The following is a 56,794-nucleotide window of genomic DNA, read 5'->3' as shown; positions in this document are numbered from 1 at the left end:
TCGTGCGTACGCCCTGCATGCCGAGGGAGTCGGTGACCACGACCCCGTCGTAGCCCAGTTCCTCGCGCAGGATGCCGGTGAGGATGGGGCGGGAGAGGGTGGCCGGGTCGCCGGAGCCGTCGAGCGCCGGGACCACCAGGTGGGCGGTCATGATCGCGTCGATGCCCGCCTCGATGGCGGCGCGGAAGGGCGGCGCGTCCAGCTCCTCCCACTGCTCGCGGCTGTGCGTGATGACCGGCAGGCCGGTGTGGCTGTCGGTGGCCGTGTCGCCGTGTCCCGGGAAGTGCTTGGCGCACGCCGCGACCCCGGACCGCTGGTACCCCGTCACCTCGGCGGCCACCATGTCCGACACCGCCCGGGGATCGGCGCCGAAGGACCGTACGCCGATCACCGGGTTGGCCGGGTTGACGTTCACGTCGGCGACGGGGGAGTAGTCCTGGCGGATGCCCATGGCGTGCAGCTCGGCACCCGCGATCCGCCCGAGGGTGCGGGCGTCGGACCGCGAACCGCCGGCACCGACGGCCATCGCGCCCGGGAAGAGGGTTGCCGGCTCGCCCACGCGAGCCACGATCCCGTACTCCTGGTCGGTGGAGATGAGCACGGGCAGGCCGCGCGGCAGCTCCAGGGACGCCTTCTGGATGCCGTTGGACAGCTCGGCGATCTGGTGCGGGTCGCGGGTGTTGTGCGCCCAGGCGAAGTAGATGATGCCGCCGACCCGGTACTCGGCGACCAGCTCGGCCGCGGTGCGGACGCCGATCTCCTTCAGGTTGGCGTCGATGTCGGCCTGGTCGGGGTCGGTGGCGGAGTGGCCGTAGACGCGCATGACGAAGAGCTGGCCGACCTTCTCCTCCAGCGTCATGCGGGAGATGAGGGCGCGCAGCTTGTCGTCGTCGGGCCTGCGGGCGTCGGCGTACGCGGTGCCGCCGCCGGCCGCGAGCGTCGCGCCGACGACCGCGGTGGCGGTGAGGACGGTACGTCTGGAGGGGTGTGCGGTGCTTCCCGTGCCGGCCGTGCTGCTGTGGTGCACGTGCGCTCCTTCCGGAGTGATCCACTGGGAATCGCTGGAGAGCTGCTGAAGGAAACTTCCAAGGAGTCACCAATATCCGGGAAGTTTCTGCCAGTCAAGGGAGCGCACAGGCATCGCCCCGGAAGCCGCGGGCGGCGGGCCGGAGGGGCCGTCGTCGGCGCAAGGGAGGGGGGCGCGCCGACGACGGCGTGCTGCCGGCCGCGGTACGGCTGGAGAGGGTGGTCGGCGATCGCAGCCAGCAGCGAGGCCGACACCGAACCGCGGAGACTCGTCCGACAGCGTGCCGCTTGGACGGACGGGGCGGGACCGGGGTTCCGCCCGGACCCGGGATTCCGCGAAGTCGGTGCCCGTGGGGACGGTGGGGCGCGAGGAGCGAGGCCGGATCACCGGTCCGGCCCCCCGCGGGCTCCGCCCCGGCTGCCCGGTCCGTGGGGCGGTCAGTCGGCCTGGGCCCGGGCCGACACGAGGGCGGTGCGGGCCGACGGGACGGGGGCGGCGGGGGCAGACGGGACGGGGCCGGCGGGGGCAGACGGGACGGGGTCGGCGGGGGCAGGCGGGACGGGGTCGGCGTGGGCCGCGGCGGCCGGCCAGTGGGCCTTCAGGGTGCGTACCGTCTCCGCGATCGCCGGACGGCGGGCCGCGCCCGTGCGCCACAGCGCGTACAGCCGCCGTACCGGCATCGGGTCCAGCGCCACCTCCACCACCCCGGCGGGCAGCGGCCCACGCCCCAGCCGGGGGATCAGGGCGACGCCCAGCCCGGCCGCGACCAGCGCGACGAGCGTCGGATTCTCCTCGGCCTGGTGGACGACGTCCGGCTCGTGCCCGGCCCCCCGCAGGGTCCGCAGCAGCCAGTCGTGGCAGACCCGCCCCGGCGGCTGGCAGATCCACCGCTCCCCGCCCAGCTCCGCCCGCCGGACGGCGGCCCGCCCCGCGAAACGGTGCCCCTCGGGCACCAGCAGATCGCACAGGTCGTCCCCGATGACCGCCTGCTCCACCCCGGCCGGCGCGGGCAGCGGGGCGATGTCCCAGTCGTGCGCCACGACCAGGTCGACGGCGCCCTTCGCCACCAGATCCACGGACAGGTGCGGGTCGACCTCGGTGAGCCGGGCGTCGAGCGCCGGGTGCCGCGCGGCGAGGTCGGCCAGCACGCCCGGCAGCAGACCACGCGCCGCCGACGAGAACGCCGCCACGGTCAGCCGCCCCGCCGGCACCCCGCGCCGCTCCTCCAGCCGCGTCTCGGTCCGCTCCACGATGGCCAGCAACTCACGTGCGGCCGAGGCGAGTTGCCACGCCTCGTCGGTGAGCCGCACCCCGCGCCCCTCCCGCTCCAGCAGCACCGTCCTGGTCTCCCGCTCCAGCTTGGCGATCTGCTGGGACACCGCGGACGGCGTGAAGCCCAGCGCGGCGGCGGCCGCGCCGACACTGCCGTGCACGGAGACGGCGTGCAGGGCACGCAGCCGCTGAAGATCGAGCATGTCGACTCCCGGAACACCCGTTGCTGCAAAGAGTTAGGAACGCTACATCCAACCGTGCAGCAATCATCGCTGGTGCTTCACGGTCACGGAAGGCGATCCTCGACGCATGCGACCTTCCCACCTCCTCCTCGGCGTGCTCGTCGCCGCCATCTGGGGCGTGAACTTCACCGTCATCGAGATCGGTCTCGACCACTTCCCGCCCCTGCTCTTCTCCGCCCTGCGCTTCCTGGCGGCGGCGCTCCCCGCCGTCTTCCTCGTCGGCCGCCCCAAGGTGGCCTGGAAGTGGATCGTGGCGGTGGGCCTGGTGCTGGGGGTGGCGAAGTTCGGCCTGGTCTTCGTCGGCATGGACGCGGGCATGCCGGCCGGCCTCTCGTCCCTCGTCCTCCAGGTGCAGGCGGTGTTCACGGCGGTGATCGCGGCCGCGGTCCTGGGGGAGCGTCCCTCCCGCGTCCGCGTGCTGGGCATGCTGGTGGCACTGGCCGGCATCGGTGTCGCGGCACTCGACGAGGGCACCTCCGGCCCGCTGGGCGCCTTCGCGATGGTGGTGGGGGCGGCGGCCGCCTGGGGTCTGTCCAACGTCCTGACCCGCAAGGCGTCCCCGCCCGACGCCCTGAACTTCATGGTGTGGGTGTCCACCGTCCCGGTGCTCCCGCTCCTGGCCCTCTCCCTCCTGACGGAGGGCGCCTCCCGGGACCTCGCGGCCCTGCGCGGCCTGGACTGGCAGGGCGCGGGCACGCTGCTCTTCGTCGCCTGGGTCTCGACCGTGTTCGGCTTCGGCGCCTGGGGCTGGCTGCTGCAGCGTCACCCCGCGTCCACGGTGGCGCCGTTCTCCCTGCTGGTCCCCGTCTTCGGCATGACGACGGCGGCCCTCTTCCTCGGCGAGTCGGTCACCCCGCTGCGGTGGTGCGCCGCCGTGCTGCTGGTGGGCGGGGTGGCGCTGGCGTCCCTCTCACCGCACCGCGCCGCCACGAAGCGAGACGCCGCGTCTTGCGTCCCGCCCGCGGACGGCGTAGAGTCGACGACGCAACGAGACGAGACGTCTCGTATGCTTTCCCGGTAGTCCACCGAAGGGCCCCACTTGTTCCCAGCCGTCGCAGCACCCGCCGCCCGCACCGCCGCCTCCCAGCTGACCGTCACCGAAGTCACCAAGCGCTACACCCACCACGTCGTCCTGGACCGGGTGTCGTTCACCGTCCGGCCCGGCGAGAAGGTCGCCGTCGTCGGCGACAACGGCTCCGGCAAATCCACCCTGCTGCGGCTCCTGGCCGGCACCGAGCGCCCCGACAACGGAGAGGTCACCGTCGTCGCCCCGGGCGGCGTCGGACACCTGGCGCAGACCCTGGACCTGCCCGACTCGGCCACCGTCGGCGACGCTGTCGACCTGGCGCTGGGAGACCTGCGCCTCCTCGAACGCCGCATCCGCGAGGCGGGCGCCGCCCTGGACGGCGCCGACCCGGCCGCCCATGACCGGTACGCCGCGCTCGTCGCGGAGTTCGAGGCACGCGGCGGGTACGACGCCGACCGCCGCGTCGACGTGGCCCTGGGCCACCTCGGCGAGCCGGCGGGCCTGGACCGCGCCCGGCGGCTCGGCACCCTCTCCGGCGGCCGCCGCTCCCGTCTCGCCCTGGCCGCCACCCTCGCCTCGGCGCCCGAGCTGCTGCTGCTCGACGAGCCCACCAACGACCTGGACGACGAGGCCGTGGCCTGGCTCGAGGGGCGACTCCAGGCACACCGGGGCACCGTCGTCGCGGTCACCCACGACCGCGCCTTCCTCGACCGGGTCACCGACGTGGTCCTGGAGGTCGACGACCACGCCCGTTCCGTGCGCCGCTACGGGGACGGCTACGAGGGCTACCTGGCGGCGAAGGCCGCCGAACGCGCCCGTATTGAACGGGAGTACGAGGAGTGGCGGACCGAGGTGGCCCGTCAGTCCCGCCTCGCCGACTCGCACATCGGACGCCTCGACGCGATCCCGCGCAAGGGCCCCTGGGCGTTCAGCGGCGCGGGTGCCTTCCGGGCCCGCTCCCGGGCGCACGGCGCGATGGGCCGCATCCGCAACGCACGCGAGCGCCTGCACCGCCTCACCGAGAACCCGGCGCCCGCCCCGCCCGAGCCGCTGCGGTTCACCGCCGCCCTGGAGGGGACGGCGGCAGACGGCGGCGTGGAACTGGCCGGCCTGCGCGTCCCCGGACGCCTCGCCCTGGACGCCCTGCACGTCCCGGCAGGCGGACGGCTGCTGGTCACCGGCCCCAACGGCGCGGGCAAGACCACGCTGCTGCGGGTCCTCGCCGGCGAACTGGCCCCGGAGCCCGGCGCGACGCTGCGGCGGCCCGCCCGGGTCGGCTTCCTGCGCCAGGTGGCGGCGCCCACGACCGCGCCGGAGGAACGCCGGTCCGTACGCGCGTCCTTCGGCGAGCACCGCGCCGGGACGCTGCTCGCCCTCGGCCTGTTCCGCCCCGCGGACCTGGACCGGCCCGTCGGCGACCTCTCCACCGGGCAGCGGCGCCGCCTCGAACTGGCCCGCCTGGTCGCCGAACCGCACGACCTGCTGCTGCTCGACGAACCGACGAACCACCTCTCGCCCGCCCTGATGGAAGACCTCCAGACCGCCCTGGCCGACTACGCCGGCACCCTCGTCGTCGTCTCCCACGACCGGCGCCTGCGGGCGTCCTTCGACGGGCCCGTCACGGAACTGGCGCCCGTCGGGTGAGCCCGGCCGTCAGGCCGACTCGTTGAGCAGCCGCGCCAGGTGCTCACGTCCCGCGTCCAGCAGACCGGGCAGCGGCTCGGCCGCCTCGTACCACCGCTTCTCGTACTCCCAGCACAGCCAGCCGTCCCAGCCCTCGCGCGAGAGCACCTCGACGCACTCGCCCAGCGGCAGTACGCCGGCGCCGAGCGGCAGCGGGGTGGTGTCGTCGGCGGAGGCGATGTCCTTGACCTGGACGTACCCGATGTGCGGGGCGAGGGCCAGGTAGCTGTCGGCGGGCTGCTCGCCCCCCAGCCAGGTGTGCATCACGTCCCACAGCGCACCCACCTGCCGGTGTCCGACCAGACCGAGGACGCGCATCGCGTCGGCGCCCGTGCGGTGCGAGTCGTGGGTCTCCAGGAGGATGCGCACGCCGAGGTCGGCGGCGTACTCGGCGGCCGTGCCCAGCCGCCGGGCGGCCGTCGCGTCCGCCTCCTCGGGGCTCTGCTCGGTGCCGCCGCCGGGGAAGACCCGGACGTACGGGGCGCCGAGGTCGCGGGCCAGCTGGAGCAGGCCGCGGATCTCGGCGAGAGAGGCGTCGTCGTCCCCCGGCGCGGCGACGCGCGCGTACCCCGCCAGGCCCAGCGGCTCGACCCCCGACGCCTCGAACTCGGCGACCACCGCGGCCCGTTCGTCGGGCGTCAGGCCCGGGTGCACGGGTTCCTCCGGGTGGGCGCGCAACTCGACACCGTGGTAGCCGTGCGCGGTCGCGAGGCCCAGCACCTCGCGCAGGGGCAGGCCGGGGACACCGAGGGTGGAGAACGCCAGCTTCATGGTGACGGAGCGTACCCGCCCGCGCCGCCCCCACTCCTCCTCACGCCTCGGGTGTCGCAGCCCACCCCCTGCCGGACACGGGCCGCCGCGCCCAGCCCGTCCGCTCCGGGACGCAGACCGCCACTCCCAGGCCCTCCGCTCCGGGACACGGGCCCGCTCCCAAACCCTCCGCTCCGGGACACGGGCCGCCACTCACAGCCCGTCCGCTCCAGGACGCAGGCCGGCACTCACAGCCCGTCCGGCGTCTGAGGACGAGGCCGTTCAGGCCGAAGCGGGGGCCTGGGGGTGGCAGCCCCCAGCGACGCCCACACCCACGCGGGCCACCGCGAACCCCACCGCACGACTCACACCCGCGGCCCTCCGGAGGACCCCCGCACCATCAACTCCCCCCGCACCGTCGCGATCCCCCCGACCGGCGCCTCCTCCCGCCCCATCGCGATCCGCCCCGCCCGCGCCCCCGCCTCCGCGAGCGGCAACCGCACCGTGGTCAGCGCCGGCACCGCGTCGATGCTGAACGGCAGGTCGTCGAAGCCCGCCACCGACACGTCCTCCGGAATCCGCAGCCCGGAGTCCCGCAGCGCCGCGCACGCCCCCAGCGCGACGGTGTCGTTCGCGGCGACGACGGCGGTCAGCGTCGGGTCCCTGCGCAGCAGTTCCAGCGTCGCCTCGTAGCCGGACTGCCGGTCGTAACGCCCGTGCACCGCCCAGCGGGGATCCTCCTCGACGCCGTGCGCGGCGAGCGCCGCGCGGTGGCCCTCCAGCCGGTGCCGGGTGGTGGTCCGCTCCTCCGGTCCCGCGATGTAGCCGATCCGCCGGTGGCCGAGACCGATCAGGTGCTCGGTCAGTTCCCGGCCGCCCCCGCGGTTGTCGAAGGTCAGCGCGATCGCCCCGGTCCGAGGCGCCGGCGGCCGCCCGCACAGCACCACCCGCGTCCCGGCCTCGGTCAGCTTGCTCAGCTTCGCCGCCACCGCCGCCTGGTGCGCCGCGTCCTCCATCGCCCCGCCGGTCAGCACCACGGCCGCGGCCCGCTGCCGTTGCAGCAGGGTGAGGTAGGTCAGCTCGCGCTCCGGGGTGCCGCCCGTGTTGCAGACCACGGCCAGTCTCTCGCCGCCCGCCCTGCCGCCCGGCCCCCCGATCTCGGACTGGATCGCGCCGGCCATGACGCCGAAGAAGGGGTCCGCGATGTCGTTGACGAGGATGCCCACCAGGTCGGAGGTGGCCGCCGCCAGCGCGCTCGCGGGTCCGTTGAGGACGTAGTCCAGCTCGTCGACCGCCTTGAGCACCCGCTCGCGCGTGGAGGCGGCGACGGGGTAGTTCCCGTTCAGCACGCGCGACACCGTCGCGGGGGAGACCTGGGCGCGGGCCGCCACGTCCGCCAGGGTCACCGTCATGTCCTCGTCCTCCGCCTCGCGTCTGCGCCGTACTGCCGTACGGCGGTACACCGTCGTCCCGTCCCGGGTGACCTTACGACCGCGAACCGCCACCGCTCGCCCCCGCGAACCACTCGCCGTCCGCCCGATCGAACAACTCACCCGAAAACACGGTCTTGTCCAGACCACCGTCCACAGGCTAGCTTCGTACTGCATAGAAAGCGCTTGCTGTACCGCGGTACTCGTCGCGGTCGCCCCGGCACTCGCCGCGGCATCCTTCGCGGTACCCCTGGCTCATCGCTCGTACGAAGGGAATGACGTGACACGCAAGACGGTGCGAATCGCCATGAACGGTGTGACCGGACGCATGGGCTACCGCCAGCACCTCGTCCGTTCCATCCTGGCCCTCCGCGAACAGGGCGGCCTCGACCTGGGCGACGGCACCGTGCTGTGGCCGGAACCGGTCCTGGTCGGCCGCCGTGAACACGCCCTGCGGACGCTGGCCGAACGGCACGGCCTGGAGCACGTCTCGACGGACGTGGACGCGGTCCTGGCCGACCCGTCCGTGGACATCTACTTCGACGCCCAGGTCACCTCGGCCCGCGAGGAGGCGATCAAGAAGGCGATCGCCGCGGGCAAGCACGTCTACACCGAGAAGCCGACGGCCACCGGTCTGGACGGCGCCCTGGAGCTGGCCCGCCTGGCGAACGCCGCCGGCATCAAGCACGGCGTCGTCCAGGACAAGCTCTTCCTCCCCGGCCTGCTCAAGCTCAAGCGCCTCATCGACGGCGGCTTCTTCGGCCGCATCCTGTCCGTGCGCGGCGAGTTCGGCTACTGGGTCTTCGAGGGCGACTGGCAGGACGCCCAGCGCCCCTCCTGGAACTACCGCGCCGAGGACGGCGGCGGCATCGTCGTCGACATGTTCCCGCACTGGGAGTACGTCCTGCACGAGCTGTTCGGCCGGGTGAAGTCCGTCCACGCCCTGGCCACCACCCACATCCCGCAGCGCTGGGACGAGAACGGCAAGCCCTACGACGCCACCGCCGACGACGCCGCCTACGGCGTCTTCGAGCTGGACGGCGGCGCGATCGCCCAGATCAACTCCTCCTGGGCGGTGCGCGTCAACCGCGACGAACTGGTCGAGTTCCAGGTCGACGGCACCGAGGGCTCCGCGGTCGCGGGCCTTCGGGGCTGCCGCGTCCAGCACCGCTCGGCCACCCCCAAGCCGGTGTGGAACCCGGACATCCCCGCCACCGAGGCCTTCCGCGACCAGTGGCAGGAAGTCCCCGACAACCAGGACTTCGACAACGGCTTCAAGGCGCAGTGGGAGCTCTTCCTCAAGCACGTCTACGCCGACGCCCCCTACCACTGGGACCTGCTGGCCGGCGCCCGCGGCGTCCAGCTCGCCGAGCTGGGCCTGAAGTCCTCGGCCGAGGGCCGCCGTCTCGACGTACCGGAGATCGCGCTGTGACCCTCCGCCTGCCCGACGCGAACGGCGCCCTGCGCGCCTACGAGCCCCGCACCGAGCCCCTCACCCTCACCCCGGGAAGCGCTTTCACCTCCCGTACGGTCTTCTCCGCGGCGCACGTCGTCGCCGACCCGTACGCGGACACCACCCCCGACGGCCCCGCCGCCGTCGACTGGGACGCCACCCTCGCCTTCCGCCGTCACCTGTGGTCCCACGGTCTCGGCGTCGCCGAGGCGATGGACACCGCCCAGCGCGGCATGGGCCTGGACTGGGCGGGCGCCGCGGAGCTGATCCGGCGCTCGGCCGCCGAGGCGAAGGCGTGCGGCGGCCGCATCGCCTGCGGAGTCGGCACCGACCAGCTCACCGCCGGCACCCTCGCCGAGGTCCGCGCGGCCTACGAGGAACAGCTGGCGGTCGTCGAGGAGTCCGGCGCCCAGGCCATCCTGATGGCCTCCCGCGCCCTCGCCGCGACGGCGCGGGGCCCGGAGGACTACCTGGAGGTCTACGGCCACCTCCTGCGCCAGGCCGCCGAGCCGGTGGTCCTGCACTGGCTGGGCCCGATGTTCGACCCGGCCCTGGAGGGCTACTGGGGCTCGTCCGACCTCGACGCGGCGACCGGCACCTTCCTGGAGGTCATCGCCGCCCACCCCGACAAGGTCGACGGCATCAAGGTCTCCCTCCTGGACGCCCAGCGCGAGATCGATTTGCGCCGCCGCCTCCCGCAGGGCGTGCGCTGCTACACCGGCGACGACTTCAACTACCCCGAGCTGATCGCCGGCGACGAGCAGGGATTCAGCCACGCCCTGCTCGGCATCTTCGACCCGCTGGGCCCGCTGGCGGCGGAGGCGGTGCGCGTCCTCGACACGGGGAACACGGAGGGCTTCCGCGCCCTCCTCGACCCCACCGTCGAACTCTCCCGCCACCTCTTCCGGGCCCCCACCCGCTTCTACAAGACGGGCGTGGTCTTCCTGGCCTGGCTGGCCGGCCACCAGTCCCACTTCACGATGGTCGGCGGCCTCCAGTCGGCCCGCTCCCTGCCCCACCTCGCCCGCGCCTACGAACTCGCCGACGGACTGGGCCTGTTCCCGGACCCCAAGCTGGCCGAGGAGCGCATGCGGAACCTGCTGAGCCTGTACGGAGTGAACCAGTGAGCGACACGGCGCCGGACCTGACGCGTTTCAGCATCAACCAGATGACGGTCAAGCAGCTCTCGCTGCCCGAACTGACCGCCGCCTGCCGCGAACTCGGCGTCGGCAACGTCGGCCTGTGGCGCGAACCCGTCCAGGCGTACGGCGTCGAGGCGGCGGCGAAGCTGGTGCGCGACGCGGGCCTGACCGTCACCACCCTGTGCCGCGGCGGCTTCCTCACGGCCGTCGACGCGGACGAGCGGGCGAGGGCCCTGGCCGACAACCGCCGCGCCGTCGACGAGGCCGCCACCCTCGGCACCGACACCCTGGTCCTGGTCTCGGGCGGCCTGCCGCCCGGCGACAAGGACCTGCGCGCCGCCCGGGAGCGCATCGCGGACGCCCTGGCCGAGCTGGGCCCCTACGCCGAGGGGCACGGCGTACGGCTCGCCATCGAACCGCTCCACCCCATGTACGCCTCCGACCGCTGCGTGGTCTCCACCCTCACCCAGGCGCTGGACCTCGCCGAACGCTTCCCGGCCCACCAGGTCGGCGTCACCGTCGACACGTACCACATCTGGTGGGACGACCGGGCGCCCGAGCAGATCGCCCGGGCCGGCGCGGGCGGCCGCATCCACACCTTCCAGCTCGCCGACTGGACCACTCCGCTGCCCGAGGGCGTCCTCAACGGCCGCGGTCAGATCGGGGACGGCTCGATCGACATGCGGGAGTGGCAGGGGTACGTGGAGGCGGCCGGATACACCGGAGCCATCGAGGTCGAACTGTTCAACGAGGGCCTGTGGGCCCGGGACGGGCGGGAGGTGCTGGCCGAGACGGCACAGCGGTTCGCCGCGCACGTCGACCTCGCGGGCACCGGAGAATAAATCCCGGCGGTCCGTGCAACCGTTCCGGGGGCGAGCGGGTCGTACTTGTCATCAGAACCCCGACGGGGGGACCCGGGGGGACCGAGGGGTTCTGACGGGGAGGGGAAAAGGGGAGGGAAACCCGAGGGGGCCCGGTCGTCGACCGGACCCCCTCGAAGTTCTCGGACGGGCCGTGCCCTTCCGCCGTCCTCAGAAGAAGACCCCGCACCGCAGCAGCACGTTCGCGTACGGCCGGGCCTCCCCGGTCCGCACCACCAGCCGTGCGCCGGCCGACAGCTCCTTCAGCCGCGCGTGCGGGACGAGTTCGAGGCCGGGGAAGTGCCCGTCGAGCAGGGTGGCCGCCTCCGCGTTGGCGTCCCGGACCTCCTCCGCCGCCGTCGCCCCCTCGACCACCAGCTCGTCGAGCAGCCCGTCCAGGACCTCGGCGAAGGAGGGCACCCCGGCGCGGAAGGCCAGATCCACGACGCGGGGACCGGACGGCACCGGCATGCCCGCGTCGCACACCAGGACGCCGTCGCCGTGGCCGAGTTCGGCGAGGGCACCCGCGAGATGCCGGTTGAGTATCCCCGCCTTCTTCACAGCGCCTCGACCTCCGCCGCCGTCGGGTACGACGCCTGCGCGCCCGCCTTCGTGACCGCCGCCGCGCCCACCCGCGCCGCGTACGCCGCCGCGTCCGCGAGCGACTCGCCGGTCCCGAGCCGCCAGGCCAGCGCCGCGGTGAACGCGTCACCCGCGCCCGTCGTGTCCACGGCGTCCACCTTCACCGACGGCACCCGGGTCACCTCCGCCCCCGACGCCACCAGCGCACCCTCCGCGCCCAGGGTCACGACCACCGAGCGGGGCCCCTTGGCGAGCAGGATGCGGGCCCAGTCCTCGGGGCGGTCGCTCACGCAGGAGTCGCCGAGGATGACCTTCGCCTCGTGCTCGTTGACGATCAGCGGGTCGCAGGCCGCCAGCACCTCCTGAGGCAGCGGGCGCGGCGGCGACGGGTTCAGCACGAAGCGGCTGCCCGGCGCCAGACTCCGGACCACCTCCACGACCGTCTCCAGCGGCACCTCCAACTGCGTGGAGACCACGCGGGAGGCGTGGAAGAGGCTGGCGGCGGCGCGGACGTCGCCCGGAGCCAGCCGGCCGTTGGCGCCCGGCGAGACCACGATGCTGTTGTCCCCGGACGGGTCGACGGTGATCAGCGCGACGCCGGTCGGGGCCCCGCCCACCAGGACGCCCACCGTGTCGACGCCGGCCGCACGCTGCGAGTCCAGCAGCAGCCGGCCGTAGTCGTCGTCGCCGACCCGGGCCAGCAGGGCGGTGCGGGCACCGAGCCGGGCGGCGGCCACCGCCTGGTTCGCGCCCTTGCCGCCCGGGTGGACGGCCAGGTCGGTGCCGAGCACCGTCTCGCCGGCCCCCGGCCGCCGCTCGACGCCGATCACGAGGTCGGCGTTGGCCGATCCCACGACCAGGAGGTCGTAGTCGTACATGAATCGTTCTCCGATCCCGATGAACCCGATGAACCCGATGAACTCAATGAATTCGAGTGAATCCGAATGATTCCGAGTGAATCCGAGTGCAGCCCGCGTGCGTGCCGTTCCGCCCGTGTCAGCCCTCGAAGCCGGCCACGTTCTCCTCGGTGACCACCTTCACCGGCACCTTCACCATCTTCTCCGTCTTCTCGCCGTCGGCGGCGCGCAACGCGTTCTCGACCGCGATCCTGCCCAGTTCCCTGGGCTGCTGCGCCACGGAGGCGAACAACGTCCCCTCCCGCACCGCCTTCAGCCCGTCCGGGGTGCCGTCGAACCCGACGACCTGCACGGACTTCCCGGCCTTGGAGCCGAGCGCCTTGATCGCGCCGAGCGCCATCTCGTCGTTCTCCGCGAAGACACCGTCGATGTCGGGGTGCGCCTGGAGCAGGTTGGTCATCACGTCCAGGCCCTTGGTGCGGTCGAAGTCCGCGGGCTGCTTGGCGACGACCTCGATGCCCGGGTACTCCTTCAGCCCGGCCGCGAAGCCCGCCCCGCGCTCCCGGCTGGCGGAGGTTCCGGCCTGGCCCTGGAGGATGACGATGGTGCCCTTGCCGCCGAGCTTCTCGGCGAGCGCCCTGGCGCCCAGCTTGCCGCCCTCGACGTTGTCGGAGGCGACCAGCGCCGACGTGTCCGCCTTGTTGACGCCCCGGTCCACCGCGATCACGGGGATGTCGTCCTTGTTCGCCGAGCGCACCGAGGGACCGGCCGCGTCGGAGTCCACCGGGTTGACGATGATCGAGGACAGGCCCTCGCTGGTGAAGTTCTGCAACTGGTTGGCCTGCTGGGAGGCGTCGTTCTGCGCGTCCGTGACGGTCAGGTCCGCGCCCAGCTTCTTCGCCTGCTCCTCGGCGCCCGCCCGGATCTGCACGAAGAACGGGTTGTTGAGCGTGGACAGCGACAGGCCGATCTTCTGCGTCTTCCCGTCCGACGACCCGTTGTGCAGCAGCGAGGTCGCGCCCACTACGGCGACGGCGACGACGGCCGCGACGACGTACGTCAGCGCCTGCTTGCCCCGGTTGCCGCCGCCGGACGCCCCGGCCGCCGGAGTCGTCGCCCCGGCCTTGCGCCGCAGCGTGTCGAAGAGCACCGCCAGCGCGATGACGACACCGATGACGACCTGCTGCCAGAACGCGGAGACGGACAGCAGGTTGAGGCCGTTGCGCAGTACCGCGAGGATCAGCGCGCCGATCAGCGTGCCGGACGCCTTGCCGGTGCCGCCCGCCAGCGAGGCACCGCCGATGACGACGGCGGCGATGGCGTCCAGCTCGTAACCCTGGGCGGCCTGCGGCTGCGCGGAGGAGAGCCGGGAGGCCAGCACGATGCCCGCGGCGGCGGCGAACAGGCCGGAGAAGGCGTAGATGGCGAGCTTCTGCCGCTTCACGCGCAGCCCGGACAGCCGGGCGGCCTCCTCGTTGCCGCCGATGGCGTACATGGACCGGCCGATGTACGTCCGTCCGAGCACGAACGCCGTGATCAGCCCCATCACGATCATCACGAGCACCGGCACGGGCAGCCACCCGCCGAGCGTGTCACCGAGGTGGGAGACCGAGTCCGGGAAGGCGATCGGCGAGCCCTGCGAGATGACCAGCGACAGACCGCGCCCCACCGACAGCATGGCGAGCGTCGCGATGAACGGCGGCAGTTTCCCGTACGAGATGAGGAAACCGTTCACCAGGCCGCAGGCGATGCCGGTCGCGACGGACAGCAGCACCGCCAGCACGACCGGGACGCCGGCCTCGGTCGCGCTCCACGCCAGCACCGTGGCCGACAGCGCGGCGACCGAGCCGACCGACAGGTCGATGCCGGCCGAGACGATGACGAAGGTGACGCCGAAGGCGAGGATCGCGGTGACGGCGGCCTGGACGCCGACGTTCAGCAGGTTGTCGGCGGTCAGGAAGTCCCCGGACAGCGCCGACATGGCGATGACGAGGACGATCAGTGCGGTCAGGGCGCCGTTGTCGAGCAGCAGGCGGCGCAGGCCGCCCGTGGCGCCGCCCTGCGCGCCCGGCTTGTTCTTGAGCGTGTCAGTGGCCACGGGAGGCCTCCGTTCCGGTTTCGTCGGTGTGGGGAGTGCTGACGGCGAGCGCCATCACGGCGTCCTGGGTGGCCTGTCCGGCGGGGAGTTCGCCCGCGACCCGCCCCTGGGCCATGACGATCACCCGGTCGCTCATGCCGAGCACCTCGGGCAGGTCGCTGGAGATCATGAGCACGGCGGCTCCGGCGGCCGTCAGTTCGTTGACGAGCTGGTAGATCTCGACCTTGGCGCCGACGTCGATGCCGCGGGTCGGCTCGTCGAGGATCAGCACCTTGGTGTCCGCCAGCAGCCACTTGCCGATGACGACCTTCTGCTGGTTGCCGCCGGACAGGGTCCGCACGTGCTGCCCGAGCCCGGCCATCCGCACGCCGAGCTGCCCGGCGATTCGCTCGGCCGCCGCGTGCTGCCCCTTGAGGTCCACGAGCCCCGCGCGGGCGGACGACCTCAGCGTCACCAGCCCGAGGTTCTCCTCGACGGAGGCGTCGAGCACGAGGCCCTGCCCCTTGCGGTCCTCGGGCACGAGCCCGATCCCGGCCGCCATGGCGGCGTTCACGTCGTGCCGCCGCAAGGGGGCGCCCGCGACGTGCACGGTCCCGGAGTCGTACGGGTCGGCGCCGAACACGGCCCGCACGACCTCGGTCCGCCCGGCCCCGACGAGCCCCGCGATGCCGACGACCTCGCCGGCCCGCACCTCGAACCCGACGTCGTGGAAGACCCCGTCCCGCGTCAGCCCCTCGACCTTGAGCAACGGCTCACCGGCCTCGGTGCGTTCCCGCGGGTACTGCTGCTCGATCGACCGCCCGACCATGAGCCGCACCAGCTCGTCCTCCGGGGTGGAGGCGGGCACCTGCCCGACACTCCTGCCGTCCCGGATGACGGTGACGCGGTCGCCGAGGGCGGCGATCTCCTCCAGGTGGTGGGTGATGAAGACGATTCCGACACCGTCCTCGCGCAGCCGCCGCACGATGGCGAACAGCTTCTCGACCTCCTCGGAGGTGAGCACGGCGGTCGGCTCGTCCATGATGAGCACGCGCGCGTCGAGGCTGAGCGCCTTGGCGATCTCGACCATCTGGAGCCGGGCGATACCGAGTTCACGCACGCGCGCGCGGGGCGACACCTTGACGCCCACCCGCTCCAGCAGCGCCTCCGCGTCCGCGTCCATCTTCTTCCGGTCGATCATCCCGAACCGGCGGGGCTGGCGCCCCAGGAAGATGTTCTCGGCGACCGTCAGGTCGGGAACGAGGTTGAACTCCTGGTAGATGGTGGCGATCCCGAGCCGCTCGGAGTCCTGCGCACCGTGGATGCGCACCTCCTCGCCGCCGGCCAGGATCCGCCCGGCGTCGGGCGTGTAGGCGCCGGAGAGCATCTTGATCAGGGTGCTCTTGCCCGCGCCGTTCTCACCGAGCAGCACGTGCACCTCGCCCCGGCGCAGGTCGAAGTCGACGCTGTCGAGCGCGACCACGCCGGGGAAGGTCTTGCGGATGCCCTCGATGCGCAGCAACTCGTCGGGACTGCGGCTGCTCACGGCGTACTCCTTCGTACGGGGGACGGGGACTGTCGGGGATCGCCGGGCTCCCCGCACGAGCGGCGGACGACGAGCCGGGCCGGCAGGGTGACGGACGCGCCGGTCCGCCCCTCGATCCGGTCGACCAGCGCGCGCACGGCGGCGCGCCCGAGGTCGCCCGTGGGCTGGGCGATCGCGGTGATCGGCGGATCGGTGTGCACGAACCAGCGGATGTCGTCGAACGCGGCGAGCGCGATGTCCTCGGGGACGCGCAGTCCGCGTGCCCGTACGGCGTCCAGCGCGCCGAGCGCCATCAGGTTGTCGGCGGCGAAGACGACCTCGGGCGGCTCGGACAGGTCGAGGAAGCCCTCGGTGACCCGGCGCCCGCTCTCCGCCTGGAAGTCGCCCTGGCCGATGTACGCGTCGGGGAGGACGAGCCCGTACTCGCCGAGCGCCTCGCGGAAGGCGTCGACGCGCTCGCGTCCGGTCGTCGTGGCGGCGGGCCCGGCGATGATGGCGAGCCGCCGGTGCCCGAGCCCGTGCAGGTGCGCGACGAGGTCCCGCACCGCCTGCCGCCCGTCGGAGCGGACCACGGGTACGTCCACGCCCGGGATCCACCGGTCGACGAACACCATCGGCGTCCCGGCCCGGGCGGCGTCCAGCATGCGCGGGGAGCCGCCGTCGGTGGGGGAGACGAGGAGCCCGTCGATACGGCGGTCCAGCAGGGTCGTCACATGGTGGTCCTGGAGATCCGGCCGCTCGTCGGCGTTGCCGATGATGACGCTGTACCCGAGCGCGCGGGCCTCTTCCTCCACGGACCGGGCCAGCTCGGTGAAGTACGGGTTCATGACGTCGCTGATGACCAGGCCGAGGGTGCGGGTCTGGTCGGTGCGCAGTGACCGGGCGACGGCGTTCGGGCGGTAGCCCAGCGTCTCGACGGCGGCCAGCACGCGGGCGCGGGCGCCGGGGCTGACGGACGGGTGGCCGTTGAGGACGCGCGAGACCGTCGCGACGGACACGCCCGCCTCGACGGCGACGTCCTTGATGCTCGCCATCGCCGTTCCACCTCCTCGTGGAATCGATTACACGGAGGATTGGAAACGATTACACGCGCGTTCGGCAAGAGGGGGAGCGCAGGCCGAAACCCAATCGTGACCGAGGGCCCCGGAGCCCCCGGCCGGACATGACGGCGGCCCGGCCCCGGATCCGTGGACCCCGGGCCGGGCCGGACGGGACGGCCGCCGGCTCAGTCGCCGAGCGCGGCCTCGAACATGCCCGCCTCGTAGGAACCGCCCTTCTGGTGCGTGATCACGGCCAGCCGGTTGGCCGCGTTGATCAGGGCGACGAGGCAGACCAGCGCGGCGGTCTGGTCGTCGTCGTAGTGCTTGCGCACCAGGGCCCAGGTCTCGTCGGACACGCCCTGGTGGGCGTCGGCGAGCCGGGTGCCCTCCTCGGCGAGCGCGAGCGCGGCCTGCTCGGCCTCGGTGAACACGGTCGACTCGCGCCAGGTGGCGACCAGATGGAGCCGGACCGCGCTCTCACCGGCCGCCGCGGCCTCCTTGACGTGCATGTCGACGCAGTGGCCGCAGCCGTTGATCTGGCTGGCCCGCAGCGACACCAGCTCCTGCGTCGACTTCGGCAGTGCCGACTGCTGGACCAGCAGGCCGGCGCCCGCGAACCGCTTGGCGAACTTCCCGGCGAACTCGTTCTCGAACAGGTTGAATCGGGCGTCCATGATCTCGTCCTCGCTCTCGGCGCCTCACTGACGAACACGAGACGCCGGCGGCCCGGTCCCTGTGACGGGATGCCGGTGTGATGCGGGCCACCGCCGACCGATGTCACGGAACGGCGGCGACCGGTGTCCTGTGCGCGGGACACCGTCGGAGTCGAACCAACGGGAGAAGCCGGTGACGACCGAGAACAGCGGGCACGGACAGGGCGGCACGACCGGGCGGGCGGCCACCGCCGGCGGCGGGGGCACGGACCCCGCTACCGAGGCCTTCGTCGCCCACCGCAACCTGCTCTTCACGGTCGCCTACGAGATGCTCGGCTCGGCCGCCGACGCCGAGGACGTCCTCCAGGAGACCTGGCTGCGCTGGGCGGACGTCGACCTGGCCACGGTGCGCGAGCGGCGCGCGTACCTCGTCCGGATCACCACCCGCCAGGCCCTGAACCGGCTGCGCACGCTCGGCCGCCGCAAGGAGTCCTACGTCGGCTCCTGGCTGCCCGAGCCGCTGCTCACCGCCCCCGACGTGGCCGAGGACGTGGAGCTGGCCGACAGCGTGTCGATGGCGATGATGCTGGTGCTGGAGACGCTGACGCCGACGGAGCGGGCGGTGTTCGTACTGCGCGAGGTGTTCGACCTCGGCTACGACGAGATCGCCGAGGCCGTGGACAAGAGCCCGGCCGCAGTCCGGCAGATCGCGCACCGGGCCCGCGCGCACGTCGCGGCACGCCGCCCGCGCGGGGTGGTCTCGGCGACCGAGTCCCAAAAGGCGCTCGACGCGTTCCGGCGGGCCGTCGAGACGGGCGACCTCCAGGGCCTGCTCGACATCCTCTCCCCGGACGTCGTCCTGCTCGGCGACGGCGGCGGCATCAAGCGGGCCGTCCTGCGGCCCGTCACGGGGGCCGACAAGGTGGCCCGCCTGATGCTCGGCGGACTGCTCAAGCAGGCCGCGGCGGTGTCGCTGGGGCCCGCCCAGGTCAACGGTTACCCGGCGCTGACCGTCCACCTCGACGGCGAACTCGACACCGTGGTGGCGGTCCGCTTCGACGACGGCCGCATCACGGGCCTCTACGCCGTCCGCAACCCCGAGAAGCTGTCGCACATGGATCGGGATACGGCCCTGCGCCGGTGAGCGACCGGTTCACCGAGGTTCCGGCAGCGTTTCGCCGGTCTCCAGCAGGGTCTTGAGGCTGGACAGGAGGGCGGGCCAGCCGTGCTGGATCATCTCGCGGGCGGTGCTGCCGGGGTCGAAGCCGTCGTGGACGACGGTCAGCTTCACCGACCCGCCACCGAGGTCCTCGATCTCGAACGTGACCTTCGAGCGCGGCTCGGCGGAGAGCTTGGCGAGGGTCTCCTCGTCGATCCCGTTGGCCTTCGCCCACTCGGGCGTGAAGGTGTGCCAGGTGTACGACAGGCGCCGGCAGGGGTCGGACTCGAGGACGACCTGCTCGGGATCGGCGGTCTCCGCGGCCCGCTCCCTCCACACCATGGGCGACCGGGCAGCCCAGTCGGTGGCGAATTCGAGGCCCCAGTAGCGGCGGGTGAAGGCCGGGTCGGTCAGGCCCTGCCACAGCTTCTCCGGCGTGGTCCTGATGTAGGTCGTGTAGACGAACGCGTTGCTGTCCGTGCTGTCCATGGCGGTGTCCTCCAGTGCCTGCTTGAGGTCGGCGAGCGCGCGCACCCGCTCACGGTCGTAGCGGCTGATCCAGCGTTCGGCGATGGCGTTGATCGGTCCGGCGTCGAGGTAGTGCAGCTTCTCCCGTCCCCGCCGGACGGTGGTGACCAGGTGGGCCGCCTCCAGCAGCGCCAGATGCTTGCTGACCGACTGCCGGGCCATGTCCAGCCCGGTGCACAGCTCGCGCAGGCTCTGCCCGTTGCGCGCGTTCAGACTGTCCAGCAGTCGTCGCCGGCTGCCGTCGGCCAGCGCCTTGAAGACCTCGTCCATCTCCGCCCCTCTGATATGCAGCCCAATGGCTGCCTATTACGTTAGGCAGCCTTCAGGCTGCACGTCAAACGCGCGAGGTCGCGATATTCACTACCGCCGTGGTCGCCGAGGGCGGAGACTCGACCCATGGCGGACATGGCATCGTTGAGGGACGCGGTCACGGCGTGGGCGGCGGGCGGCCCCGAAGACCCCGCACGCGACCTCGCCGAGCGCCTGTCCGTCCGGACGGCGGTGCTGCTCGAAGGGCCGAGCGACACGGCGGCGGTCGACGCGCTGGCCGCGCACCACGGCCGGGACCTGGCGGCAGAGGGCGTCTGCGTCCTGGCGATGGGCGGCGCGATGAGCGTCGGCCGCTTCGCCGGCCTGCTCGGCCCGTCCGGCCTGGACCTCCGCCTGGCGGGCCTGTGCGACGAACGGGAGCGCGGCTACTACGTCCGCGCCCTGGACCGGGCGAACGCCTCCCCGCACGACCTCTTCGTCTGCACGGCCGACCTGGAGGACGAGCTCATCCGCGCGCTCGGTGAGGAGCGGGTGACGGAGCTCATCGAGGAGGAGGGCGACCTCCGTCCCCTCCAGACCTTCCTCCGCCAGCCCGCCCAGCAGGGCCGCCCCGCCCGGCAGCAGCTCCGCCGCTTCTTCGGCACCAAGAAGGGCCGCAAGATCCACTACGGTCGCGTCCTCGTCGAGGCCTTGGACCCCGCCCGCACCCCGGCGCCACTCGCGGGCCTGATGGCGGGGCTCTGACCGGGGGGAGTATCCGGCAACCGTGAACACATGACCCGAGGTTGTACTTGACGCGCTCGAATGAGCGCGTGGGTGACACTTGGCCGGTGAGTGTCCTCGTTTTTTGGGGGTGGGTGGTTCCAGGGGGTCAGGCGGAGGCCAGCTCGCACCACACGTACTTGCCCCGGTTGCCGTGTCTGGCCAGCGGATGCCACCCCCACACGTCGGCGCAGGCCCGCACCAGCGCCAGCCCCCGCCCTTCCTCCAGCTCCTCCACCCGCCCGAAGGCGGCCGGGGGTTCGGGCGGTTCGGGGTCCGCGTCCCAGGCCCCGATCCGCAGCGTTCCCGGCGGCGACCAGCGGATGCGGAGGGCGGCGGGGCCCTTGGTGTGCCGTACGGCGTTGGTGATCAGCTCCGTGGCGAGCAGTTCGGCGACGTCGACGAGGCGGATCAGGCCGTGCATGGTGAGGACCAGGCGGAGGGTGCGGCGGCTGACGGTGACGGCGCGGAGATCGTTGGGGATGTAGAGGGAGTACTCCCACGGGTCGGTTTCGGGCATGCGGAACTCCTCGTTCGGTGGAATGCGTCGAGTGCGGGCCGGGTGTCAATGCCGCAGCCGTCATGGCAGGACGGCGCGGTGCGCTTCCGGCGGCCCGGTTGCACATGGTGTGCGTCGCGTCACTGAAGGTAGACCTTAAAGTTTCGGCGCGGCAAGCCGGTCGCGTAATCTTCACCCCGAACGAGTCGCGTCAGCCGACGCGTTGAGGTGAGGAGCGGTCTTTTGCCCACGAGGCGCGAACCAACAGCGCGGCAACTGCGCCTTGCGGTGGAACTGCGCAGACTTCGCGAGGCGGCCGGACTCACCGCCCGGCAGGCCGCGACCATGCTAGGGGTCAGTAACGTCCAGATCAGTCAGATCGAGGCGGGGTTGTCGGGAGTCAGCGAGCAACGGCTCCGCCGCCTCGCTTCCCATTACGCCTGCACCGACGACGAACTGGTCGACGCCTTGGTGGAGATGGCCACCGATCGTACGAAGGGGTGGTGGGAGGAGTATCGGGGGCTACTGCCCACGCCGTTTCTGGACCTGGCGGAACTGGACCACCACGCCACCTACGTGCAGGACGTGGCCATCCTGCATGTGCCGGGCCTGTTGCAGACAGAGAATTACGCCCGCGCCGTCTTCTCTTCGAGGATTCCCGAACTGACCTCGGAGGAACTGGATCTGCGGGTGCGTCACCGGCTGACCAGGCAGGAGAAGGCTGCCTTCCCTCATGAGGTCATCGTCCACGAGTCCGCCCTCCGGATCAGGGTCGGTGATCGCATCGCTGCCCGGGCTCAACTCGTACGCCTCCTTGAGGCTTCCGAGAGCGACCGCATCACCTTGCGGGTCATTCCCTTCGATCTGGACGGTTTCGCCAGGGCCTCAAGCACGATGACGTACGTCGGTGGAGCCGTGCGCAAGCTGGACACCGTGGTGCGCGACGCACCGCATGGTGCGTTCCTCATCGACTCAGAAGCCCAACTCGGCGCCTATCGAACGCGCTTCCGTAAGGTAGAGGACGTCTCGCTCGACCCGGACCGATCGCGTGACTTCATCCACCGGCTGACGAAGGAGCTGTGAGCCCCATGGACAACTGGCGAAAGTCGTCCTACTCCGGTGAGGGCGACGGCAACAACTGCGTGGAAGTCGCGACGCGCCCGGCCCGAGTTACCGTCCGCGACAGCAAAACCCCCACCCGAGCCACCCTCAGCTTCCCGCCGGAGGCCTTCGCGCTCTTCCTCCAAGCCCTCAAGCCGCAGGCGGGCCGTTAACTGAGCCCCCCTCCGGGCCGCCCATGTCACACCCCACCGGTACCGTCGGATCATGCCCAACCAGCCCCCCGCGGCCCCGGGCGAGCGGCGGCTCGCCACCCTCGAAGGCGTCCTGGAACGCATCACGTACGCCAACGAGGAGAACGGCTACACCGTCGCCCGGGTCGACACCGGCAGAGGCGCCGGCGACCTGCTGACCGTCGTCGGCGCGCTGCTCGGCGCCCAGGTCGGGGAGTCGCTACGGATGGAGGGCCGCTGGGGCTCGCACCCGCAGTACGGCAAGCAGTTCCACGTCGAGAACTACACGACCGTACTGCCCGCCACCGTGCAGGGCATCCGCCGCTACCTCGGCTCCGGCCTCGTCAAGGGCATCGGGCCGATCTTCGCCGACCGCATCACGCAGCACTTCGGCATCGACACCCTCACGATCATCGAGGAGGAGCCGAAGCGGCTCATCGAAGTGCCCGGACTCGGCCCCAAGCGGACCAAGAAGATCGCCGACGCCTGGGAGGAGCAGAAGGCGATCAAGGAGGTCATGCTCTTCCTCCAGACCGTCGAGGTGTCCACCTCCATCGCCGTGCGCATCTACAAGAAGTACGGGGACGCCTCGATCTCCGTCGTGAAGAACCAGCCCTACCGCCTCGCCGCCGACGTCTGGGGCATCGGCTTCCTCACCGCCGACAAGATCGCCCAGTCCGTGGGTATCCCGCACGACAGCCCGGAGCGGGTGAAGGCGGGCCTGCAGTACGCCCTGTCGCAGGCCACCGACCAAGGGCACTGCTACCTCCCCGAGGAGAAGCTGATCGCCGACGCGGTGAAGCTGCTCCAGGTGGACACCGGGCTCGTCATCGAGTGCCTGGCCGAGCTGGCCGCCGAGCCGGAGGAGGGCGAGGACCCGGGGGTCGTGCGGGAGAAGGTCCCCGACCCGGAGGGCGGCGACCCCGTCACCGCCGTCTACCTCGTCCCGTTCCACCGCGCCGAGCTGGCCCTGGCGGGACAGCTGCGCCGCCTCCTCCGCTCGGACGAGGACCGGATGCCCGCCTTCCAGGACGTGGCCTGGGACAAGGCGCTCGGCTGGCTGGGGCGGCGTACCGGTGCCGACCTCGCCCCCGAGCAGGAGGCGGCCGTCAAGCTGGCCCTCACCGAGAAGGTCGCCGTCCTCACCGGCGGCCCCGGCTGCGGCAAGTCGTTCACCGTCCGGTCGATCGTGGAGCTGGCCCGCGCCAAGAAGGCCAAGGTGGTGCTCGCCGCCCCGACCGGCCGGGCCGCCAAGCGCCTCGCCGAGCTGACCGGCGCCGAGGCGTCCACCGTGCACCGGCTGCTGGAGCTCAAGCCCGGCGGTGACGCCGCCTACGACCGGGACCGGCCGCTCGACGCCGACCTGGTGGTGGTCGACGAGGCGTCCATGCTGGACCTCCTCCTCGCCAACAAGCTGGTCAAGGCCGTACCCCCGGGTGCCCACCTGCTCTTCGTCGGGGACGTCGACCAGCTGCCCAGCGTGGGGGCGGGGGAGGTGCTGAGGGATCTGCTCGCCGACGGCGGTCCCGTGCCCGCGGTCCGCCTCACCCGGGTCTTCCGCCAGGCCCAGCAGTCGGGGGTGGTGACCAACGCGCACCGGATCAACGCCGGGCAGCACCCGCTCACCGACGGCATGAAGGACTTCTTCCTCTTCGTCGAGGACGACACCGAGGAGGCGGGGCGGCTCACCGTGGACGTCGCCGCGCGGCGCGTACCCGCCAAGTTCGGGCTCGATCCCCGCCGTGACGTGCAGGTGCTCGCCCCCATGCACCGCGGCCCCGCAGGCGCCGGCGCGCTCAACGGGCTGCTCCAGCAGGCCATCACCCCGGGCCGCCCGGATCTCGCCGAGAAGCGGTTCGGCGGTCGTGTCTTCCGGGTCGGCGACAAGGTCACCCAGATTCGCAACAATTACGAGAAGGGTGAGAACGGTGTCTTCAACGGCACCGTCGGCGTGGTCACCTCACTCGACCCGGTGGACCAGCGCCTCACCGTGCTCACGGACGAGGACGAGGAGGTTCCGTACGAATTCGACGAACTGGACGAACTGGCCCACGCCTACGCGGTGACCATCCACCGCTCCCAGGGCAGCGAATACCCGGCGGTGGTGATCCCCGTGACGACCGGCGCCTGGATGATGCTCCAGCGGAACCTGCTGTACACGGCGGTCACCCGGGCCAAGAAGCTGGTCGTCCTCGTCGGTTCCCGCAAGGCGATCGGACAGGCGGTGCGCACGGTCTCGGCCGGCCGGCGCTGCACGGCGCTCGACTTCCGGCTGGCGGGCTCCTGACCCACAGGCCCTCCGGGTAAACCTCCCGACCCCTGTGACAAAAATGATCGATCAAATGAGTCGGGAAGGTCACAGAGCACTTCCGGATGGGGTCGGGAGGGGGCAGGATGGGCTGGTTGGCGGCACTGAGTGCCGCCAATAGGCCCGATGGTCGACCCCGAGTGCACTCTCCTGAGCCAAGTGGGGGATGGTAGAGACAGTCAGGGCACCTCGAAGATGAGGCACTACGTCGGTGAGGGAAGACGTGAGCGACAACTCTGTAGTACTGCGGTACGGCGATGGCGAGTACACCTACCCGGTGATCGACAGCACCGTCGGCGACAAGGGCTTCGACATCGGGAAGCTCCGAGCCCAGACCGGTCTGGTGACGCTGGACAGCGGTTACGGCAACACCGCCGCATACAAGTCCGCCATTACCTATCTGGACGGCGAAGCCGGCATCCTCCGGTACCGCGGCTACCCGATCGAGCAGCTGGCCGAGCGCTCGTCCTTCGTGGAGGTCGCCTACCTGCTGATCAACGGCGAGCTGCCGACCGTCGACGAGCTCACCGCGTTCCAGAACGAGATCACGCAGCACACCCTGCTGCACGAGGACGTCAAGAACTTCTACAAGGGCTTCCCGCGCGACGCCCACCCGATGGCCATGCTGTCGTCGGTGGTCTCCGCGCTGTCGACGTTCTACCAGGACAGCCACAACCCGTTCGACGAGCGCCAGCGCAACCTCTCGACGATCCGGCTGCTCGCCAAGCTTCCGACGATCGCCGCCTACGCGTACAAGAAGTCGATCGGCCACCCGTTCGTCTACCCGCGCAACGACCTCGGCTACGTCGAGAACTTCCTGCGCATGACGTTCTCGGTCCCGGCGCAGGAGTACGAGCTCGACCCGATCGTCGTCTCCGCGCTCGACAAGCTGCTGATCCTGCACGCGGACCACGAGCAGAACTGCTCGACCTCCACGGTCCGCCTGGTCGGTTCCTCGCAGGCGAACATGTTCGCCTCGATCTCCGCCGGCATCAACGCCCTCTGGGGCCCGCTGCACGGCGGCGCCAACCAGTCGGTGCTGGAGATGCTGGAGGGCATCCGCGACTCCGGCGGCGACGTCGACACCTTCATCCGCAAGGTGAAGAACAAGGAGGACGGCGTCCGCCTGATGGGCTTCGGCCACCGGGTCTACAAGAACTTCGACCCCCGCGCCAAGATCATCAAGGCCGCCGCGCACGACGTGCTCTCCGCCCTCGGCAAGTCCGACGAGCTGCTGGACATCGCCCTGAAGCTGGAGGAGCACGCGCTCTCCGACGACTACTTCGTCTCGCGCAGCCTCTACCCGAACGTCGACTTCTACACCGGTCTGATCTACCGGGCCATGGGCTTCCCGACCGAGATGTTCACGGTCCTGTTCGCCCTCGGCCGGCTGCCGGGCTGGATCGCCCAGTGGCACGAGATGATCAAGGAGCCGGGCTCCCGCATCGGCCGCCCGCGCCAGATCTACACCGGCGTCGTCGAGCGCGACTTCGTGCCGGTCGAGGAGCGCTGAGCGCCCCCTCCCCGGGCTTGTGGGCCCCGTACTCGACGCGCTGCCGTCGGGTGCGGGGCCTGTCGCGTTCTCGCCCCGTCCCGCCCGCCCGCCCGCCGTCCTGTTGCCCCGCGGGCCGCGAACAGCAGAAGGCGCCCCGGCGCCGGTCCCCCCACGGGCCGACGACCAGGGCGCCTTCCCATGTCCCGGTGCGGATTCCCCCCACGGGATCCGGCCGGGCGTCTGTGAGGACAGCGCCTGAATCGCTGTACTGAGCACAACGAGCGAAACCCGCCGTGCCTGTCGTGCCGTTCTTTCGCGTGTTGCGTGTCGCCTGTGTCCGTCGTCGTGCGGTCTGCCGGGACAACGCACGCCCGGGAGGGCCGCTCAAAGCTTCCCGGTGTACGTGTCCCGGCAACGCAGCTCTGGGAAAGTCCCCCAAGACATCCCCAGATGCCAGGTGGCGCCCCCCAAGACGCTGCCTGACATCGCCAACTTAGACCTTCGAACCCCTTCGATGGTTACGTTCGCATCACTGTGATCTGCGTCTCTTGCATATGTCCCTTAGGTGCGCAAGAGCCCCGATACGCCGACCGGGACCCAAGCGTAAGGAAGATGCGCGAGCCTTGTGAAGAGCTTATGTGAGGTGCGTGCCGGACTCCAGAGGGCTCCGGTCATCGAGACCTCAGTGAAACGCGCGCAGCCGCAGGCTGTTGGTCACCACGAACACCGAGGAGAAGGCCATCGCCGCCCCCGCGATCATCGGGTTCAGCAGCCCCGCGGCGGCCAGCGGCAGCGCGGCCACGTTGTAGCCGAAGGCCCACACGAGGTTGCCCTTGATCGTGGACAGGGTGCGCCGGGACAACCGGATCGCGTCCGCGGCCACCCGCAGGTCACCGCGGACCAGCGTCAGGTCGCCCGCCTCGATGGCCGCGTCCGTCCCCGTGCCCATCGCCAGGCCCAGGTCGGCGGTGGCGAGCGCGGCGGCGTCGTTGACGCCGTCGCCGACCATGGCGACCGCACGGCCCTCGCGCCGCAGCCGCTCCACCACGGCCACCTTCTCCTCGGGCAGCACCTCGGCGATCACCTCGTCGATGCCGACGGCGCGGGCGACCGACTCGGCGACCCGCCGGTTGTCGCCGGTCAGCAGTACGGGGGTGAGGCCGAGCCGGCGCAGCTCGGACACCGCCTCGGCGCTGGTCTCCCGGACCGTGTCCGCCACGGCGACCACTCCGCGCGCCGCGCCGTCCCACCCGACCACGACGGCCGTACGTCCGCCCCTCTCGGCCTCGTCGCGAGCGCGGGCCAACCCGGGCGGGAGGGTGTCGTGCAGACGCCCCACGACCACCTCACGGCCCTCCACGCGCCCGCGTACGCCCCGCCCCGGGACGTTCTCGAAGTCCTCGACGCCGGGCAGCGCGCCGACCCGCTCCTCGGCGCCGGCGGCGACCGCGCGCGCCACGGGGTGCTCGGAGGCGTGCTCGACGGCGCCCGCGAGGCGCAGCACCTCCTCCTCGTCGGTGCCCTCGGCGGCGTACACCTCGTGCAGGGCCATGCGGCCCGTGGTGACGGTGCCGGTCTTGTCCAGGACGACCGTGTCGACGCGCCGCGTGGACTCCAGCACCTCCGGACCCTTGATGAGGATGCCGAGCTGGGCGCCGCGCCCGGTGCCGACCATCAGCGCGGTCGGCGTGGCCAGGCCCAGCGCGCACGGGCAGGCGATGATCAGTACGGCGACGGCGGCGGTGAACGCGGCGACCGTGTCACCGGTGGCGCCCAGCCACCCGCCGAAGGTGGCGAACGCGATCAGCAGCACGACGGGCACGAAGACGCCCGAGATCCGGTCGGCGAGCCGCTGCACCTCGGCCTTGCCGCTCTGCGCGTCCTCGACCAGCTGCGCCATCCGCGCCAGCCGCGTGTCGGCGCCGACCCGGGTGGCCTCGACCACCAGCCGGCCCCCGGCGTTGACCGTGGCGCCGGTGACGGTGTCGCCGGCGCCGACGTCCACCGGGACCGACTCGCCGGTGAGCATCGAGGCGTCCACGGCACCGGCGCCCTCGACCACCGTGCCGTCGGTGGCGATCTTCTCGCCGGGCCGTACGACGAACCGGTCGCCGACCGCCAGCCGGCCCACCGGAATCCGTACCTCGCGCCCGTCCCGCAGTACCGCGACGTCCTTCGCGCCCAGCTCCATCAGCGCCCGCAGCGCGGCCCCTGCGCGGCGCTTGGCGCGGGCCTCCAGCCAGCGGCCGAGGAGGAGGAAGGCGGTGACCCCGGCCGCGGCCTCCAGGTAGATCGCGGAGGCGCCGTCGGCACGGGAGACGGTGAGGTCGAAGCCGTGCCGCATGCCCGGCATGCCCGCGTCCCCGAAGAACAGCGCCCACAGCGACCAGCCGAACGCCGCGAGCGTGCCGAGCGAGACCAGGGTGTCCATGGTCGCCGCGCCGTGCCGCAGGTTGGTCCAGGCGGCGCGGTGGAAGGGCAGCCCGCCCCAGACCACGACGGGAGCGGCCAGGGTGAGCGAGAGCCACTGCCAGTTGTCGAACTGGAGCGCCGGGACCATCGCGAGCAGCACGACGGGGGCGGCGAGGAGGGCGGAGACGACCAGGCGCCGGCGCAGGGCGGACAGCTCGGGGTCGTCGGCGCCCGCCGCGGACCCGGCGCCCTGCGGCGGCTCGGCCTCCTCGGCCGGCTGTGGTTCCTCGGCGGTGTAGCCGGTCCTGACGACGGTGGCGATCAGGTCGGCGACCGGGGTGGTCGCCGGGTACGTGATCCGTGCCTTCTCCGTCGCGTAGTTCACCGTGGCGGTGACGCCGTCCATCCGGTTCAGCTTCTTCTCGACACGGGCGGCGCAGGAGGCGCAGGTCATCCCGCCGACGATCAGCTCGACCTCGGCGAGGTCCGGCTCGGCGGCCGTGGCGTCCGTGGGCGATTCCGCGGTGGTGCTGGTCATGGTCCGGACTCCAGACGGGCCGGCCGGACCGTGCGAGGCCCGGCCGGAGGGGCTGTGGGAGGTGCTGGGTGCTTCGGAACGGGGCCGCGGCGGGCCGTGGGCGGCGCCCGGGCGGTCGGCCGTGCCCCCGGTGGCGTGGCCGCTCAGGCCCTGCCGACCAGCTCGAAGCCCGCCTCGTCCACGGCGGCGCGTACGGCCTCGTCGTCGAGGGGCGCCTCGGAGACGACGGTGACCACGCCGGTGGACGCGACGGCCTGCACCGAGCCGACGCCCGCGATCTCGGAGATCTCGCCGGAAACGGCGCCCTCGCAGTGTCCGCAGCTCATTCCGCTCACCTTGTAGACGGTGGTGACGGAGCCCTGGGTGTCGGTCTGGGTGGTCATGTCGTTGCTCCTCGTCGGGGCGTTCGTGGCGGGTACGCGTGGTCCGGCGCGGACCACTCACCTTCCACTGTACCCCTAGGGGGTATGACGCCGGATGGGCCTGCCGTGAGATGAGGGGCGGGAAGCGGAGACTCCGCTACAGAAGTTACGGAAGTGAGGGTGACGGATGCGCGCGGTCGTGTTCGAGCGCTTCGGTGAGCCGGCCGAGGTGCGGGAGGTCGCCGACCCGCGGCCCGCGCCGCACGGCGTCGTGGTCCGCGTCGAGGCCACCGGGCTGTGCCGCAGCGACTGGCACGGATGGCAGGGCCACGACCCGGACATCACGCTGCCGCACGTGCCCGGCCACGAGCTCGCCGGCGTCGTCGAGGCGGTCGGCGACCGGGTGGCCGGCTGGCGGCCCGGCGACCGGGTGACCGTGCCCTTCGTCTGCGCCTGCGGGAGCTGCGGGGCGTGCGCGGCGGGCGACCAGCAGGTGTGCGAACGCCAGACCCAGCCGGGCTTCACCCACTGGGGGTCCTTCGCCGAGTACGTGGCGCTCGACCACGCCGACGTCAACCTCGTCGCCGTGCCCGAGGGCATGTCGTACGCCACGGCCGCCTCGCTGGGCTGCCGGTTCGCCACCGCCTTCCGCGCCGTCGCGCAGCAGGGCCGCGTCGCGGCGGGGGAGTGGGTCGCGGTGCACGGCTGCGGGGGCGTCGGCCTGTCCGCGGTGATGATCGCCGCGGCGTCTGGCGCGCGGGTGGTCGCCGTGGACGTGTCGGGCCGGGCGCTGGAGCTGGCGCGCGCCTTCGGCGCGGTGGAGTGCGTGGACGCCTCCCGGACGCCGGACACCGCGGCGGCCGTCCGCGACCTCACCGGCGGCGGCGCCCACCTCTCCCTCGACGCCCTCGGCTCCCCCGTCACCTGCGCCGCGTCCGTGAACGGCCTGCGCCGCCGCGGCCGGCACGTCCAGGTCGGGCTGCTGCCCTCGGCCGACGGCACCACACCGGTGCCGATGGCCCGCGCCGTCGCCCTGGAGCTCGAACTCGTCGGCAGCCACGGGATGGCCGCGCACACCTACCCGCCGATGCTGGAACTGGTCCGCGGCGGAGTGCTCCGCCCCGACCTGCTGGTGACGTCCACCATCGGGCTGGATGCGGTCCCGGCGGCCCTCGCGGCGATGGGGACGGCGCCCGGCGCGGGCGTGACGGTCATCGAGCCGTGACGGCCGCCCCGGGGTGCCCTCGGTCGGCGTCGGGCCGCCCGCGGTCGGCCTCGGAGGGCCCGTGTCCGGTCGAGGGGTGCCCGCGGTGGGCGGCCCACTCGTGGTCGAGGACGGCCATCAGCACCTCGTCCACCCACACGCCGTCCCGCCGCTCCACCTCGCGCCGCAGGCCCTCACGCACGAATCCGACCTTCTCGTAGACCCGCAGCGCCCGGTGGTTGAAGGCGTAGGCGTCCAGCTGGATGCGGTGCAGGCCCAGTTCCTCGAAGCCGTACCCGACGATCAGCCGGGTCGCCTCGGTGCCGATGCCCCGGCCGCGTCCCCGTGCGCCGATCAAGGTGCGGAAGGTGCAGGCGCGGTCCTCGGGCACCCAGTCGTGGAGCACGACCTCGCCGAGCACCTCGCCGTCGGCGGGGTCGGTGACGGCGAGGTCGAGTCGGTCGGGCTGGGCGCCGCGGGAGCCGTACCAGGTGCGCAGCACCTCGGGTGTGAGTTCGCGCCCCGGTGAGCCGGTGAAGCGCCGCACCTCGGGGTCGCCGATGATCTCCCACATGCGCTCGGCGTCCGCCTCGGTGAACGGTCGCAGTACGGTCCTGTCACCGGTCAGGACGGGTTTCACGGAGAAGTCCATGGGCGGAACTGTGCCCCACGCGACCATGGGGCACCGAACGAATTTCCGGCCCCCGGGCTACCGCTTCCGGTTGCGCGGCCGGGACGCCACCCAGGCCCGGATCGTGTCCGCGTACCAGTAGGGCTTCCCGCCCTCCACGTGGTCGGGTGGCGGCAGCAGCCCGTGCTTCCGGTACGACCGGACGGTGTCCGGCTGCACCCGGATGTGGGCCGCGATGTCCTTGTAGGACCAGAGCCTTCGGTCGGTCACTCGTTGCACCTCCCTGCGCGCACCTCGGCGGCGGCCGGGGACGGCCGCCGGGGGGAGCCGGGTGCGGCGCCGGCGATCTCCAAGCCTGTGCCGGGTGAACGACGTCGGGTGCGGGGCGGTCCGGGCCCGTTCCCGGGTGTGACGGAAGACCCGCCTCCGCGTGACACGTGTGACAGAAGGAGCGTTTTTGTGACACGAGTGCCGCAAACGCGTACGCCGGAGTTCAGGCGTGGCGCGTTGACTTCCGCTGTGCGGGGCGGTGTGCGTCGGCGGACGGCTGACTCTCGGGCCATGTCGTCCGAATGTCCGGACAAAACATTGACAGGCCGCATCCGCGGGGCTAGAAACCGGGGGAGACGCGACGGCGCGCAGTGAACGACGGGCACCGAAGGGGAACGCGATGGCGCACGACCCGATCGCCGGGAGCCCGGAGTCCGCGCCCGCCGACGCCGGTTCCCCCACCGAACGCCTCCGGCGCGGGGCGGCCGCCCCGCCCTGGCAGGAGCGAGGCGCGAGCGCCGACTCCCCGCTCGCATCGGCCCGCGCCGGAGGTTCCCGCGTCCCGCAGGGGCGCCGGCCGCCGACACTGCCCCACGTGTCTACGCGGACACCCAAACCGCAGACACAGTGTCGGGCGCGCCCGGAGCGCCCGACTGCTGGGATGGACCCATGGCAGTGACCGCGACCCGAACGCCCCGGACCGCGACCCGAACGCCCCGGACCGCGTCCCGAACGCCCCGGACCACGGCCCGATGGCCGCGGACGGCGCTCCGGTCGTCGCCGGTCACCGCCCATGAGCTGGACCAACGGCACGTCTCGACCCGTCGCCGCCATCTGTGAAGGAGTTCTCGGTCATGACGAACATCGTCAACCACTGGATCGGCGGCAAGACCGCCGAAGGCGCCTCGGGCACGTACGGGCCGGTGACGAACCCGGCGACCGGCGCGGTCACCACCAAGGTCGCCTTCGCCTCGGTCGAGGAGGTGGACGCCGCGGTCGCCGCCGCCAAGGACGCGTACCTGACCTGGGGTCAGTCCTCGCTGGCGCAGCGCACCTCGATCCTCTTCAAGTTCCGGGCGCTGCTGGACGCCCACCGCGACGAGATCGCCGAGCTGATCACCGCCGAGCACGGCAAGGTGCACTCCGACGCGCTCGGCGAGGTCGCGCGCGGCCTGGAGATCGTCGACCTGGCCTGCGGCATCAGCGTGCAGCTGAAGGGCGAGCTGTCGACGCAGGTCGCCACCCGCGTCGACGTGTCCTCGATCCGGCAGCCGCTCGGTGTCGTCGCCGGCATCACCCCGTTCAACTTCCCGGCGATGGTGCCGATGTGGATGTTCCCCATCGCCATCGCCTGCGGCAACACCTTCGTGCTCAAGCCGAGCGAGAAGGACCCGTCGGCCGCGAACAGGATCGCCGAGCTGCTCGCCGAGGCCGGTCTGCCGGACGGCGTCTTCAACGTCGTGCACGGTGACAAGGTGGCCGTGGACCGCCTCCTGGAGCACCCGGACGTCAAGGCGGTCTCCTTCGTCGGCTCGACCCCGATCGCCCGCTACATCCACACCACCGCCTCGGCCAACGGCAAGCGCGTCCAGGCCCTCGGCGGCGCCAAGAACCACATGCTGGTGCTGCCGGACGCCGACCTCGACGCGGCGGCCGACGCGGCCGTCTCCGCGGCCTACGGCTCGGCCGGCGAGCGCTGCATGGCGATCTCCGCGGTCGTGGCGGTCGGCGCGGTCGGCGACGAGCTGGTCGAGAAGATCCGCGAACGCGCCGAGAAGATCAAGATCGGCCCGGGCGACGACCCGACGTCCGAGATGGGCCCCCTCATCACCAAGGCGCACCGCGACAAGGTGGCGTCCTACGTGGAGGGCGCGGCGGCCGAGGGCTGCGAGGTCGTCCTGGACGGCACCGGCCACACGGTCGACGGCCACGAGGACGGCCACTGGATCGGCATCTCGCTGCTGGACAAGGTGCCGACCACGGCCAAGGCGTACCAGGACGAGATCTTCGGCCCGGTGCTGTGCGTGCTGCGCGCGGACACCTACGAGGAGGGCCTGGCGCTCATCAACGCCTCCCCCTTCGGCAACGGCACCGCGATCTTCACCCGGGACGGCGGCGCGGCCCGCCGCTTCCAGCTGGAGGTCGAGGCGGGCATGGTCGGCGTGAACGTGCCGATCCCGGTCCCCGTCGGCTACCACTCCTTCGGCGGCTGGAAGGACTCGCTCTTCGGCGACCACCACATCTACGGCAACGACGGCACGCACTTCTACACCCGCGGCAAGGTCGTCACCACCCGCTGGCCGGACCCGGCCGACGCCCCGACCGGCGTGGACCTGGGCTTCCCGCGCAACCACTGATCCGGACCGCTGAGCGCGACCGCTGAGCGCGACCACCGAGGCCCCGGTGCCCCGGCCCACCCGTGCGGGCCGGGGCACCCTCCTGTGGTCTCAGCCGGCCGTCGCGCCCGAGCTCTTCGCTTCCTCGCTGAGGTCCGCGACCTCCTGCGCGGGCGGGGCCACGATCTCCTCGGTGGCGCCGAACCTGTCGAAGTCCATGGTGACCTTCATGGCGCCGAACTCCTGCTCCAGGCGCACCGGCAGGTCCTTCTCGCCCACCCAGATGTCCATGGTGATCGAGTCGCCGCCGGTGGAGCCGAGCATGCTGTCGGCGCCGCTGAAGGCCTCCTTGAACTTGCCCAGGTCCTTCTCGTCGAGCACCGCACGGTAGTGGGTGGTGGGCTTGCCGTTGACGTTCTCCGCGCCGAGGTCCTCGACGTCGCTCGCGTACTTGAGGCCCTTCATGGAGTCCGCCGGGCTGGCCCCGCCGCTCCCGCTGAACGCGGCGGCGCCCGACTCGCCGAACACCACCGACCCGTCGATCTTGATCCATTCCTTGCCCTCGAGCGGGCCGTCGGGCTGCGGATCGATGTCGTAGTAGTAGGCGCCGTCGACGAACAGGGTGCGCACGGTCGGGGAGTCCGTGAGGTCCTGCATCTGCACGGCCTCGGTGTCCATCTCGACGTCGAGCGCGTAGCCGTCGCCCCAGGAGTAGGTGCCGTCCATGGCGATCGGCTCGCCGGTGCCCAGGTCGGTCGTCGTCCTGACCTCGGCGGAGCCCAGCTCCTCGGTCCGGTCGGTGGCCCGCGAGAGCGCCGCCATGATCGTGTCAGCCTTGCTCACGGCCGTGTCGGCCGCCTTGCCGGTGCTCTCGGCCACCTTGTCGGCGCTTTCGGTCGCCGACCCGGCGCTCTCCGAGCCGCACGCGGTCGCCGCGACCATCGCCGCCGCCGTCAGCCCCACCCAGGCCGCGCTGTACCTCAGTTTCATGAGTCCCCACCCGTTGCCGTGACTGTGATTCACCTGTGCCCGGGACTCTACCGGGCACCACCGACAGCGTCCGGTCACCGGACGACGGGACGTTTCTTCGCCCCGCTCCCGTCCGCCGGGGCCCCCGGGACGTAATCCGCCGGCAACTCCGCCTACCGCGTCCGTGGTACGCGGCGCCCGCCCCGTACTTCCGTGGGAGGGGCGGAGGTTCGGCCCCGGGGCTGCCCCCGATGTCGGCGGCGGCCCGTACCGTTGACACATGGATCTTCGACTGCCCCGCGTGCGAGGGCTGCTACGGGGCCCGCGGCGGATGCTCGCCGCCGGGGCCGCCGTCGTCGTGCTCGCCGGCGCCGGGACCTGGACGGCCGTCGCCGGTGACGACCCGCCCCCGGTGCACCGCTCGGACCGGGTCGTGGCCGTGGGCGACGGGGTGCGCCTGGACACCTCGTACTTCACGGCGGGCTCCGACGGCCGCCGCCCGGCCGTACTTCTCGCGCACGGCTTCGGCGGCAGCAAGGCCGACGTACGGGACCAGGCGGAGGACCTCGCCCGCGACGGGTACGCGGTCCTGACCTGGTCGGCGCGCGGCTTCGGCGAGTCCACCGGGAAGATCGGGCTGAACGCCCCGGACGGCGAGGTCGCCGACGTCTCCCGGCTGATCGACTGGCTGGCGCAGCGGCCCGAGGTGCGGCTGGACGAGCGGGGCGACCCGCGCGTGGGCGTGGCCGGCGGCTCCTACGGCGGCGCGGTCGCGCTGCTGGCCGCCGGGCACGACCACCGGGTCGACGCGATCGCCCCGGCCGTCACGTACTGGAACCTCTCGGACGCCCTCTTCCCGAACGGCGTCTTCAAGAAGCTGTGGGCGGGCATCTTCGTCAACCTGGGCGGTGGCTGCGAGCGGTTCGAGGACGAGCTGTGCCGGATGTACGAGCGGGTCGCCGAGTCCGGGACGCCGGACGCGCGGGCCACGGCTCTCCTCGACGAACGCAGCCCGCAGGCCGTCGCCGACCGCATCGACGTACCGACGTTGCTGGTCCAGGGCCAGACCGACTCCCTCTTCCCGCTGGACCAGGCCGACCTGGCCGCCGAGGCGATCGGCGACAACGGCGCCCCGGTGGCCGTCGACTGGATCGCGGGCGGGCACGACGGCGGTGACATGGAGACGGACCGCGTCCAGGCCCGCGTCGGGGCGTGGTTCGACCGCTATCTGAAGGACGACGAGTCGGCCGGCACCGGCCCCGCCTTCCGCGTCACCCGCACCCTGGGCACCGGCAGCGGCGACGGCGAACCCCGCCTGGAGGGCGTGAGCGCCGACTCCTACCCCGGTCTGGCCGGCGAGCCGCGCGCGATCGAACTGCGCGGCCGCGAGCAGTCCTTCGACAACCCGCCCGGCGCGAGCCCGCCCGCCGTCTCCGCCCTCCCCGGCATCGGCGGCTCCGGCGGACTCTCCCAGCTCTCCTCCCTCGGTATCGGCGTCTCCCTCGACTTCCCCGGCCAGCACGCCGCCTTCGAGTCGGCACCCCTGGAGGAGGACGTCCGGATCACCGGCTCGCCGACCGCCACCGTGCACGTGGAGTCCACCAAGGACGAAGCCGTGCTCTTCGCCAAGGTGTACGACGTCGGGCCGGGCGGCACCCAGCCGGTCCTCCCCTCCCAACTGGTCACGCCCGTCCGGGTGGACGACATCGGTGACGGCAGGGACGTGAAGCTGACCCTGCCCGCGATCGACCACGAGGTGGAGCGCGGCCACCGCCTGCGCCTGGTCCTGTCCTCCACCGACCTCGGCTACGCATCCCCGGCCGCCCCCGCCACGTACACCGTCTCCCTGAAGGGCGATCTGGCCGTCCCGACGGGCCTCGGCGACACCGGCCAGGTGGCGGGGCTGCCCGCCTGGGTCTGGTGGGCGCCCCTCGCGGGCGCCGCGGTGGCCGCGGCCCTGCTGCTGACCGCCCGCCGCCGCACCACCGCGCCGCCGCCCGACCCCGCGCTGGCCGGTGTCCCGCTCCAGATCACCGGTCTGACCAAGCGGTACGGCAAGTCCGGCGACCGGTTCGCCGTCCGGGACCTGTCCTTCCGCGTGGAGCAGGGCCAGGTGCTCGGCCTGCTCGGGCCGAACGGCGCGGGCAAGACGACGACCCTGCGCATGCTCATGGGCCTGATCACGCCGGACGACGGTGAGATCCGCGTGTTCGGTCACGCCATCGCGCCGGGCGCCCCGGTGCTCTCCCGCGTCGGCGCGTTCGTCGAGGGCGCGGGCTTCCTGCCGCACCTGTCCGGCAGGGAGAACCTGGAGCTGTACTGGCGGGCCACCGGCCGCCCGCCCGAGGACGCCCACCTGGACGAGGCCCTGGAGATCGCCGGGCTCGGCGACGCGCTCGCCCGCGCGGTGCGCACCTACTCCCAGGGCATGCGCCAGCGCCTGGCCATCGCCCAGGCCATGCTGGGCCTGCCCGACCTGCTGATCCTGGACGAGCCGACCAACGGCCTGGACCCGCCGCAGATCCGCGAGATGCGCGAGGTGATGATCCGCTACGCGGCGGCCGGCCGCACGGTGATCGTCTCCAGCCACCTGCTGTCCGAGGTCGAGCAGAGCTGCACCCACCTGGTGGTCATGGACCGCGGGCGGCTCGTCCAGGCGGGCCCGGTCGGCGAGATCGTCGGCTCCGGGGACACGCTGCTGGTGGGCACCTTCGCGGCGGTGGACACGCCCCTGGCCGAGAAGGTGGCCGCCCTGCCGGGCGTGGCCTCGGCGGCGGCGACCGACGGCGGCCTGCTGGTCCGCCTCGGACCCGGCGGAACCGCCCGGGACCTGATCGCCGAACTCGTCCGCCTGGACGTGCCCGTGGAGTCGGTGGGCCCCCACCGGCGCCTCGAGGACGCCTTCCTCACCCTGATCGGAGACCCGGCATGAGCACGCAGGTCGAACGCGCCGCGCCCGCCGGCCCCCGGGAGGTCGCCGAGGGCTACCGCGCGGGCCGCACGCTGCCCGTGCGGGTGGAGCTGGTCCGCCAGCTGAAGCGGCGGCGCACGCTCGTGATGGGCGGCATCCTGTTCGCCCTGCCGTTCGTGCTGCTCGTCGCCTTCCGGATCGGCGGCGAGCCGGGCGGGGCGAACGGCCAGATCAGCCTGATGGACTCGGCCACCGCGTCGGGGGCCAACTTCGCCGCGGTGAACCTGTTCGCCTCCGCGGGCTTCCTCCTCGTCGTGCCCGTCGCCCTGTTCTTCGGGGACACGGTCGCCTCGGAGGCCGGCTGGTCCTCCCTGCGCTATCTGCTGGCGGCGCCGGTGCCCCGTGCCCGCCTGCTCTGGTCCAAGCTGGTCGTCGCCCTCACCCTCAGTCTGGCCGCGATCGTCCTGCTGCCGCTGACCGCGCTGGCCGTCGGCACGGCCGCCTACGGCTGGGGGCCGCTGGAGCTGCCCACCGGCGGCAGCCTGCCCACCGGCACCGCGGCCGAGCGCCTGGCGATCACGGTGGCGTACGTCTTCGTCTCGCAACTGGTCACCGCTGCGCTGGCGTTCTGGCTGTCCACCAAGACGGACGCTCCGCTCGGCGCGGTCGGCGGCGCGGTCGGCCTGACCATCATCGGCAACGTCCTGGACGAGGTGACCGCCCTCGGCGGCTGGCGCGAGTTCCTGCCCGCGCACTGGCAGTACGCCTGGCTCGACACGGTCCGTCCCGAGCTGGACTGGACCCGCCTGATCCAGGGCACGTCGCTCTCGCTGACGTACGCACTCGTGCTGTTCGCCCTGGCCTTCCGCGGGTTCGCCCGCAAGGACATCGTGTCCTAGTGGGGCTGGCCGTCCCCGGGGGTTGACTGCTTCTTACGCACAAGTAAGTTTACTCAGGAGTAAGCAGGAGCAGTACGTAGGACAGCACGTCAGTCCGACCGCGACCGGGAGCCGTCATGGGCGTACGCAGGGACCTGAAACGGGCGAGGCAGCGCGGCGACCTGGTCTCCCGCGCACGGACCGAGACCGTCAGGGACGCGGACGGCACTGTCCGCGAGGCCCGCACCGCGCCCCTGGCGTCCCGGCCCACCACGGGCAGCACCGCCGACATCCCGTTCACCAACGCGGCCGAGGCCCCCGACGCGGTGGTCCTGCGCCGCCAGGTGAACGGCGCCTGGCAGCCCGTCACCGCGGCGCAGTTCGCCCGCGAGGTGACCGCCGTGGCCAAGGGCCTGATCGCCGCCGGCCTCGAACCCGGCGGCCGGGTCGCCGTCATGTCCCGCACCCGCTACGAGTGGACGGTCCTGGACTTCGCGATCTGGACGGCCGGCGGTCAGACCGTGCCCGTGTACGCCACCTCCTCCGCCGACCAGGTTGAGTGGATCGTCCGCGACTCCGGCGCCCGCCACGTCGTCACCGAGACCGCGGCCCACACCGCGACCGTCGTGGCGGGCACGGCCGGTCACGACCAGCACCCGCGCGCCTGGGAACTCGACTCCGGCGCCCTCGCCGACCTCACCGCACTCGGCCTGGGCGTGAGCGACGAGGAGGTCACCAAGCGCCGCACCGCCCTGACCCCGGACACGGTGGCGACCGTCTGCTACACCTCCGGCACCACCGGCCGCCCCAAGGGCTGCGTCCTCACCCACGCCAACCTGCACGCCGAGGCCGCCAACACGGTCGAGCTGCTGCACCCGATCTTCAAGGAGGTCACCGGCCAGACCGCGTCGACCCTCCTCTTCCTGCCGCTCGCCCACATCCTCGGCCGCACCATCCAGATCGCCTGCCTGCTGGCCCGCATCGAGCTCGGCCACTTCCCGAGCATCAAGCCCGACGAACTCCGCCCGGTGCTCAAGGAGTTCCGCCCGACCTTCCTGGTCGGCGTCCCGTACCTCTTCGAGAAGATCCACGACACCGGACGCGCCACCGCCGAGAAGATCGGCCGCGGCGCCTCCTTCGAACGCGCCCACCGCCTCGCCGTCCGCTTCGGCGCCGCCCACCTGGAGCGCTTCCTCGGCCGCGGCAAGGGCCCCGGTCCCGCCCTGTGGGCCGGCTGGGCCCTGTACGACCTGCTGGTCTACCGCCGGGTCCGGGCCGAACTCGGCGGCCGGATGCGCTACGCCATCAGCGGCGGCTCCCCGCTCGAACGCGACCTCAACCTGTTCTTCTACGCCGCCGGAATCATGATCTACGAGGGCTGGGGCCTCACCGAGACCACCGCCGCCGCCACCATCGTCCCGCCGCTCGGCCCCCGCCCCGGCACCGTCGGGCCGCCGATCCCCGGCACGGCCGTGCGCATCGCCGACGACGGCGAGGTGCTGGTCAAGGGCGGCATCGTCTTCGGCGCCTACCGGGGCGACCCCGGGGCCACCGACGCCGTCCTCACCGACGGCTGGTTCGCCACCGGCGACCTCGGCTCCCTGGACGACGACGGCTACCTCACCATCACCGGCCGCAAGAAGGACCTCCTGGTCACCTCCGGCGGCAAGAACGTCTCCCCGGCCGTCCTGGAGGACCGCCTGCGCAGTCGCCCGCCCGTCGCCCAGTGCCTCGTCGTCGGCGACAACCGTCCGTTCGTCGCCGCCCTGGTCACCCTCGACCCGGACGCCGTCGCCCACTGGCTGGCGGTCCGGAAACTGCCCGCCGACACCCCGATGTCCGAGCTCGTGCGGGACGAGCGGATGCGCGCCGACGTCCAGGCGGCCGTCGACCACGCCAACGCGGCCGTCTCCCGCGCCGAGTCGATCCGCGCCTTCCGCATCGTCGAGGGCGAGTTCACCGAGGAGAACGGGCTGCTCACCCCGTCCCTGAAGGTCAAGCGGCAGGCGGCGGTGGCGGCGTACGCGCACGAGATCGAGGCGCTCTACACGCCGGACCGGTGACCGGGGGCGCGGCGGCCCACGACCCGCCCCGCCACCCGGCATTCACGGTCTCATCACGCCGTGAGGCATTCGAGTGAATTCCTCCGCTCTTCTCATTTCGTCGTTTCTCCGCTCGCCAATTCCTCGTTGGCAGGCTGCAGGTCATGGTGCGAGCCGTCAATGCTGTGCTCGCGCGGTTTCTGCCGTCATTCAGGCATGACCGCAAGGAAGGGAAGATTTCATGAAGAAGAGCGCTGCAGTCGTCGCCGGCGCGTTCATGGCCCTCGGCATGGCCGCCCCGGCTTTCGCCGACTCGGGCGCCGAAGCCGCCGCGATCGGTTCCCCGGGGGTCCTGTCCGGCAACGTCGTCCAGGTGCCCGTGCACATTCCCGTGAACGTGTGCGGCAACAGCGTCAACATCGGCGGCCTGCTGAACGAGGCCGCCGACAACACGTGCGTGAACGACTGAGGCCGTTCCGACCAGCCGACCGGCCGCGTCACGGCCGGCTCTGGCCAGCTCATCTGGTCCGGGGCCGGCTTTCCTCCTTTTCCGCGGCCGTTGTGCGGCTCATCCTTCAGTCATCTCTTCAAGTAGGAAGACAACCAGAGTGCGACAGACCTTGAGCAGGGGGATGGTCGCGGCTGCCGCCGCGACGGGCATCCTGTCCCTGTGCGGCAGCCCCGCCCTTGCCGACTCGTCCGCGGACGCCGTCGCCAAGGGCTCGCCCGGCGTCGGGTCGGGCAACGCCGTTCAGGCCCCGGTCAACGTGCCGGTGAACGTCTGCGGCAACACCGTCGACGCGGTCGGCGCCTTCAACCAGGCCGCCGGCAACGAGTGCGTGAACGGCTCGGACGAGCACGCCGACGACTCCGGATCCCACGGCGACGACCGCTCGGGCCACGGCTCGGACCAGGACGGCGGATACGGCGAGGACATCGAGGTCCCGTCCGGTGCCTCGGCGAGCGCTGTGGCCAAGGGCTCGCCCGGCGTCGGCTCCGGCAACGTCGTCCAGGTCCCGGTCGACGTACCGGTGAACCTCTGCGGCAACACCGTCGACGCGGTCGGCGCGTTCAACCCCGCCTACGGCAACTCCTGCGAGCAGGAGAAGACCCCGGGCGGCTACGGCGAGGAGGAGGAGAAGCCTCCGGTCACTCCGCCCACCGACGAGGAGAAGCCTCCGCCGCCCGCCGAGGAGGAGAAGCCTCCGCCGCCGGCCGAGGAGGAGAAGACCCCGCCGCCCGCCGAGGAGGAGAAGACCCCGCCGACCCCGGAAACGGAGCGTCCGCCCGTGCTCGCGGAGACCGGCAACGAGGTCATGCTGGGTTCCGCGGCCGCCGCCGCCGCGCTGGTCGCGGGCGGTGCGATCCTGTACCGCCGAGGCCGGGCCGCCTCCCGCCACTGACCGGGCTCCAGCCCGCATCATCGCCCCCGGCCGGCCTTCCACGGCCCGCCGGGGGCGTCGTGTTGCCCGGCGCCGGTGGACGGGACGGTGCCGGGCCGCCCGGCGCGGGCTCCGCGCCGGGCAGCCCCACCGCCTCCCGACGGGCGCCGTGCCCACCCCGGGACGGCACGGCGCCCTGCCCGCGACCGGTCCTCGCCGGGCGCCCCCGTCAGCGGCTGCCCGCCTTCTCGTCGTCCGGGCGGTCGGAGCGGTCGGAGCAGCCGGCACGGTCGTCGGCGGGAGCGGTCGCCTGGCGGACCACACGGGCCCGGACCGGCCCGCCGGAGCCCGGCCCACCGTCCCCCCGGCGCAGACGGCGCAGACGGGGCAGACCGTGCAGGCGGTGCAGCAGCCGGGTGGTCACATGCCTGCCCCACAGGGTCCACAGGGCCCGGCCGGGGGCCCGGTCGTCCGCGGCGTGCCAGGCCAGCTCACGACCGTCGGGGGCCGGACGCAGCAGGCTCAGCGGCGCGTAGTTCTCCACCACGAACGCCCGCCCCGGCCGCGGCGCCCCCTCCGGCAACGGACGGCCGGTCAGGTCCAGGTGCAGCGCGCGTACGACGTCCAGCCCGGCCGTGTCGGTGAAGAGCCGGAACTGGGCGCCGGGACGCGGGTTGAAGTCGAGCAGGTGGTAGCGGCCCGTCGTACCGCAGCGACGGAAGTCGAGGTCGAAGACGCCCCGGTAGCCGAGCTCCCCGGCGATCCGCTCGGCGAGCGCCTGCACCTGCGGGTTCGGCGTCCAGCGGCCGACCGCGGTCAGACCGGCACCACGCGGCCGGGCCAGCGTCTTACGGCCGGGACCGCCGGCCCGGACCGTGCCGAAGCGGTCGGCGTACCCGTGGAAGAACCAGTCGCGGTCCGGCCCCGGCGGCAGGAACGCCTGGAGCAGCAGCCGGCTGCCCGCCTCCTCGGCCCGCCGGTACAGCTCACCGGCCTCCCGCGCCGAGCGCACCAGCACCGTGCTGCGCAGTCCGCCGCCCTGGGGCACCAGCCAGGGCCGGCTCCACTTCGCCACCAACGGCAGCCCCAGCAGCGAGGCGGCACGGGCGGCCTCGACCGGACCGTCCGGGACCAGGGTCTCGGGGTGCGGAATGTCCAACGACGCGCACACACCGACCAGTTCAGCCTTGTCGGCCACGCGTTCGGGCAGCGTCGCGGGCAGGTCGGGCAGCAGGTACCAGGGCGACAGCTCCAGCCGCGTCCGCCCCACCGCGAGGGCACTCGCGTCGTCCATCGGGACCAGTACGGCGGGACGTGCGATCCGCGCGGCGACACGGCGCAGGACGCCCACGATGTCGGCGGTGGACGCGCCGGGCGGCGGGGGAGTGTGCAGCCCGCTCAGGTAGCGGGAGGCGCGGACGGGGCTCCGGTCGCAGTCGGCGACCACGTGCACGTCCACCCCCGCGCGGCCGAGTGAACGCACGGCGCCCAGCGTTCCGTGGTGAAAGGGATTCCGGTCGATCCGCAGCAGTACGGCGGGAACGCGGGTGTCGAAAAGCGACACGGGGATACTTCCTTCGAATTCGGTCGGGGTCACCGGAGCGGGCGATCAACGCACTCGAAAGCCGTAGCGGCGGTGGCGTGATGGCATTTCATATGACTGAGTGTCGGTAGCTGATCGGCGAGGAAAGAGGAAAGAGGCCGGCATGGTCGTACGGCAGTCACGGACCCGGCCCGGGAGGCGGACGGCATGCGTCGCGGCGGCCGCGATCGCGACGGTGGCGCTCCTGGCCGCCGGTCCACCTGTCGCGGTCGGCGGGCCGCCCTCGCCCCCGGCGCCCCCGCCCGCCCCCGGCGCTCCGTCGGAAGCCGTCGCTCGCTCCGGCCCCGCGTTCGGCGCGTACCTGGACTACGGCCCGCGCGGCGTGGCCCGGATGGCGGAGCTCAGCGACTGGCTGGGCGACGCCGAACTGCGCGTCGGCCACACGTATCTGCCCGGCGACCGCTGGAGCAACATCGAGGGCGCCCCCGACTTCCTCGAGGCGTGGGCGGACTGGCGCACCGCCGACCCCGACCGGATGCTGGTCCTCAACGTGCCCATGATGGAGCGCAACGAGGAGGGCCTCGACGACGACGAGGTACGGGGACTCCTGCGCCAGGGCGCCGCCGGACGCTTCGACCACCACTTCAGGGCCCTCGCCGAACGGCTGGTGGAACTGAAGGTGCCGGACACGGTCGTCGTGCTCGGCTGGGAGATGAACGGCGTCACGTACAGCCACCGCTGCGGGCCGGACCCGGAGGCCTGGAAGACGTACTGGAACAGGATCGTCACCACGATGCGCGCGGTGCCGGGCCAGAAGTTCCGGTTCGACTTCACCCCGAGCCGCGGCCGGGACGCCGTCCCCTGGACGCGGTGCTACCCGGGAGACGACACGGTCGACATCATCGGCATGGACTCGTACGACCAGCCGCGCGGGATGACGTTCGACGAACAGGTGAAGGAGCCGTACGGACTCCAGGACCACGTGGAGTTCGCCAAGGCCCACAAGAAGCCCGTGTCCTATCCCGAATGGGGCCTCTTCCGCAACGGCGACAATCCCGAGTACATGCGGCGCATGCTCGCCTGGATGGACGAGCACGAACCCGTCTACAACACGATCACCGACTACTGCCCGCACGGCGTGTGGCAGTGCGACGACAACCCTCGCGCCAGCGCTGTCTACCGGTCGGTGCTCTTCGGACGCACCGACCAGCCGGCCCCCACGCCCCCGGTGCCGCCCGTGCCCGCCGAACCGCCCGTGCCCCCGGTGCCGCCCACCGCGCCCCGGCCCTCGGCCGACTGCACGCCGCTGGAGCTCGGCGACTGGGTCGAGTACTGGCTCGGCGGGAAGCTCTGCATGCGCCTCGACTGGTTCTCGCGCGACGAGTAGCGGCCCTCGGCGGCGGGGCCGGTCAGGTCCTGCCGCCACCGCCGGACTCCTTCCGCTCCTGCCCGTGGCGCCGCAGCTCCTTGGCCCGCCGGCGCACGGCGACGTCGCACAGGGCCGCCGCGAGCAGCGGGGCCGTGCGGCGGCGGGCCAGCAGCAGCCGCTGGTTGTGCACCGGCTCCGGACGCCAGTGGTGCTTGTAGGGCTCGTTGCCCCGCAGCAGGCTCAGCGTGCCGCGCTCCGGTGCCCGGGCGTGCTCCGCGCACGCGTCCAGCAGCATCACCGCCACGTCCGCCTTCCGCTCCCGCAGCCCGGGATGGGCGCCGTACAGGTAGCCGCCCGCCAGCCGCCGCGACAGCAGCGTCACGTCCACGGCCACCACCTCGTCGTCCATCCGGAACTCGGTGACCACCGCGTCCCCGGAACGCACCATCGGTCCCACGGCTCGCACCAGGTGGTCGCGGAACCGGGTGCGCAGGTGCTCGCCGGTCACCTTCCGCCCCTGCCACTGCAACCGGTGCAGCTCCAGCAGCCGGCGCAGCGCCGCGTCCACCTCGTCCGGGAGGACGGTCCGGCTCTTGACCCCGAGCGCGTCCAGCCTGCGCAGCTTGGCACGCACCCGCTGCTGCGCCTTGGCCGTCGGCAGCCGGGCGACCAGCCCGTCCATCGGGGCGGCGGGCAGCTCCAGGCAGAGCGAGTCGGGCACCCGGTGCCGGGGGCCGCGCCAGCGGTCGTAGACCCGTTCGGCGGCGGCGCCCGGCCGTACCTCGCGCAGGTCGATCAGCGCGGTGCGCGCCGCCGCCGACAGGCCCTCGGTGAGCGCGGCCACCGCCTCCGGACCGCGTTCGTCGTCCAGCAGGACGTCCCCGTAGTCGGAGATCGCCCCGCCGAGCGTCACCAGCGCCGGCACCGGACTCGCCACGCGCATCAGCGGCGCGGCGGCCACCAGTTCGCGGCCGTCGCGGGCCAGCAGCAGCCGAAGCCGGCCGCGCCGGCCGTACGTCCGCCACCAGGAGTGCAGCCAGGCGTGGCTCTGGAACGGGGTCGCCGCGGCGCACCGCCGGTACAGCCGCCCCCAGTCCGCCGCCAGTTCGGCGAAGCCGCGCTCGTCGGTGACCGTCTCGGTCCGGTACGTCGTCGGGCGCGGGGCCGCGACCGCACCCGGGTGCGCTGCCGGGGACGTCACAGCTGTCCGCGGACGTCGGACGCCGGGGCGGGCCCGGGTACGGCCGCCGCCGTGCGCTCGGCCTCCCGCGCGGCGCGCCGCGGCCGGACCAGCAGCGCCAGCCCGCCGAGCAGACCGCCCGCGCTCGCGCCCACCAGCCCCGTCACCGCGGGCGAGGCCGAGGACGCCTCGGTGGGCTCGGTGGCGCGCGCGAACGTGCGCAGCTCGACGTGCGTGTCGTCGACGGAGTCCGCCGCGTGCCGGGTCAGCGCGCGGGAGACCGCGTTGGCCATGTCGGCGGCCCGGTCCGGGCGGGAGGAGGTGGCCGTCACCGAGACCATCGGCGCGTCCGGCGAGGTCGCCGTGCGGACGCTCTCCTCCAGCGTCGCCACCGGTACGCCCGCCCACATCTGCGCGTCCCCGAGCACCGCGAGCTGCGTGGCGACCCGGCCGTAGGCCTGGGCGAAGCCCAGCGCGGAGGCCGGGTCGGATTTGTCGGTGGGCACGGCGACGACGTAACCGGTGGCCGTGTACTGGGGGGTGACGACCAGGCCGTAGCCCGCGCCGAGCAGTCCGCCGGCGAGGGCGCCGGCCGCGAGCGCGGACCAGCGCGGGAGGGTACGGGTCCGGGCCCGGACGCGGCGCAGGGCGGCGCGGGCACGGCCGGGGCGGGCGGGCCGCTCGGCGCGGACCGTGGCCGCCGGGTCGGCCGAGGGGCGGGTGAGGGGCTCGGTCATGCGGAACTCACTCCCTGGGGTGCCGGGGACAACGGGTGGGTGAGGGCGGCCGCGTACACGTCCAGCAGCCGGGCGGCGCTGCGGGTGACGCAGTAGTGGCGGGCGGCCTCGGGCGCGGTGCGCGGGCCGGGGCCCGGACCGGCGGACGCGCGGGCCTCGGCGAGGGCGCGGGCGAACTCCTCGTCGCCGCCCGTGACGCGCCGGGCCCGGGGCGCGGCGCCCGGGGGCAGGTCCTCGATCGCCGGGCAGGACGCGTACAGCACCGGCAGCCCGGACGCGAGGCCTTCCACGGCCGCCAGGCCGAAGGCCTCCTCCGGCGACGGCGAGGCGAGCACGTCCATCGCGGAGGCGAGCGAGGGCAGGTCGGGACCGGTGGAGCCGTCGGTGGCGCAGGGGCGTTCGCCGGTGAGCAGGACACGGTCGGCGACGCCGGCCCGGTGCGCGGTGCGGCGCAGGACGTGCTCCTCGGGGCCGCCCCCGACCAGCAGCAGCCAGCAGTCGTCCGGCAGCCGGGCCAGGGCGCGGACCAGCACGTCGAACCGCTTGCCCTCGGTCAGCCGGCCGACGCCGCCCACGACGTACGCGCCCTCCGGCAGACCGAGGCGGCGCCGGGTGCGCAGACGGGCGACGGGGTCGAAACGGAAACGGGCCAGGTCGACGCCGTTGGGGACGACCTCGATGCGGGGCGCGGGCACGCCCCAGCGCCGCAGCCGGTCGGCGACGGTGGGGGAGACGGCGACCGTGGCGCTGCCCAGCCGCTCCCCGGCCAGGTACAGGGCGCGGACGCCCGGGGTGAGCGGGCGGCCCTCCATCTGCGAGTCGCCGAGGGAGTGTTCGGTGGCGACGACCGCGCGGACGCCGGCCAGGCGGGCGGCGAGGCGGCCGTAGAGGCAGGCTCGGTAGAGGTGGGTGTGCACGAGGTCGTAGCCGCCGGTGCGGATCAGCCGGGTCAGGCGGGGCAGCGCGGCCAGGTCGCGGTTGCCGGCCATGCCGAGGTGGACGACCTCGACGCCGTCGGCCCGCAGCCCGTCGGCGACCGTGCCCGGGTTGGTGAGCGTCACGACGTCGCAGTCGACGGGGAGGTGGCGCAGCAGCAGCCGCAGTTGCTGCTCGGCGCCGCCCACACCGAGGCCGGTGATGATGTGCAGGGCCTTCATCTCAGACCCCCGCCGCGGCTCGGCGGCGCAGCCGGTGCAGCCGGGTCTTCAGCAGAAGTCGCACGGCCCCGTCGCGCTGCCCCACGTGCACGCGGGGAAGGGCGTACCGGCCGGTCAGCGGGCCGGGGTCGATGGCGCACGCGTAGGCGTAGCCGGCGGCGCGCACGGCGTCGGCGGCACGGGCGTCGACCGTGCCGTACGGGTAGCAGAAGCCGGTCACCGGAGCGCCGGTCAACTCCTCGAGCAGCGCCCTGCTCCCGGCGGTCTCGGCCTTCAGCACGGTGTCGTCCGCCTCGGTCAGGTCGACGTGGGTGAGACCGTGCGAGCCGATCTCGACGCCCTCGGCGGCGGCGTGCCGGATGCCGTCGGCGGTCAGCAGCGGCTTGCGCGGGCCCAGCGGGTCCCAGGCGTTGTCGCCGCCGAGCCGGCCCGGCAGTACGAAGAGGGTGGCCCCGCAGCCCCAGCGGCGCAGACGGGGCAGCGCGTGCTCGACGAAGTCGGCGTACCCGTCGTCGAAGGTCAGCCCCACCATGTCCCGGCCCCCGCCGCGGGCCCGGGCGGCCAGCAGCTCGCCGACCGGCACACCGCGCAGCCCGCGCCGCCGCAGCCAGGCGAGCTGCGCGTCCAGCCGGTCGGGCGTGACCGTGATGCGGTACGGGTCGTCGGAGCAGTCACCGACGGAGTGGTACATCGCCACCCAGGGGACGACGCGGGGGCGCGCGCGTGTGCCGGTGCGCGCGCGGGTGTCAACGGGGCCTGCGGGAGCGGGAGCTGAAGCCGAAGCGGCCATGAATGAGCCTTCGTGTGACGGAGCGGACGGAATCGAGGGCCGGCGCGATGCCTTGAACGCGCAGGACCCGGCCGAGCAGGACGTATACGCCGACGACGACCGCCGAACCGGCGGCGAGGGAGACGGCGGGGACGGCGAACCGGCCCGCGACCAGCGCGCCCGCGACACTCGCCGCGGTCGCCGCCGTCACCGGTCTGCCCAGGTCGCCCAGGACGCGCCGGACGCGGACCGGGACGCTGCGCGGGCCCATCCCGGCGAGCAGCACGGCGGCGGTCACGGTGATGCCGGCGGCGTTCGCGGCGGCGATGCCGGTCACGGCCCACGGGCCGACCGCGTACGCGCCGATGCCGGCGGTGGCGGCGATGCCGACGGCCATCGCGCCGAGCGGGTACCAGCTGGCGCGGCCCGCCGAGAAGTAGGAGCGGGCCAGCGCCCCCACCACGGTCTGGCCGAGCAGCCCGAGGGCGTACACGCGCATGACGCTCGCCGTCGCCGCCGTGTCGGCCGCCGTGAAGGCGCCGCGCTGGAGGAGCAGTTCGATGATCTGCGGCGCGCAGGCGACCACCGTGGCCGCGCCCAGCAGCACCAAGCAGGCCGCCAGCGCCACGTCCCGTTCGACGCGGTCGCGGGCCCGTTCGGTGTCGCCGTCGGCCATCGCCCGGGCCACCACCGGGAACGTGACCGTGCACAGCATCAGCGACAGCGTCATCGGGATCTGGGCGACCTTCTGCGCGTAGTTCAGGTGCGAGATGGCCCCGGAGGGGAGCCCGGAGGCCAGGAAGCGCTCGATGAGGACCTGGGACTGCCGGCACAGCGCGAAGAGCAGGACGGTGGTGAACAGGGCGAGGGCGAGGGGACGTGCCCGGTCGTCCGGGACCGGTCGCACCTCGCCGTCGTCGTTCCGGCGGCGCAGCTGACGCAGCAGCGACGGCAGCTGCGCCGCCACCATCAGGACGCCGCCCGCCGCCACCCCGGCCGCCGCCGAGCGCACCCCCCAGCGCCCGCCGAGCACGAACATCGCGGTGATGATGCCGGTGTTGTAGACCACGTAGATCGCCGCGGGCGCCAGGAACCGGCGGTGCGCCCGCAGGGCGGCGCTGCAGTACCCGGCCAGCCCGAAGCTCACGACGCAGGTGGCGGTGAGGCGGGTGCAGTCCACGGCGAGGGCGTGCTCGGGCAGCCCCGGAGCCATCGCCCCGACCAGCTGGGGCGCGCAGACGACGACCAGCGCGCCGACCGCGACGAAGGCCGGCGCCAGCCGGGGCAGGGTCGACGCGACCAGCGCGCGGACCGGGTCACCGGGGGCGCCCTGGGCGCGGCGGGCCAGGGCCAGGCTGAACATGGGGACCAGCGCGAAGGCCAGCCCGTCCTCGATCAGCAGCGTCGCCGCGAACTCCGGCACCGTCCACGCCACCAGGAAGGCGTCCGTCTCGCCGCCGGCCCCGAACAGCCGGGCCAGCGCCTGGTCCCGGGCCAGCCCGAGCACCGACCCGGCCACCGACAGCACCGCCGTGAGCAGGGCGGCACGCGCGAGGAAGCGCCCGGAGGACCGGCCCGCGGCCGGCGTCGCCCGGTCCGCGTCCGGCGCGGCGGTCCGGGCCGACGGGACGGACGCCTCGTCCGCCGCACGGAGCGGGGTCCCCTTCACCGCGCCGGTACCTCCGTACCGGACCCGGACCCGGCGACAGCCCCGGGCACTGACCGGGAACGGGCCCCGGCCCCGAGCGCCCACCACGCCGCCAGCCCGAAGGACACCGCCGTCAGCACGGTCGACGGCCCGCCGATGTCGGCGTAGGCGAAGTCGGTCAGCTGCCACACCAGCAGCCCGCAGGCGACCAGCGCGCAGTCCAGGCCGTCCGGTCCGTCCCGCTGGGAGCGCCGTGCCGCCCTCAGCCCGCGCAGCCCCAGCAGGAGCAGCGCCAGCCAGCTCGCCGTGAGCGCGACAAGCCCGATCAGCCCCTGCTCGGCCAGCACCAGCAGGTACATGTTGTGCGGGGAGAGCAACGGCTGCTTGCGGTACCCGGCGCCGGCCCCGTCGGTGTCGCTGCCCGAGGACAGCGCCAGCGAGGCGTGGGTGTCCAGGTGCTCGGGGAAGCCCTTCAGGCCCACCCCGGTCAGCGGCTGCTCGCGCCACATGCCGACCGCCGCCGCCCACATCGTGTAGCGGTCGGTGACGGACTGGTCGGGAGCGTCGGTGACCTGCGTGATGCTGCCGACCCGCTCCTCCAGCATCGCCGTGCCGATCCCGAACCCGCCCACGAGCACCACCCCCGCCGCGACCGCGGCCACCCCCACCGTCAGCGCCCTGCGCACCCCGGCGAGCAGCAGCTGCACCGCGCACGTCACGGCCGTGGCGATCCACGCCCCGCGGCTGAAGGACAGGGCGAGCGGCAGCAGCAGGGCGAGCGCGCACCCGGCGGCGAGCAGCCGGTGGCGGACCGGCGTCCGTCCCAGCGCCAGCCCGACGGCGCAGACCAGCCCCAGGGAGACCACGGTGGCCATGCCCATCACGTCCTGCGCCCCGAAGGTGCCCACGGCCCGGATCTGCTCGCCCTGGTAGGAGGCGCCGGTCCCGGTGACGTACTGGTGGACGCCGACCGCGCCCTGCCACGCCGCCAGCCCCACCATCGACCAGGCGAGCAGCCGCACGTCGTCCCGGCCGCGGATCAGCAGCAGTACGGCGGCGGGGACGAGGACGAAGACCTGGAGGTAGCGGCCGAACCCGACGAGCCCGGCCCCCGGTGACGCCGCGCCCACGGCGGCGACGGCGAGCCCGAGCACGGGCAGCCCCAGTACCGAGGCCGCCGTACGGGACAGGGGGCGCCGCCGGTCCCGTACCAGGCGCAGGGCGCAGTACAGCACCACCAGCGCGGAGACCGCGTCGGCCGGATGGGCGCCGCCCCCGCCGTCCGGTGCGACCGGCAGGGCGAGCAGCGCGACGACCAGGGCCACGGCCAGCACGGGCGGCAGCCGCCGCGGGCCCGTCGCGGACCCCAGGGGCAGGGCGTGGCTCACCGCGCTCAGCTCCCCGTGGGGCGCACGAGCGCGACGGCCGTGCGCAGCAGGATGCAGACGTCGTGCCACAGCGACCAGTCGTCGATGTAGGCGTTGTCGAAACGGGCCCGGTCCTCGATGGAGGTGTCGCCGCGCAACCCGTTGATCTGGGCCAGGCCCGTGATGCCGGCCGGCACCCGGTGGCGGTCGGCGTATCCGGGGTGGGTGCGGCTGAACCGGGCCACGAAGTAGGGGCGTTCGGGGCGGGGGCCGACCAGGCTCATGTCGCCCCGCAGGACGTTCCACAGCTGGAGCAGCTCGTCGAGCGACGTACGGCGCAGGAAGCGGCAGAACCACGGCATGCGCCGTTCGTCCGCCACGCTCCACCGGGTCGCCGACTCGTGCTCGTCGGCCGGGCGGTGGGTGCGGAACTTCAGCAGCGTGAACGGCCGGCCGTCCTTGCCGACGCGCTCCTGCCGGAACAGCACCCCGGGACCGCCGACGACCCGCAGCACCGACGCGCAGGTCAGCAGCAACGGGCTCAGCAGCAGCAACAGCGTCCCGGACACCGTCACGTCCAGCACCCGCTTGCCCACGCTCCCCGGCCGCTGCCGCACCGGATCCAGACGCCGGCAGGAGAATCCGGCGAGCCGGTCCGGGCCCGGGTACGAGGGGACCTCCGCGTCGATCTCCCAGACCGCGCATCCGGCCCCGGCCAGCGCCCGCAGCAACGGCTCCTGCCGAGCCCGCACGGAGGGGTGGACGACCAGGACGTCGCGCACGCCGTTCTGCACGGCGGCCCGCCGCGCCTCCTCCTCCGTGGTCAGCACGGGCAGGCCGGTGGCGCCGCCCGCCCCGTCGGAGACGACCCCGACGGGGCGCACCCCGCAGCGCGGGTGGCGCAGCACCGCCGAGGCCACGCGCTGCGCGGTCGCGGCCGGGCCGACGACGAGGGCCGCGCGCGGGTGGTTCAGCAGCGCGGTACGGCGCCGCCGGTGCACGGCGCCCCGGGCGGCGCAGCCCGCCGCCGCGTGCAGCAGGAAGCCGAGGAGCAGCGTGCGGGCGGACAGCGTGTGCGGCGGGGTGTACGCCGCGACGAACGCGGCCAGCGCCAGCCAGGCCACGGCGATGCGGCCGCACAGGACGGGCAGGTCGTCCAGGACGCCCGGCAGCCGTCGGCGCGGGCGCGGACACAGCAGCAGCGCGGCGGCTACCAGCAGGGCCGCGAGCAGCGGTTGGTGCGGGGTGCCGGTCAGGGCCAGCGTGCCCGGCAACGCGGCCGCCGCTCCGTCCGCGACGAGCAGTGGTGCCCGGGAGTCCGGCCGGGTCGCGGGGCGCCCGGTGGGAAACCCGGAACCCGTGGCGCCGGCACCGGGCGGCAGCACCGAGACGGCGGAGGGGGAACCGAGGTCGCGCGGCTGGCCGGCGGGGGCGGGAACGGTGCTTTCCGCGGTCATGGGTGCGTGGACTCCGTGTACTCGATGGGGACGAAGGACGACCGCGCCGCGGCCGTCGGCCGGTCGCCGCGCAGGCGGGGCTGCGCGGGTGACGGTTCGCGGCCGGGGAGGGGGCGCGGTTCCGCTGGCCGCCGGTCGGGGAGGAGACTGCGGTAGACCGCCGCGACGGCCGCGGCGGTGAGCCGTACGTCGTGCCGGGACAGGACGTGCGCCCGCCCCCGGCGGCCGAGCGACGCGCGCAGTGGCGCGTCGAGCAGCAGGCCGGTGACGGCGTCGCCCAGCGCCGTCGGGTCCTCCGGCGGTACCAGGCAGTGCGGGGCGAGAGCGGGCGGCAGGCCCTCGCGGGCGCCGTCCACGTCGGTCACCACCACGGGCCGCCCGCAGGCCATCGCCTCCAGCGGGGCCAGTGCCATGCCTTCCCAGCGCGAGGGCAGGACGACCAGATCGGCGGCCCGGTACCAGGGGTCGGCGTCGGCGACGGCTCCCGCGAACAGGACGGACGCCGGGGCGTTCTCCCCGGAGGAGCGGGACAGGGCCGGTCCCTCACCGGCCGACGGGGACGCCGGGGCGGGGGCGCCGGGGCGGGTGGGGGCCGGGTCCGGTCCGCCGCCGAGGGGGCCGGCTGCCCGGCCGGGGCCGTCCGCCCGTGCCCGGTCCGGTCCGTCGCCGAGGAATCCGTACGCCGACGCGAGCGCGGCGAACCGGGCGTGTTCCGGGCCGTCACCGACCAGGACCAGTCGGGCTCCCGGCACGCGCGCGAGGACCGACCGCCACGCCGTCAGCAGGACGTCCTGCCCCTTCTGCCGGCACAGCCGCCCCACGCAGACCACCAGCGGAGCCTCCGGACCGACGCCGGCCCGGAGCCGTGCCGCGTCCGCCTCGGCCACGTCGTCCCGGTTCCCGGCGGCGTCGTCGTCGCGGAAGCGGTCGAGAGCGATGCCGTTCGGGACCACCGCCCACCGCCCGCGGACCCCGGCGCGCACTCCCCGCAGCCGTTCCGCGTCGCTCACGCACACCGTCCGCGCCGCCCACCGCGTCCCCCACCGCTCCCACCCGAGCGCCAGGGCGGCGGCGGGCCCCCCGACGGCCTCGAACGACCAGGCGTGCGGCTGGAACACGGTCGGAATGCGCCCGCGCACGGCGAGCCGCCCCGCGAGTCCGGCCTTCGCGCTGTGTGCGTGCACCAGATCGGGCCGGACGTCCGCGATCACCCGCGCCAGCCGCCGCACCTCCCGCGCCAGCGCCGGCCCCGGTGACCGCGTCGCCGGCCAGTGCCGCACGTCGGCGCCGAGCGACCGCAGTTCGCCGGCGAGGGCCCCGTCGGGACAGGCGACCGCGACGTGCAGCCCGGCGGCGACCTGGGCACGCGTCAGGTCCGTCACGACACGGGCGACTCCGCCGTCCACCGGCTGGGTGACGTGGAGAACCCGCGGCGGGGAGTCGGTCGATGGCAGGTGCATACGAGTTTCCTCGCTCACGGAGCATGCTCGGGACAGGCGCGGACGCGTCACCGCAGGGAGCCGGCGTGACACGGCACGCGCCGCGGCACGCGTGTCCCGCCGGGGACGAGCCGGAAGACCTGCGGATCACCGTCGCGATCGGAGCCCCGGAGAGTGCCCTTGGCCGATGTCCCGCACTGGTGCACGGGGATGCGTCGGATGGAGTGGGACTCTAGCCGCTATCCGTACGAATCCGGCGAAACCGGGTAAGTGTGTTGGATTGGTGAATGCCGCGTGTCTCGCGGGATCACTCGTTAGGAGGCGCAACTTGTGCGGATGCCACACGTTGACACTGCGCCGGGCACCCGCCCGGATGTTTGCGTCAATTCCAAGGAGCCCCTCTCCATGTCGCGTATCGCGAAGGGCCTGGCCCTGACCTCCGTCGCCGCCGCCGCGGCGGCGAGCACCGCCGGTGTCGCCGCCGCCGACAGTGGCGCGCAGGCCGTCGCCGCCCACTCCCCGGGTGTCCTGTCCGGCAACGTGGTGCAGGTCCCGGTGCACGTGCCGGTCAACGTCTGCGGCAACACCGTCGACATCATCGGCGCGTTGAACCCGGCGTTCGGCAATGAGTGCGTGAACGACTGACGTCGCCTCGAAAGCCCCGCACCGGCCGTCCGTGCCGCGGTTCCTCCGCGAACGGGCGGCCGGTTCGCTGTGGGGTGCGGACGGTTGCCGGACGGACGGCGGTGTGCTGCCCCGAATGGGGGCTACGTCTGCCGACACGGCCGGAAGGCCTTGACAGGCGTCTCACCAGGGAGGACGTCAGCGCGGGAAACGCCGGGCGAGTGCGGGGGGTGAGCGATCGGTTGCAGAGCGCCATGGGCGCTTCCACGGTGGGCACAAGACCCGACGCACCACCGAAAGGAACCCCCCATGCGTCTGCCCGCACGGCGAATCGCCACCACCGCTCTCACCGCCGGCCTCCTGATCGGTCTTTCCGGTCCGGCGGTGATGGCGGCCGATGGCGACTCGGTCCGGGAACGCACCCACGCGGCGTCCCGCGCACCCCTCCCCGACGCGGAGGAACTGCAGAGCCAGGTCGGCAGCCTGGCCGGCCTGGGCGGAGTGCTCACGCCGGTCACCGACCTGCTCAACGCCGTCCTCAAGGCCGACAACGGCCGCCTTCCCGCCGCGGAGGCGGACGAACTCGCCGCCGCCGTCAAGGAAGCCCTCGCCGAGGCCGACGCCGCGGACGCGGACGACGCGGCGACGGCGCCCGGTACCACGACCCCCGGCACCACCACCCCCGGCACGAGCACCCCGGCCCAGCCGCCGGTCGTGACCGCGCCGGAGGCCGGTAACCCGGTCACGCTGCCGGCCCCGGTCACGGCGCAGAGCGGTGACGGCGCCCAGGCGGCCACCGACCTGACCGCCGCCGCCCACGCCGCCCTGCAGGTGCGGATCGACGCCCTGCTCAAGGCCACCACCTCCGGTACCGCGGCACAGGTGAGCCCGGCCGTCGAGAACGTGGTGACCGGCGTCGTCAACGTCGTCGCCGCCACGCTCGTCGGCGGCGGACTGCCGGCCGCGGACCTGGCCGGGCTGCCCGCGCTGCCGAGCGCGCCGGAGGCCGCCGCACCGGAGGCCGCGGTACCTGCCGCTCCGCAGCAGGCGAACCCCTCCTGACGCCGACACGGTGAACCCGGCCGTTGCGCCGCCCTCCCCGGGGGCGGCGTAACGGCCTTCTTCTTTTCGGTCCGCCGTTCCCGCGGAGGGATTTCGGCGGGCCGCGGAGCCATTCCGTTCCGGGCGATGACGCCTTCCCGTATCTCATATGTCTTCCGGGCGCATGGTTTCCGTGCCCGGCCCAGGTCGTTGTGCAGGGCGTCAGCATTTCCTCGGGCGACGTGAGTTGCCGAAGAAAGGAACACGATGAAGTCCCTCAAGGCCGTCGCTGTCGTTGCCGGATCCTTGGCCGCCGTCGGCTCCGCCGCGCCCGCGTTCGCCCAGGACGCCCCCGGTCTCACGGCCGGCACCCTCGACGGCGCCGTGAGCACGCTCACCACGGACCCCGTCAACGTCCTGCCGCAGAAGGCCCCGTCGGAACTGCTCGACACCGAGAACAAGGATTCCGTGCTGCACACCGTGAAGGACGTGAGCACCCAGCTGAACTCCGGTGACCGGCTGCTCGGCGGCCTCCCGCTGGGTGGCTGACCCGCGCTCGGCGCACCGGTCATCC

Annotated in this window: 48 protein-coding genes and 1 pseudogene (1 of these 49 only partly in view); 23 read left to right on the top strand and 26 right to left on the bottom strand. The window is 73.3% G+C overall.

Annotated elements, in window-relative coordinates:
- Together ACLIN4_RS12530 and ACLIN4_RS12525 are read right to left on the bottom strand one after the other, a co-directional pair.
- Positions 1-1,027 carry the 5' portion of a glycoside hydrolase family 3 protein gene (locus ACLIN4_RS12530; protein WP_107480271.1) on the bottom strand. It extends 821 nt beyond the left edge of the window, so 1,027 of the gene's 1,848 nt are visible here — the first part of the coding sequence; the start codon lies at positions 1,025-1,027; the stop codon falls past the left edge of the window.
- A gap of 437 nt (positions 1,028-1,464) precedes the next feature.
- Positions 1,465-2,502: a LysR family transcriptional regulator gene (locus ACLIN4_RS12525; RefSeq protein ID WP_289903135.1), complete on the bottom strand. Its 1,038-nt coding sequence runs from the start codon at positions 2,500-2,502 to the stop codon at positions 1,465-1,467.
- A 106-nt stretch (positions 2,503-2,608) separates the two neighbouring features.
- Here ACLIN4_RS12525 and ACLIN4_RS12520 point away from each other — a divergent pair, with 106 nt between their 5' ends.
- Complete coding sequence (locus ACLIN4_RS12520) at positions 2,609-3,562, top strand: EamA family transporter (protein WP_107480428.1); 954 nt, start codon at positions 2,609-2,611, stop codon at positions 3,560-3,562.
- An 18-nt stretch (positions 3,563-3,580) separates the two neighbouring features.
- Positions 3,581-5,212 (top strand): ribosomal protection-like ABC-F family protein, encoded by a 1,632-nt coding sequence (gene abc-f, locus ACLIN4_RS12515; RefSeq protein WP_289903136.1) that lies wholly within the window; start codon positions 3,581-3,583, stop codon positions 5,210-5,212.
- A 9-nt stretch (positions 5,213-5,221) separates the two neighbouring features.
- Here the strand turns inward: abc-f and ACLIN4_RS12510 are convergent, their stop codons facing one another.
- Positions 5,222-6,022, bottom strand: a complete 801-nt coding sequence (locus ACLIN4_RS12510; RefSeq protein WP_411575782.1) for a sugar phosphate isomerase/epimerase family protein — start codon at positions 6,020-6,022, stop codon at positions 5,222-5,224.
- 344 nt (positions 6,023-6,366) lie between these two features.
- Positions 6,367-7,413 (bottom strand): LacI family DNA-binding transcriptional regulator, encoded by a 1,047-nt coding sequence (locus ACLIN4_RS12505; RefSeq protein ID WP_289903138.1) that lies wholly within the window; start codon positions 7,411-7,413, stop codon positions 6,367-6,369.
- Positions 7,414-7,711: 298 nt separating this feature from the next.
- Here ACLIN4_RS12505 and ACLIN4_RS12500 point away from each other — a divergent pair, with 298 nt between their 5' ends.
- Genes ACLIN4_RS12500 through ACLIN4_RS12490 form a run of 3 tightly spaced genes read left to right on the top strand, consistent with a single transcriptional unit; the run spans position 7,712 to position 10,868 of the window.
- The gene (locus ACLIN4_RS12500) at positions 7,712-8,863 is read left to right on the top strand and encodes a Gfo/Idh/MocA family protein (RefSeq protein WP_107480381.1); all 1,152 of its coding nucleotides are present in this window, start codon (positions 7,712-7,714) and stop codon (positions 8,861-8,863) included.
- A complete protein-coding gene (locus tag ACLIN4_RS12495) occupies positions 8,860-10,011 on the top strand; it encodes a dihydrodipicolinate synthase family protein (RefSeq protein WP_289903139.1) in 1,152 nt (383 codons plus the stop codon). Before ACLIN4_RS12500 ends, ACLIN4_RS12495 begins: the two co-directional genes overlap by 4 nt.
- 41 nt (positions 10,012-10,052) lie before the next feature.
- Positions 10,053-10,868 carry a sugar phosphate isomerase/epimerase family protein gene (locus tag ACLIN4_RS12490; protein ID WP_179342801.1) on the top strand — a complete coding sequence of 272 codons (816 nt, stop codon included), beginning with the start codon at positions 10,053-10,055 and terminating at the stop codon, positions 10,866-10,868.
- 189 nt (positions 10,869-11,057) lie between these two features.
- On the opposite strand, the gene rbsD is transcribed toward ACLIN4_RS12490, so the two are convergent.
- The 6 genes from rbsD to ACLIN4_RS12460 all read right to left on the bottom strand — a co-directional run bounded on the left by rbsD (position 11,058) and on the right by ACLIN4_RS12460 (position 17,662).
- Positions 11,058-11,447, bottom strand: a complete 390-nt coding sequence (gene rbsD / locus ACLIN4_RS12485) for a D-ribose pyranase (protein ID WP_107480378.1) — start codon at positions 11,445-11,447, stop codon at positions 11,058-11,060.
- Positions 11,444-12,346 carry a ribokinase gene (locus tag ACLIN4_RS12480; protein ID WP_289903140.1) on the bottom strand — a complete coding sequence of 301 codons (903 nt, stop codon included), beginning with the start codon at positions 12,344-12,346 and terminating at the stop codon, positions 11,444-11,446. The genes rbsD and ACLIN4_RS12480 overlap by 4 nt, the downstream gene beginning before the upstream one ends.
- A 118-nt stretch (positions 12,347-12,464) precedes the next feature.
- On the bottom strand, positions 12,465-14,423 hold the full coding sequence (locus ACLIN4_RS12475; RefSeq protein WP_289903141.1) for a substrate-binding domain-containing protein: 1,959 nt from the start codon (positions 14,421-14,423) through the stop codon (positions 12,465-12,467).
- Entirely contained in the window at positions 14,413-15,948 is a 1,536-nt protein-coding gene (locus tag ACLIN4_RS12470; protein WP_290013913.1) for a sugar ABC transporter ATP-binding protein, read from the bottom strand. Before ACLIN4_RS12470 ends, ACLIN4_RS12475 begins: the two co-directional genes overlap by 11 nt.
- Positions 15,945-16,982: a LacI family DNA-binding transcriptional regulator gene (locus ACLIN4_RS12465; protein WP_100045950.1), complete on the bottom strand. Its 1,038-nt coding sequence runs from the start codon at positions 16,980-16,982 to the stop codon at positions 15,945-15,947. The genes ACLIN4_RS12470 and ACLIN4_RS12465 overlap by 4 nt, the downstream gene beginning before the upstream one ends.
- A 191-nt stretch (positions 16,983-17,173) precedes the next feature.
- Positions 17,174-17,662, bottom strand: a complete 489-nt coding sequence (locus tag ACLIN4_RS12460; protein ID WP_100045949.1) for a carboxymuconolactone decarboxylase family protein — start codon at positions 17,660-17,662, stop codon at positions 17,174-17,176.
- 130 nt (positions 17,663-17,792) lie between these two features.
- Between ACLIN4_RS12460 and ACLIN4_RS12455 the strand changes: the two genes are divergently transcribed.
- Entirely contained in the window at positions 17,793-18,785 is a 993-nt protein-coding gene (locus ACLIN4_RS12455; RefSeq protein WP_411575781.1) for an RNA polymerase sigma-70 factor, read from the top strand.
- Positions 18,786-18,794: 9 nt separating this feature from the next.
- Here the strand turns inward: ACLIN4_RS12455 and ACLIN4_RS12450 are convergent, their stop codons facing one another.
- A complete protein-coding gene (locus ACLIN4_RS12450) occupies positions 18,795-19,598 on the bottom strand; it encodes an ArsR/SmtB family transcription factor (RefSeq protein WP_411575780.1) in 804 nt (267 codons plus the stop codon).
- A 126-nt stretch (positions 19,599-19,724) separates the two neighbouring features.
- On the opposite strand from ACLIN4_RS12450, the gene ACLIN4_RS12445 reads away from it, so the two are divergent.
- Positions 19,725-20,342 carry a TOPRIM nucleotidyl transferase/hydrolase domain-containing protein gene (locus tag ACLIN4_RS12445; protein WP_382021747.1) on the top strand — a complete coding sequence of 206 codons (618 nt, stop codon included), beginning with the start codon at positions 19,725-19,727 and terminating at the stop codon, positions 20,340-20,342.
- 127 nt (positions 20,343-20,469) lie between these two features.
- Here ACLIN4_RS12445 and ACLIN4_RS12440 read toward each other — a convergent pair whose 3' ends face one another.
- Positions 20,470-20,880 (bottom strand): ATP-binding protein, encoded by a 411-nt coding sequence (locus ACLIN4_RS12440; protein ID WP_290013910.1) that lies wholly within the window; start codon positions 20,878-20,880, stop codon positions 20,470-20,472.
- A 222-nt stretch (positions 20,881-21,102) separates the two neighbouring features.
- Between ACLIN4_RS12440 and ACLIN4_RS12435 the strand changes: the two genes are divergently transcribed.
- The 4 genes from ACLIN4_RS12435 to ACLIN4_RS12420 all read left to right on the top strand — a co-directional run bounded on the left by ACLIN4_RS12435 (position 21,103) and on the right by ACLIN4_RS12420 (position 25,972).
- A complete protein-coding gene (locus tag ACLIN4_RS12435; protein WP_107478364.1) occupies positions 21,103-21,942 on the top strand; it encodes a helix-turn-helix domain-containing protein in 840 nt (279 codons plus the stop codon).
- Positions 21,943-21,947: 5 nt separating this feature from the next.
- Positions 21,948-22,133 carry a DUF397 domain-containing protein gene (locus tag ACLIN4_RS12430; RefSeq protein WP_107478363.1) on the top strand — a complete coding sequence of 62 codons (186 nt, stop codon included), beginning with the start codon at positions 21,948-21,950 and terminating at the stop codon, positions 22,131-22,133.
- Between the two features lie 52 nt (positions 22,134-22,185).
- Positions 22,186-24,438 carry an ATP-dependent RecD-like DNA helicase gene (locus tag ACLIN4_RS12425; RefSeq protein ID WP_290013907.1) on the top strand — a complete coding sequence of 751 codons (2,253 nt, stop codon included), beginning with the start codon at positions 22,186-22,188 and terminating at the stop codon, positions 24,436-24,438.
- A gap of 244 nt (positions 24,439-24,682) precedes the next feature.
- Positions 24,683-25,972: a citrate synthase gene (locus tag ACLIN4_RS12420; protein ID WP_100045941.1), complete on the top strand. Its 1,290-nt coding sequence runs from the start codon at positions 24,683-24,685 to the stop codon at positions 25,970-25,972.
- Positions 25,973-26,636: 664 nt separating this feature from the next.
- Here ACLIN4_RS12420 and ACLIN4_RS12415 read toward each other — a convergent pair.
- Positions 26,637-28,904, bottom strand: a complete 2,268-nt coding sequence (locus ACLIN4_RS12415) for a heavy metal translocating P-type ATPase (RefSeq protein ID WP_307652796.1) — start codon at positions 28,902-28,904, stop codon at positions 26,637-26,639.
- A 143-nt stretch (positions 28,905-29,047) separates the two neighbouring features.
- Positions 29,048-29,287, bottom strand: a complete 240-nt coding sequence (locus tag ACLIN4_RS12410; protein WP_100045939.1) for a heavy-metal-associated domain-containing protein — start codon at positions 29,285-29,287, stop codon at positions 29,048-29,050.
- Positions 29,288-29,453: 166 nt separating this feature from the next.
- Here ACLIN4_RS12410 and ACLIN4_RS12405 point away from each other — a divergent pair, with 166 nt between their 5' ends.
- A complete protein-coding gene (locus ACLIN4_RS12405; protein WP_100045938.1) occupies positions 29,454-30,491 on the top strand; it encodes a zinc-dependent alcohol dehydrogenase family protein in 1,038 nt (345 codons plus the stop codon).
- On the opposite strand, the gene ACLIN4_RS12400 is transcribed toward ACLIN4_RS12405, so the two are convergent.
- Entirely contained in the window at positions 30,478-31,122 is a 645-nt protein-coding gene (locus ACLIN4_RS12400) for a GNAT family N-acetyltransferase (RefSeq protein ID WP_307652797.1), read from the bottom strand. The two genes, ACLIN4_RS12405 and ACLIN4_RS12400, sit on opposite strands and share 14 nt — an antisense overlap.
- Before the next feature lie 57 nt (positions 31,123-31,179).
- Positions 31,180-31,371 (bottom strand): helix-turn-helix transcriptional regulator, encoded by a 192-nt coding sequence (locus ACLIN4_RS12395; protein ID WP_100045937.1) that lies wholly within the window; start codon positions 31,369-31,371, stop codon positions 31,180-31,182.
- A gap of 564 nt (positions 31,372-31,935) precedes the next feature.
- Here ACLIN4_RS12395 and ACLIN4_RS12390 point away from each other — a divergent pair.
- Positions 31,936-32,211: pseudogene (locus ACLIN4_RS12390) on the top strand (hypothetical protein); the annotation flags it as partial.
- A 14-nt stretch (positions 32,212-32,225) separates the two neighbouring features.
- The gene (mmsA, locus tag ACLIN4_RS12385; protein WP_411575779.1) at positions 32,226-33,728 is read left to right on the top strand and encodes a CoA-acylating methylmalonate-semialdehyde dehydrogenase; all 1,503 of its coding nucleotides are present in this window, start codon (positions 32,226-32,228) and stop codon (positions 33,726-33,728) included.
- A gap of 90 nt (positions 33,729-33,818) precedes the next feature.
- On the opposite strand, the gene ACLIN4_RS12380 is transcribed toward mmsA, so the two are convergent.
- Positions 33,819-34,697 (bottom strand): hypothetical protein, encoded by an 879-nt coding sequence (locus ACLIN4_RS12380; protein ID WP_290013900.1) that lies wholly within the window; start codon positions 34,695-34,697, stop codon positions 33,819-33,821.
- Positions 34,698-34,956: 259 nt separating this feature from the next.
- Between ACLIN4_RS12380 and ACLIN4_RS12375 the strand changes: the two genes are divergently transcribed.
- The 5 genes from ACLIN4_RS12375 to ACLIN4_RS12355 all read left to right on the top strand — a co-directional run bounded on the left by ACLIN4_RS12375 (position 34,957) and on the right by ACLIN4_RS12355 (position 41,910).
- Positions 34,957-37,608: an alpha/beta fold hydrolase gene (locus ACLIN4_RS12375; RefSeq protein WP_411575778.1), complete on the top strand. Its 2,652-nt coding sequence runs from the start codon at positions 34,957-34,959 to the stop codon at positions 37,606-37,608.
- Positions 37,605-38,486 (top strand): ABC transporter permease, encoded by an 882-nt coding sequence (locus tag ACLIN4_RS12370; RefSeq protein WP_289903152.1) that lies wholly within the window; start codon positions 37,605-37,607, stop codon positions 38,484-38,486. Before ACLIN4_RS12375 ends, ACLIN4_RS12370 begins: the two co-directional genes overlap by 4 nt.
- Positions 38,487-38,602: 116 nt before the next feature.
- On the top strand, positions 38,603-40,528 hold the full coding sequence (locus tag ACLIN4_RS12365; protein WP_411575777.1) for an AMP-dependent synthetase/ligase: 1,926 nt from the start codon (positions 38,603-38,605) through the stop codon (positions 40,526-40,528).
- Between the two features lie 220 nt (positions 40,529-40,748).
- On the top strand, positions 40,749-40,976 hold the full coding sequence (locus tag ACLIN4_RS12360) for a chaplin (protein WP_100045932.1): 228 nt from the start codon (positions 40,749-40,751) through the stop codon (positions 40,974-40,976).
- 139 nt (positions 40,977-41,115) lie between these two features.
- A complete protein-coding gene (locus ACLIN4_RS12355; RefSeq protein ID WP_411575776.1) occupies positions 41,116-41,910 on the top strand; it encodes a chaplin in 795 nt (264 codons plus the stop codon).
- A 208-nt stretch (positions 41,911-42,118) separates the two neighbouring features.
- Here the strand turns inward: ACLIN4_RS12355 and ACLIN4_RS12350 are convergent, their stop codons facing one another.
- Positions 42,119-43,453, bottom strand: coding sequence for an ATP-grasp domain-containing protein (locus ACLIN4_RS12350; RefSeq protein ID WP_290013897.1), 1,335 nt, complete (start codon positions 43,451-43,453; stop codon positions 42,119-42,121).
- 142 nt (positions 43,454-43,595) lie between these two features.
- Here ACLIN4_RS12350 and ACLIN4_RS12345 point away from each other — a divergent pair, with 142 nt between their 5' ends.
- Positions 43,596-44,819, top strand: a complete 1,224-nt coding sequence (locus ACLIN4_RS12345) for a glycoside hydrolase family 26 protein (RefSeq protein WP_289903156.1) — start codon at positions 43,596-43,598, stop codon at positions 44,817-44,819.
- A 22-nt stretch (positions 44,820-44,841) separates the two neighbouring features.
- On the opposite strand, the gene ACLIN4_RS12340 is transcribed toward ACLIN4_RS12345, so the two are convergent.
- The 8 genes from ACLIN4_RS12340 to ACLIN4_RS12305 are packed head-to-tail and all read right to left on the bottom strand — an operon-like array spanning position 44,842 to position 54,576.
- Positions 44,842-46,002: a GNAT family N-acetyltransferase gene (locus ACLIN4_RS12340; protein ID WP_373429044.1), complete on the bottom strand. Its 1,161-nt coding sequence runs from the start codon at positions 46,000-46,002 to the stop codon at positions 44,842-44,844.
- Positions 45,999-46,718, bottom strand: a complete 720-nt coding sequence (locus tag ACLIN4_RS12335; protein ID WP_289903157.1) for a lipopolysaccharide biosynthesis protein — start codon at positions 46,716-46,718, stop codon at positions 45,999-46,001. The genes ACLIN4_RS12340 and ACLIN4_RS12335 overlap by 4 nt, the downstream gene beginning before the upstream one ends.
- Positions 46,715-47,875, bottom strand: coding sequence for a glycosyltransferase (locus ACLIN4_RS12330; RefSeq protein ID WP_307652803.1), 1,161 nt, complete (start codon positions 47,873-47,875; stop codon positions 46,715-46,717). The genes ACLIN4_RS12335 and ACLIN4_RS12330 overlap by 4 nt, the downstream gene beginning before the upstream one ends.
- A gap of 1 nt (position 47,876) precedes the next feature.
- On the bottom strand, positions 47,877-48,566 hold the full coding sequence (locus tag ACLIN4_RS12325; protein ID WP_107479680.1) for a polysaccharide deacetylase family protein: 690 nt from the start codon (positions 48,564-48,566) through the stop codon (positions 47,877-47,879).
- A gap of 55 nt (positions 48,567-48,621) precedes the next feature.
- The gene (murJ, locus tag ACLIN4_RS12320) at positions 48,622-50,313 is read right to left on the bottom strand and encodes a murein biosynthesis integral membrane protein MurJ (protein ID WP_373429045.1); all 1,692 of its coding nucleotides are present in this window, start codon (positions 50,311-50,313) and stop codon (positions 48,622-48,624) included.
- Entirely contained in the window at positions 50,310-51,680 is a 1,371-nt protein-coding gene (locus ACLIN4_RS12315) for an O-antigen ligase family protein (RefSeq protein WP_290013894.1), read from the bottom strand. The genes murJ and ACLIN4_RS12315 overlap by 4 nt, the downstream gene beginning before the upstream one ends.
- A gap of 5 nt (positions 51,681-51,685) precedes the next feature.
- Positions 51,686-53,116, bottom strand: a complete 1,431-nt coding sequence (locus ACLIN4_RS12310) for a sugar transferase (RefSeq protein WP_307652804.1) — start codon at positions 53,114-53,116, stop codon at positions 51,686-51,688.
- Complete coding sequence (locus ACLIN4_RS12305; protein WP_307652805.1) at positions 53,113-54,576, bottom strand: glycosyltransferase; 1,464 nt, start codon at positions 54,574-54,576, stop codon at positions 53,113-53,115. The genes ACLIN4_RS12310 and ACLIN4_RS12305 overlap by 4 nt, the downstream gene beginning before the upstream one ends.
- Before the next feature lie 384 nt (positions 54,577-54,960).
- Between ACLIN4_RS12305 and chpG the strand changes: the two genes are divergently transcribed.
- The 3 genes from chpG (at position 54,961) to ACLIN4_RS12290 (ending at position 56,769) form a co-directional block, all read left to right on the top strand.
- Positions 54,961-55,200 (top strand): chaplin ChpG, encoded by a 240-nt coding sequence (gene chpG, locus ACLIN4_RS12300; protein ID WP_107480080.1) that lies wholly within the window; start codon positions 54,961-54,963, stop codon positions 55,198-55,200.
- 288 nt (positions 55,201-55,488) lie between these two features.
- Positions 55,489-56,241 (top strand): hypothetical protein, encoded by a 753-nt coding sequence (locus tag ACLIN4_RS12295; RefSeq protein ID WP_289903162.1) that lies wholly within the window; start codon positions 55,489-55,491, stop codon positions 56,239-56,241.
- Positions 56,242-56,487: 246 nt separating this feature from the next.
- Positions 56,488-56,769 (top strand): hypothetical protein, encoded by a 282-nt coding sequence (locus tag ACLIN4_RS12290; RefSeq protein ID WP_100049212.1) that lies wholly within the window; start codon positions 56,488-56,490, stop codon positions 56,767-56,769.
- Positions 56,770-56,794 lie beyond the last annotated feature (25 nt).

Source organism: Streptomyces mutabilis (assembly GCF_046628145.1).
In the GTDB taxonomy this organism is placed as follows: domain Bacteria; phylum Actinomycetota; class Actinomycetes; order Streptomycetales; family Streptomycetaceae; genus Streptomyces; species Streptomyces mutabilis.
This window is presented reverse-complemented; position numbering and strand designations above follow the sequence as displayed.

Excerpts from the sequence above, each read along its gene's own strand:
- ACLIN4_RS12525 (WP_289903135.1), bottom strand. The coding sequence starts at position 2,502 with ATGCTCGATCTTCAGCGGCTGCGTGCCCTGCACGCCGTCTCCGTGCAC.
- ACLIN4_RS12520 (WP_107480428.1), top strand. The coding sequence starts at position 2,609 with ATGCGACCTTCCCACCTCCTCCTCGGCGTGCTCGTCGCCGCCATCTGG.
- ACLIN4_RS12510 (WP_411575782.1), bottom strand. The coding sequence starts at position 6,022 with ATGAAGCTGGCGTTCTCCACCCTCGGTGTCCCCGGCCTGCCCCTGCGC.
- ACLIN4_RS12505 (WP_289903138.1), bottom strand. The coding sequence starts at position 7,413 with ATGACGGTGACCCTGGCGGACGTGGCGGCCCGCGCCCAGGTCTCCCCC.
- ACLIN4_RS12490 (WP_179342801.1), top strand. The coding sequence starts at position 10,053 with ATGACGGTCAAGCAGCTCTCGCTGCCCGAACTGACCGCCGCCTGCCGC.
- ACLIN4_RS12480 (WP_289903140.1), bottom strand. The coding sequence starts at position 12,346 with ATGTACGACTACGACCTCCTGGTCGTGGGATCGGCCAACGCCGACCTC.
- ACLIN4_RS12465 (WP_100045950.1), bottom strand. The coding sequence starts at position 16,982 with ATGGCGAGCATCAAGGACGTCGCCGTCGAGGCGGGCGTGTCCGTCGCG.
- ACLIN4_RS12460 (WP_100045949.1), bottom strand. The coding sequence starts at position 17,662 with ATGGACGCCCGATTCAACCTGTTCGAGAACGAGTTCGCCGGGAAGTTC.
- ACLIN4_RS12450 (WP_411575780.1), bottom strand. The coding sequence starts at position 19,598 with ATGGACGAGGTCTTCAAGGCGCTGGCCGACGGCAGCCGGCGACGACTG.
- ACLIN4_RS12445 (WP_382021747.1), top strand. The coding sequence starts at position 19,725 with ATGGCGGACATGGCATCGTTGAGGGACGCGGTCACGGCGTGGGCGGCG.
- ACLIN4_RS12440 (WP_290013910.1), bottom strand. The coding sequence starts at position 20,880 with ATGCCCGAAACCGACCCGTGGGAGTACTCCCTCTACATCCCCAACGAT.
- ACLIN4_RS12430 (WP_107478363.1), top strand. The coding sequence starts at position 21,948 with ATGGACAACTGGCGAAAGTCGTCCTACTCCGGTGAGGGCGACGGCAAC.
- ACLIN4_RS12425 (WP_290013907.1), top strand. The coding sequence starts at position 22,186 with ATGCCCAACCAGCCCCCCGCGGCCCCGGGCGAGCGGCGGCTCGCCACC.
- ACLIN4_RS12415 (WP_307652796.1), bottom strand. The coding sequence starts at position 28,904 with ATGACCAGCACCACCGCGGAATCGCCCACGGACGCCACGGCCGCCGAG.
- ACLIN4_RS12410 (WP_100045939.1), bottom strand. The coding sequence starts at position 29,287 with ATGACCACCCAGACCGACACCCAGGGCTCCGTCACCACCGTCTACAAG.
- ACLIN4_RS12405 (WP_100045938.1), top strand. The coding sequence starts at position 29,454 with ATGCGCGCGGTCGTGTTCGAGCGCTTCGGTGAGCCGGCCGAGGTGCGG.
- ACLIN4_RS12400 (WP_307652797.1), bottom strand. The coding sequence starts at position 31,122 with ATGGACTTCTCCGTGAAACCCGTCCTGACCGGTGACAGGACCGTACTG.
- mmsA (WP_411575779.1), top strand. The coding sequence starts at position 32,226 with ATGACGAACATCGTCAACCACTGGATCGGCGGCAAGACCGCCGAAGGC.
- ACLIN4_RS12380 (WP_290013900.1), bottom strand. The coding sequence starts at position 34,697 with ATGAAACTGAGGTACAGCGCGGCCTGGGTGGGGCTGACGGCGGCGGCG.
- ACLIN4_RS12375 (WP_411575778.1), top strand. The coding sequence starts at position 34,957 with ATGGATCTTCGACTGCCCCGCGTGCGAGGGCTGCTACGGGGCCCGCGG.
- ACLIN4_RS12370 (WP_289903152.1), top strand. The coding sequence starts at position 37,605 with ATGAGCACGCAGGTCGAACGCGCCGCGCCCGCCGGCCCCCGGGAGGTC.
- ACLIN4_RS12365 (WP_411575777.1), top strand. The coding sequence starts at position 38,603 with ATGGGCGTACGCAGGGACCTGAAACGGGCGAGGCAGCGCGGCGACCTG.
- ACLIN4_RS12360 (WP_100045932.1), top strand. The coding sequence starts at position 40,749 with ATGAAGAAGAGCGCTGCAGTCGTCGCCGGCGCGTTCATGGCCCTCGGC.
- ACLIN4_RS12345 (WP_289903156.1), top strand. The coding sequence starts at position 43,596 with ATGGTCGTACGGCAGTCACGGACCCGGCCCGGGAGGCGGACGGCATGC.
- ACLIN4_RS12335 (WP_289903157.1), bottom strand. The coding sequence starts at position 46,718 with ATGACCGAGCCCCTCACCCGCCCCTCGGCCGACCCGGCGGCCACGGTC.
- ACLIN4_RS12330 (WP_307652803.1), bottom strand. The coding sequence starts at position 47,875 with ATGAAGGCCCTGCACATCATCACCGGCCTCGGTGTGGGCGGCGCCGAG.
- ACLIN4_RS12325 (WP_107479680.1), bottom strand. The coding sequence starts at position 48,566 with ATGTACCACTCCGTCGGTGACTGCTCCGACGACCCGTACCGCATCACG.
- ACLIN4_RS12310 (WP_307652804.1), bottom strand. The coding sequence starts at position 53,116 with ATGACCGCGGAAAGCACCGTTCCCGCCCCCGCCGGCCAGCCGCGCGAC.
- ACLIN4_RS12305 (WP_307652805.1), bottom strand. The coding sequence starts at position 54,576 with ATGCACCTGCCATCGACCGACTCCCCGCCGCGGGTTCTCCACGTCACC.
- chpG (WP_107480080.1), top strand. The coding sequence starts at position 54,961 with ATGTCGCGTATCGCGAAGGGCCTGGCCCTGACCTCCGTCGCCGCCGCC.
- ACLIN4_RS12295 (WP_289903162.1), top strand. The coding sequence starts at position 55,489 with ATGCGTCTGCCCGCACGGCGAATCGCCACCACCGCTCTCACCGCCGGC.
- ACLIN4_RS12290 (WP_100049212.1), top strand. The coding sequence starts at position 56,488 with ATGAAGTCCCTCAAGGCCGTCGCTGTCGTTGCCGGATCCTTGGCCGCC.